Source organism: Prauserella aidingensis, assembly GCF_024171865.1.
GTDB classification, from domain to species: domain Bacteria; phylum Actinomycetota; class Actinomycetes; order Mycobacteriales; family Pseudonocardiaceae; genus Prauserella; species Prauserella aidingensis.
In genome coordinates this window covers 1-57,671 of the sequence record NZ_JAMTCN010000025.1, presented here as the reverse complement: position 1 = coordinate 57,671, position 57,671 = coordinate 1, and the positions used below count along the sequence as shown (strand labels likewise).

The 57,671-nt window shown below is 70.9% G+C and carries 48 protein-coding genes, 1 tRNA gene and 1 pseudogene (1 of these 50 running past the window's edge); 25 read left to right on the top strand and 25 right to left on the bottom strand.

Going from position 1 to position 57,671, the window contains the following annotated elements; genetic code table 11:
- Positions 1 to 1,117, bottom strand: partial view of a sensor histidine kinase gene (locus LY13_RS20645; protein ID WP_253830259.1) — the 5' portion only. Its footprint begins 512 nt before the window's first position; the window shows 1,117 of its 1,629 coding nt (coding positions 1-1,117); the start codon lies at positions 1,115 to 1,117; its stop codon lies beyond the left edge, outside the window.
- Between the two features lie 259 nt (positions 1,118 to 1,376).
- On the opposite strand from LY13_RS20645, the gene LY13_RS20640 reads away from it, so the two are divergent.
- Complete coding sequence (locus LY13_RS20640) at positions 1,377 to 2,744, top strand: cation:dicarboxylate symporter family transporter (protein WP_253830280.1); 1,368 nt, start codon at positions 1,377 to 1,379, stop codon at positions 2,742 to 2,744.
- A gap of 64 nt (positions 2,745 to 2,808) precedes the next feature.
- Here LY13_RS20640 and LY13_RS20635 read toward each other — a convergent pair whose 3' ends face one another.
- From LY13_RS20635 to LY13_RS20625, 3 genes are all read right to left on the bottom strand, one after another.
- Positions 2,809 to 3,261: an SRPBCC family protein gene (locus LY13_RS20635; protein WP_253830258.1), complete on the bottom strand. Its 453-nt coding sequence runs from the start codon at positions 3,259 to 3,261 to the stop codon at positions 2,809 to 2,811.
- Positions 3,262 to 3,339: 78 nt separating this feature from the next.
- Positions 3,340 to 6,198 carry an excinuclease ABC subunit UvrA gene (gene uvrA, locus LY13_RS20630; RefSeq protein ID WP_253830257.1) on the bottom strand — a complete coding sequence of 953 codons (2,859 nt, stop codon included), beginning with the start codon at positions 6,196 to 6,198 and terminating at the stop codon, positions 3,340 to 3,342.
- 148 nt (positions 6,199 to 6,346) lie between these two features.
- Entirely contained in the window at positions 6,347 to 7,555 is a 1,209-nt protein-coding gene (locus LY13_RS20625; protein ID WP_253830256.1) for an acyltransferase family protein, read from the bottom strand.
- 157 nt (positions 7,556 to 7,712) lie between these two features.
- Between LY13_RS20625 and LY13_RS20620 the strand changes: the two genes are divergently transcribed.
- The 3 genes from LY13_RS20620 (at position 7,713) to LY13_RS20610 (ending at position 10,212) form a co-directional block, all read left to right on the top strand.
- Positions 7,713 to 8,390, top strand: coding sequence for an MBL fold metallo-hydrolase (locus LY13_RS20620; RefSeq protein WP_253830255.1), 678 nt, complete (start codon positions 7,713 to 7,715; stop codon positions 8,388 to 8,390).
- Between the two features lie 200 nt (positions 8,391 to 8,590).
- Positions 8,591 to 9,364 carry an IclR family transcriptional regulator gene (locus LY13_RS20615; RefSeq protein ID WP_253830254.1) on the top strand — a complete coding sequence of 258 codons (774 nt, stop codon included), beginning with the start codon at positions 8,591 to 8,593 and terminating at the stop codon, positions 9,362 to 9,364.
- On the top strand, positions 9,361 to 10,212 hold the full coding sequence (locus LY13_RS20610) for an SMP-30/gluconolactonase/LRE family protein (RefSeq protein WP_253830253.1): 852 nt from the start codon (positions 9,361 to 9,363) through the stop codon (positions 10,210 to 10,212). The genes LY13_RS20615 and LY13_RS20610 overlap by 4 nt, the downstream gene beginning before the upstream one ends.
- A gap of 25 nt (positions 10,213 to 10,237) precedes the next feature.
- Here the strand turns inward: LY13_RS20610 and mmsB are convergent, their stop codons facing one another.
- From mmsB to LY13_RS20570, 8 genes are all read right to left on the bottom strand, one after another.
- Positions 10,238 to 11,479 carry a multiple monosaccharide ABC transporter permease gene (mmsB, locus tag LY13_RS20605; protein WP_253830252.1) on the bottom strand — a complete coding sequence of 414 codons (1,242 nt, stop codon included), beginning with the start codon at positions 11,477 to 11,479 and terminating at the stop codon, positions 10,238 to 10,240.
- Complete coding sequence (locus LY13_RS20600; RefSeq protein ID WP_253830279.1) at positions 11,476 to 13,023, bottom strand: ATP-binding cassette domain-containing protein; 1,548 nt, start codon at positions 13,021 to 13,023, stop codon at positions 11,476 to 11,478. Before LY13_RS20600 ends, mmsB begins: the two co-directional genes overlap by 4 nt.
- 86 nt (positions 13,024 to 13,109) lie before the next feature.
- Positions 13,110 to 14,240 (bottom strand): multiple monosaccharide ABC transporter substrate-binding protein, encoded by a 1,131-nt coding sequence (gene chvE / locus LY13_RS20595; protein ID WP_253830251.1) that lies wholly within the window; start codon positions 14,238 to 14,240, stop codon positions 13,110 to 13,112.
- 2 nt (positions 14,241 to 14,242) lie between these two features.
- Positions 14,243 to 15,220 (bottom strand): hypothetical protein, encoded by a 978-nt coding sequence (locus LY13_RS20590; RefSeq protein WP_253830250.1) that lies wholly within the window; start codon positions 15,218 to 15,220, stop codon positions 14,243 to 14,245.
- Complete coding sequence (locus LY13_RS20585) at positions 15,217 to 16,275, bottom strand: zinc-dependent alcohol dehydrogenase (RefSeq protein ID WP_253830249.1); 1,059 nt, start codon at positions 16,273 to 16,275, stop codon at positions 15,217 to 15,219. Before LY13_RS20585 ends, LY13_RS20590 begins: the two co-directional genes overlap by 4 nt.
- Positions 16,272 to 17,429: a mandelate racemase/muconate lactonizing enzyme family protein gene (locus LY13_RS20580; RefSeq protein ID WP_253830248.1), complete on the bottom strand. Its 1,158-nt coding sequence runs from the start codon at positions 17,427 to 17,429 to the stop codon at positions 16,272 to 16,274. Before LY13_RS20580 ends, LY13_RS20585 begins: the two co-directional genes overlap by 4 nt.
- A 218-nt stretch (positions 17,430 to 17,647) precedes the next feature.
- A complete protein-coding gene (locus LY13_RS20575; protein WP_253830247.1) occupies positions 17,648 to 18,313 on the bottom strand; it encodes a class I SAM-dependent methyltransferase in 666 nt (221 codons plus the stop codon).
- A 137-nt stretch (positions 18,314 to 18,450) separates the two neighbouring features.
- Positions 18,451 to 19,107 (bottom strand): class I SAM-dependent methyltransferase, encoded by a 657-nt coding sequence (locus LY13_RS20570; protein ID WP_253830246.1) that lies wholly within the window; start codon positions 19,105 to 19,107, stop codon positions 18,451 to 18,453.
- 189 nt (positions 19,108 to 19,296) lie between these two features.
- On the opposite strand from LY13_RS20570, the pseudogene LY13_RS20565 reads away from it, so the two are divergent.
- Positions 19,297 to 19,656: pseudogene (locus LY13_RS20565) on the top strand (M14 family zinc carboxypeptidase); the annotation flags it as partial.
- A gap of 99 nt (positions 19,657 to 19,755) precedes the next feature.
- Here LY13_RS20565 and LY13_RS20560 read toward each other — a convergent pair.
- Together LY13_RS20560 and LY13_RS20555 are read right to left on the bottom strand one after the other, a co-directional pair.
- On the bottom strand, positions 19,756 to 21,126 hold the full coding sequence (locus tag LY13_RS20560) for an SRPBCC domain-containing protein (protein WP_253830245.1): 1,371 nt from the start codon (positions 21,124 to 21,126) through the stop codon (positions 19,756 to 19,758).
- Positions 21,123 to 21,455, bottom strand: a complete 333-nt coding sequence (locus LY13_RS20555; protein ID WP_253830244.1) for an ArsR/SmtB family transcription factor — start codon at positions 21,453 to 21,455, stop codon at positions 21,123 to 21,125. The genes LY13_RS20560 and LY13_RS20555 overlap by 4 nt, the downstream gene beginning before the upstream one ends.
- A gap of 83 nt (positions 21,456 to 21,538) precedes the next feature.
- Here LY13_RS20555 and LY13_RS20550 point away from each other — a divergent pair, with 83 nt between their 5' ends.
- From LY13_RS20550 to LY13_RS20530, 5 genes are all read left to right on the top strand, one after another.
- Positions 21,539 to 22,132 carry a helix-turn-helix domain-containing protein gene (locus LY13_RS20550; RefSeq protein WP_253830243.1) on the top strand — a complete coding sequence of 198 codons (594 nt, stop codon included), beginning with the start codon at positions 21,539 to 21,541 and terminating at the stop codon, positions 22,130 to 22,132.
- Between the two features lie 85 nt (positions 22,133 to 22,217).
- Positions 22,218 to 22,868, top strand: coding sequence for an RES family NAD+ phosphorylase (locus LY13_RS20545; RefSeq protein ID WP_253830242.1), 651 nt, complete (start codon positions 22,218 to 22,220; stop codon positions 22,866 to 22,868).
- A gap of 124 nt (positions 22,869 to 22,992) precedes the next feature.
- Positions 22,993 to 23,595 (top strand): TetR/AcrR family transcriptional regulator, encoded by a 603-nt coding sequence (locus LY13_RS20540; protein ID WP_253830241.1) that lies wholly within the window; start codon positions 22,993 to 22,995, stop codon positions 23,593 to 23,595.
- Positions 23,592 to 24,326 (top strand): mycothiol-dependent nitroreductase Rv2466c family protein, encoded by a 735-nt coding sequence (locus tag LY13_RS20535; RefSeq protein WP_253830240.1) that lies wholly within the window; start codon positions 23,592 to 23,594, stop codon positions 24,324 to 24,326. Before LY13_RS20540 ends, LY13_RS20535 begins: the two co-directional genes overlap by 4 nt.
- The gene (locus tag LY13_RS20530; protein ID WP_253830239.1) at positions 24,323 to 25,150 is read left to right on the top strand and encodes a maleylpyruvate isomerase family mycothiol-dependent enzyme; all 828 of its coding nucleotides are present in this window, start codon (positions 24,323 to 24,325) and stop codon (positions 25,148 to 25,150) included. The genes LY13_RS20535 and LY13_RS20530 overlap by 4 nt, the downstream gene beginning before the upstream one ends.
- A gap of 94 nt (positions 25,151 to 25,244) precedes the next feature.
- Here LY13_RS20530 and LY13_RS20525 read toward each other — a convergent pair whose 3' ends face one another.
- Positions 25,245 to 27,209, bottom strand: coding sequence for a S9 family peptidase (locus tag LY13_RS20525; protein WP_253830238.1), 1,965 nt, complete (start codon positions 27,207 to 27,209; stop codon positions 25,245 to 25,247).
- Positions 27,210 to 27,277: 68 nt separating this feature from the next.
- Positions 27,278 to 28,309 (bottom strand): TerC family protein, encoded by a 1,032-nt coding sequence (locus tag LY13_RS20520; RefSeq protein WP_253830237.1) that lies wholly within the window; start codon positions 28,307 to 28,309, stop codon positions 27,278 to 27,280.
- Positions 28,310 to 28,619: 310 nt separating this feature from the next.
- On the opposite strand from LY13_RS20520, the gene LY13_RS20515 reads away from it, so the two are divergent.
- Together LY13_RS20515 and LY13_RS20510 are read left to right on the top strand one after the other, a co-directional pair.
- Entirely contained in the window at positions 28,620 to 31,742 is a 3,123-nt protein-coding gene (locus LY13_RS20515; RefSeq protein ID WP_253830236.1) for an alpha/beta fold hydrolase, read from the top strand.
- Positions 31,742 to 32,728 (top strand): ABC transporter permease, encoded by a 987-nt coding sequence (locus LY13_RS20510; protein ID WP_253830235.1) that lies wholly within the window; start codon positions 31,742 to 31,744, stop codon positions 32,726 to 32,728. The genes LY13_RS20515 and LY13_RS20510 overlap by 1 nt, the downstream gene beginning before the upstream one ends.
- A gap of 65 nt (positions 32,729 to 32,793) precedes the next feature.
- Here LY13_RS20510 and cynS read toward each other — a convergent pair whose 3' ends face one another.
- Complete coding sequence (gene cynS / locus LY13_RS20505) at positions 32,794 to 33,249, bottom strand: cyanase (protein WP_253830234.1); 456 nt, start codon at positions 33,247 to 33,249, stop codon at positions 32,794 to 32,796.
- Positions 33,250 to 33,443: 194 nt separating this feature from the next.
- Here cynS and LY13_RS20500 point away from each other — a divergent pair, with 194 nt between their 5' ends.
- Positions 33,444 to 33,830, top strand: coding sequence for a VOC family protein (locus LY13_RS20500; protein WP_253830233.1), 387 nt, complete (start codon positions 33,444 to 33,446; stop codon positions 33,828 to 33,830).
- 22 nt (positions 33,831 to 33,852) lie between these two features.
- Here LY13_RS20500 and uvrB read toward each other — a convergent pair whose 3' ends face one another.
- Positions 33,853 to 36,012 carry an excinuclease ABC subunit UvrB gene (gene uvrB, locus LY13_RS20495; RefSeq protein ID WP_308216377.1) on the bottom strand — a complete coding sequence of 720 codons (2,160 nt, stop codon included), beginning with the start codon at positions 36,010 to 36,012 and terminating at the stop codon, positions 33,853 to 33,855.
- A gap of 143 nt (positions 36,013 to 36,155) precedes the next feature.
- Positions 36,156 to 37,307: a DUF5685 family protein gene (locus tag LY13_RS20490; RefSeq protein WP_253830232.1), complete on the bottom strand. Its 1,152-nt coding sequence runs from the start codon at positions 37,305 to 37,307 to the stop codon at positions 36,156 to 36,158.
- Positions 37,308 to 37,397: 90 nt separating this feature from the next.
- Here LY13_RS20490 and LY13_RS20485 point away from each other — a divergent pair, with 90 nt between their 5' ends.
- The 3 genes from LY13_RS20485 (at position 37,398) to LY13_RS20475 (ending at position 40,783) form a co-directional block, all read left to right on the top strand.
- Complete coding sequence (locus tag LY13_RS20485; protein ID WP_253830231.1) at positions 37,398 to 37,919, top strand: ribonuclease FAU-1 family protein; 522 nt, start codon at positions 37,398 to 37,400, stop codon at positions 37,917 to 37,919.
- Positions 37,920 to 37,985: 66 nt separating this feature from the next.
- On the top strand, positions 37,986 to 39,083 hold the full coding sequence (locus LY13_RS20480; protein WP_253830230.1) for a beta family protein: 1,098 nt from the start codon (positions 37,986 to 37,988) through the stop codon (positions 39,081 to 39,083).
- A 395-nt stretch (positions 39,084 to 39,478) separates the two neighbouring features.
- Complete coding sequence (locus LY13_RS20475) at positions 39,479 to 40,783, top strand: HNH endonuclease signature motif containing protein (RefSeq protein ID WP_253830277.1); 1,305 nt, start codon at positions 39,479 to 39,481, stop codon at positions 40,781 to 40,783.
- Positions 40,784 to 40,985: 202 nt separating this feature from the next.
- Here LY13_RS20475 and coaE read toward each other — a convergent pair whose 3' ends face one another.
- Positions 40,986 to 42,179, bottom strand: a complete 1,194-nt coding sequence (coaE, locus tag LY13_RS20470; RefSeq protein ID WP_253830229.1) for a dephospho-CoA kinase — start codon at positions 42,177 to 42,179, stop codon at positions 40,986 to 40,988.
- 155 nt (positions 42,180 to 42,334) lie between these two features.
- Here coaE and LY13_RS20465 point away from each other — a divergent pair, with 155 nt between their 5' ends.
- Positions 42,335 to 42,559 (top strand): hypothetical protein, encoded by a 225-nt coding sequence (locus LY13_RS20465; protein WP_253830228.1) that lies wholly within the window; start codon positions 42,335 to 42,337, stop codon positions 42,557 to 42,559.
- A gap of 315 nt (positions 42,560 to 42,874) precedes the next feature.
- Here the strand turns inward: LY13_RS20465 and rpsA are convergent, their stop codons facing one another.
- Complete coding sequence (gene rpsA / locus LY13_RS20460; RefSeq protein WP_253830227.1) at positions 42,875 to 44,419, bottom strand: 30S ribosomal protein S1; 1,545 nt, start codon at positions 44,417 to 44,419, stop codon at positions 42,875 to 42,877.
- 369 nt (positions 44,420 to 44,788) lie between these two features.
- Here rpsA and LY13_RS20455 point away from each other — a divergent pair, with 369 nt between their 5' ends.
- From LY13_RS20455 to LY13_RS20440, 4 genes are all read left to right on the top strand, one after another.
- On the top strand, positions 44,789 to 45,667 hold the full coding sequence (locus LY13_RS20455) for a class I SAM-dependent methyltransferase (protein ID WP_253830226.1): 879 nt from the start codon (positions 44,789 to 44,791) through the stop codon (positions 45,665 to 45,667).
- Positions 45,668 to 45,887: 220 nt separating this feature from the next.
- On the top strand, positions 45,888 to 46,739 hold the full coding sequence (locus LY13_RS20450) for an ABC transporter ATP-binding protein (RefSeq protein WP_253830225.1): 852 nt from the start codon (positions 45,888 to 45,890) through the stop codon (positions 46,737 to 46,739).
- Positions 46,736 to 48,628 carry a YhgE/Pip family protein gene (locus tag LY13_RS20445; RefSeq protein ID WP_253830224.1) on the top strand — a complete coding sequence of 631 codons (1,893 nt, stop codon included), beginning with the start codon at positions 46,736 to 46,738 and terminating at the stop codon, positions 48,626 to 48,628. The genes LY13_RS20450 and LY13_RS20445 overlap by 4 nt, the downstream gene beginning before the upstream one ends.
- The gene (locus LY13_RS20440; protein ID WP_253830223.1) at positions 48,625 to 49,215 is read left to right on the top strand and encodes a TetR/AcrR family transcriptional regulator; all 591 of its coding nucleotides are present in this window, start codon (positions 48,625 to 48,627) and stop codon (positions 49,213 to 49,215) included. Before LY13_RS20445 ends, LY13_RS20440 begins: the two co-directional genes overlap by 4 nt.
- Before the next feature lie 42 nt (positions 49,216 to 49,257).
- Here LY13_RS20440 and LY13_RS20435 read toward each other — a convergent pair whose 3' ends face one another.
- Positions 49,258 to 49,848, bottom strand: coding sequence for a Rossmann-fold NAD(P)-binding domain-containing protein (locus LY13_RS20435; RefSeq protein ID WP_253830222.1), 591 nt, complete (start codon positions 49,846 to 49,848; stop codon positions 49,258 to 49,260).
- 149 nt (positions 49,849 to 49,997) lie between these two features.
- Positions 49,998 to 52,706 (bottom strand): DNA polymerase I, encoded by a 2,709-nt coding sequence (gene polA / locus LY13_RS20430; protein WP_253830276.1) that lies wholly within the window; start codon positions 52,704 to 52,706, stop codon positions 49,998 to 50,000.
- A gap of 210 nt (positions 52,707 to 52,916) precedes the next feature.
- On the opposite strand from polA, the gene LY13_RS20425 reads away from it, so the two are divergent.
- Together LY13_RS20425 and LY13_RS20420 are read left to right on the top strand one after the other, a co-directional pair.
- Complete coding sequence (locus LY13_RS20425; protein WP_253830221.1) at positions 52,917 to 53,360, top strand: hotdog fold thioesterase; 444 nt, start codon at positions 52,917 to 52,919, stop codon at positions 53,358 to 53,360.
- Between the two features lie 78 nt (positions 53,361 to 53,438).
- Positions 53,439 to 55,163: a hypothetical protein gene (locus LY13_RS20420; RefSeq protein WP_253830220.1), complete on the top strand. Its 1,725-nt coding sequence runs from the start codon at positions 53,439 to 53,441 to the stop codon at positions 55,161 to 55,163.
- A gap of 100 nt (positions 55,164 to 55,263) precedes the next feature.
- Here LY13_RS20420 and LY13_RS20415 read toward each other — a convergent pair whose 3' ends face one another.
- Positions 55,264 to 55,878, bottom strand: coding sequence for an ANTAR domain-containing response regulator (locus LY13_RS20415; protein ID WP_253830219.1), 615 nt, complete (start codon positions 55,876 to 55,878; stop codon positions 55,264 to 55,266).
- Between the two features lie 197 nt (positions 55,879 to 56,075).
- On the opposite strand from LY13_RS20415, the gene LY13_RS20410 reads away from it, so the two are divergent.
- A tRNA-Leu gene (locus LY13_RS20410) sits at positions 56,076 to 56,152 on the top strand.
- Between the two features lie 90 nt (positions 56,153 to 56,242).
- On the opposite strand, the gene pip is transcribed toward LY13_RS20410, so the two are convergent.
- Complete coding sequence (gene pip / locus LY13_RS20405) at positions 56,243 to 57,208, bottom strand: prolyl aminopeptidase (protein WP_253830218.1); 966 nt, start codon at positions 57,206 to 57,208, stop codon at positions 56,243 to 56,245.
- A gap of 244 nt (positions 57,209 to 57,452) precedes the next feature.
- Between pip and LY13_RS20400 the strand changes: the two genes are divergently transcribed.
- A partial coding sequence (locus LY13_RS20400) for a leucine zipper domain-containing protein (protein WP_253830217.1) occupies positions 57,453 to 57,671 on the top strand: 219 nt, incomplete at its 3' end.

The following is a 57,671-nucleotide window of genomic DNA, read 5'->3' as shown; positions in this document are numbered from 1 at the left end:
CGGTCTCCAGCTCGGCGGTCGCCAGCTCCACGGCCTGGTCGGTGCGGCCGAGTTCGACGAGCGACACCACCGCGTGCAGGCGGTTCGCCGATTCGTGGGCCTGTGAGCGCAACGACTCGGCGAAGCCCCGCACCGTGTCGAGCTCACCGGTGAGCTGCTCCAGGTCCGTGTGGTCGCGGAGTGTCACGACGTTGCCCATCGCCCGGTCCCGCGAGTGCACGGGTGCCGTGTTCACGAGCAGCACCCGCGTGTCGGTGACATGCAGTTCGTCGGTGGCCGGCTCGCGGGACGTCAACGTGCGCGCGAGGTCGGCGGCGAGGTCGAGGTCGGCCACGGCCGAGCCCGCGGGGTCGCCGAGCAGACCGAGCAGGTCGCGGGCCGCGTCGTTGCACAGCACCACGTCGCCGTCGCGGCCGACGAGCACCAGGCCTTCCCGCACCGACCGCAGGATCGCCTCGTAGTACTCGAACATCGACGACAGCTCGGCGGGGGCGACGCCGCGGGTCTGCCGCGCGAGCCGCCTGCTCACCAGGTAGCTGCCGGCGCCACCGATCAGCAGTACGCCACCCGCCACTCCCGCGACGACGGCGAGGCGACCCGTGAGCTGTTCCGAGAGTGCCTCCACGGTGATGCCGACCGCGGCGAGCGCCACGATCCGGCCGCGCGCGTCACGTACCGGAGCGACCGCGCGCACCGACGGGCCGAGGGTGCCCGCGTAGGTCTCGGTGAACAACCGCCCCCGCAGTGCCGGGGCGATCGTGCCGATGAACGGTTCGCCGATGCGCCGCGGATCCGGATGCGTGAAGCGGGTCCGATCGGGAGCCATGATCGTGATGAAGTCCACGCCCGTGTCGGCCCGGACCTGCTCGGCGAACGGCTGCAGCGCCCGGCTCGGATCCGTACCGGCCACGGCCTCGGGCACGTCCGGCGAGTCGGCCAGCGTCGCCGCGACGGACACGACCTCCTCGGCCGCCGCGTCCTCCGTGGCCTGCGACGCATCGACGTACGCCAGGACCGCGCCGACCGCGACCAGCACGGCCACCACGACCAGCTGCAACACCAGCAGCTGCCGCGCCAGGCTCCCTTTTCCCTGCCGCGCAGCGGATCGAACACGCACGACTCCCATGAGACCAGGCGCCCGCGAACGAAATGAACACAAGGTGGACTTCGCTCGCGGCGGCGCCGATAGTCACTCGGCGAATCCAGCGGTGATCTCCGTGGCGCCCGGCCGTGTTCGCGCACGGTGTCCGCGCTCGTCGTAGCGCGCCCGCCACGGCGTTTCATCGCAGGCGATATTCCGTGAGGAGGCAACGTTGCCCGAACCGTCCACGACGGAGCCCGAGGCCACCGAGCAGGCGCCGAAACGCCGCGACAAGATGCACTACCTGTACATCTTCGTGATCGTCGCCGTCGCGCTCGGCGTCGTCGTCGGTTTCGCATTTCCCGACGTCGCAACGAATCTGAAACCGCTCGGCAGCGGCTTCGTCGACCTGATCAAGATGATGATCAGCCCGATCATCTTCTGCACCATCGTGCTGGGCATCGGCTCGGTCGCGAAGGCCGCGAGCGTCGGCAAGGTCGGCGTCCTCGCGATCGGCTACTTCCTGGTGATGTCGACGTTCGCGCTCGGCATCGGCCTGGTCGTCGGCAACATCCTGCACCCCGGCGAGGGCATGCGGCTCGACCCGAACGCGGTGTCCGAAGTGCAGAGCCAGGCGTCCGAAGGCGGTGAGGGAACCGTCGACTTCCTGCTCGGGATCATCCCCGAGTCGATGGTGTCGGCGTTCACCGACGGCTCCGTGCTGCAGACACTGCTCGTCGCGCTGCTCGTCGGGTTCGCGCTCCAGAAGATGGGCGACGCGGGCAAGCCGGTGCTGCGGGGGATCGAGCACATTCAGCGGCTCGTGTTCCGCGTCCTCGCCATGATCATGTGGGTCGCTCCGGTCGGCGCGTTCGGCGCGATCGCCGCCGTGGTCGGTGAGACCGGCTGGGAGGCGCTGCGCAGCCTGGCCGTGATCATGATCGGGTTCTACGTGACCTGCCTGCTGTTCATCTTCGTCGTGCTCGGCACCGTGCTCTGGCTCGGCGCCCGCGTGAACATCGTCAAGCTGCTCGGCTACCTGGGACGCGAGTTCCTGCTGATCGTGTCCACGTCGTCGTCGGAATCGGCGCTGCCGCGGCTCATCGCGAAGATGGAGCACCTCGGTGTGTCGAAACCGGTCGTCGGCATCACGGTGCCGACGGGGTACTCGTTCAACCTGGACGGCACGGCGATCTACCTGACGATGGCGACCCTGTTCATCGCCACGGCGCAGGGCAGCCCGCTGTCGATCGGCGAGCAGATCTCGTTGCTCGTGTTCATGATCATCGCGTCGAAGGGTGCGGCGGGCGTGTCCGGCGCCGGCATCGCCACCCTCGCGGGCGGTCTGCAGTCGCACCGGCCCGAGCTGGTCGACGGCGTCGGGTTCATCCTCGGCATCGACCGCTTCATGTCGGAGGCCCGCGCGCTGACGAACTTCGCGGGCAACGCGGTGGCCACCGTCCTCATCGGATCGGTGACGAAGAGCCTCGACCGCGAGCAACTGCACAGGGTGCTGACGAAGCAGGCTCCGTTCAACGAGTCGACGCTGGTCGACGACCACGACTCCTCGGACACCGACGGATCGGGAGGCGACCGGGCCGGTGGGAGCCAGGGCGGAAGCGCCGCGACCGACCCGCAGGACAGGCAGCCCGCGACGGTCTGATCGCTGCCGAACACCGGCGGGCCCGCGCACCCACCCCGGCGCGCGGGCCCGCCGGTGTTCGGACTCAGCTCGAGGTGGCCGCGAGGTGGGCGCGCAATCCGCGCAGCCCGCGGCGCATCATCAGAGCGTGGTTGAGCCGGAACGCCGGATGCGCCACGGGCGACAAGGCCCGTAGCACCGGCTTCCGCGCCACCACCTGCTGGCGGATCTCGAGGAGCGTGCCCCGGCCGCCCGCGGCGAGCCGCCCGGTCAGAGTGCCTTCGAGATCACCGGACAACGCCACGGCGACCCGCCCCGCGGACTCGTTCTCCTCGACGCGGGTCATGCGCAACCGCAACGCCATGGGCAGCGTGGCACGGCAGACCAGCTCAGCGGTGTCGTCGTCCACTTTGGTCACGGACCGGACGTCCGGCCACCAGACCGGATACCCTGCAAGGTCGACCAGGGCCGCGAAGACGGCTCCCGACGACGACGGCACCAGCCAGGTGGTGCGGAACTGATAGCGGTTCAGCGGCACGTCCCCAGTATTCCAGTCGAGACCAGTATTCCAGTCGAAGCCGGTATCCCGGTCGAGACCGGCGTCCGGGGGCCGCCGTCAGCGGTCGAGGTACGGCTTGAGGAACCGGCCGGTGTAGCTGTCCGGGTTGGCCGCGACGTCCTCGGGCGTGCCCTCGGCGACGAGGGTGCCGCCGCCACTGCCGCCCTCGGGTCCCATGTCGACGACCCAGTCCGAGGTCTTGATCACGTCGAGGTTGTGCTCGATGACGATCACCGTGTTGCCCTTGTCGACCAGGCCCTGCACGACGTCGAGCAGCCTGCGGATGTCCTCGAAGTGCAGGCCCGTCGTGGGTTCGTCGAGGATGTAGACGGTCTGTCCGGTGGACCGCTTCTGCAGTTCGCTGGCCAGTTTGACCCGCTGGGCCTCGCCGCCCGACAGCGTCGGCGCGGGCTGGCCGAGCCGCACGTACCCGAGGCCGACGTCGACCAGGGTCGACAGGTACCGGTGGATCGGCTTGATGGGTTCGAAGAACTCGGCGGCCTCCTCGATCGGCATGTCGAGGACCTCGGCGACCGTCTTGCCCTTGTAGTGCACCTCGAGGGTCTCGCGGTTGTACCGGGCGCCCTTGCACACCTCGCACGGCACGTAGACGTCGGGCAGGAAGTTCATCTCGATCTTCAGTGTGCCGTCGCCCGCGCATGCCTCGCAGCGTCCGCCCTTGACGTTGAAGGAGAACCGGCCCGCCTGGTAACCGCGCACCTTCGCCTCGGTCGTCTCGGCGAACAGCTTGCGCAGCCGGTCCCACACGCCGGTGTAGGTCGCCGGGTTGGAACGCGGGGTGCGGCCGATCGGCGACTGGTCGACGCGCACCAGCTTGTCGACGTTGCCCAGTCCGTTCACCCGGGTGTGCCTGCCGGGCACCTGGCGGGCGTTGTTGAGCTTGTTCGCCAGCACCGTCGCCAGGATCTCGTTGACCAGCGTCGACTTGCCCGAACCGGACACCCCGGTCACGGAGATCATCGTGCCGAGCGGGAACGAGACGTCGATCCCGCGCAGGTTGTGCTCGCGGGCGCCGACGACCGTCAACTGGCGCTTCTTGTTCACCGGCCTGCGGATCTCCGGAACCGGGATCTCCTTGCGGCCCGCCAGGTAGTCGCCGGTGATCGACTTCTTGCTCTTGACCAGCTTCGAGTACGGCCCGCTGTGCACGACCCTGCCGCCGTGCTCGCCCGCACCGGGGCCGATGTCGACGACCCAGTCGCTGGATTTGATGGTGTCCTCGTCGTGTTCGACGACGATGAGCGTGTTGCCGAGGTCGCGCAGCCTGCTGAGCGTGTCGATCAGGCGCTGGTTGTCGCGCTGGTGCAGGCCGATCGACGGCTCGTCGAGCACGTACAGCACGCCGACGAGGCCGGAGCCGATCTGCGTGGCCAGCCGGATGCGCTGGGCCTCGCCGCCGGAGAGCGTGCCGGCGCCGCGGTCGAGCGAGAGGTAGTCGAGGCCGACGTCGAGCAGGAAGTGCAGCCGGGCCTGGATCTCCTTGAGCACCGCTCCCGCGATCATCGCCTGTCGCTCGCCGAGCACGAGCCCGTCGAGGAACTCCGAGGCCTCGGACACCGACAGGGCGCAGACGTCGGCGATCGAACGCTCGCCGTACTCGGAGTGCTCCAGGGTGACCGCGAGGATCTCCGGCTTCAGCCGCGTGCCCTGACACGACGGACAGGGCACCTCCCGCATGTAGCCCTCGTAGCGTTCCCGCGTGTGCTCCGACTCGGTCTGCTCGTGCCGCCGTTCGAGGAACGGGATGACGCCTTCGAAGTTGGCGTAGTAGCTGCGCCGCCTGCCGTACCGGTTGCGGTACTGCACGTGGACCTGCTCGTCCACGCCGTAGAGCACCGCCTTCTGCACCTTCGCGGGCAGCTTGCGCCACGGCGTGTCCATGCGGAAGCCCATCGCCTCCGACAGCGACGTCAGCAGCCGCTCGAAGTAGTCCGCGCTCTGGCCACCGCTCCACGGCTGGATGGCGCCGTCGCCGAGCGGGAGGTCCTCGTCCGGGACGATCAGCTCCGGGTCGACCTCCTTGCGGACGCCGATGCCCGTGCAGTCGGGGCAGGCACCGTAGGGCGAGTTGAACGAGAACGACCGCGGTTCGAGGTCCTCGACCTGGAGGGCATGGCCGTTCGGGCAGGCGAGGTTCTCGGAGAAACCGCGGATGCGGTGCGGGTCGTCCTCGGGCAGGTCGACGAACTCGAGCTCGACGAGCCCGTCGGCCAGGCGCAGCGCGGTCTCCACCGAGTCGGTGAGCCGCTGCTTGGCGCTCGGCTTGACCTTGAGCCGGTCGACGACGACGCCGATGTCGTGCTTCTCCTGCTTCTTCAGCTTCGGCGGCTCGGTCAGCGAGTACACGGTGCCGTCCACCCGCGCCCGCGCGTAGCCCTGCTGCTGGAGGTTGGAGAACAGGTCGACGTACTCGCCCTTGCGGCCGCGCACCACCGGTGCGAGGACCTGGAAGCGCACCTCGGCCTCCATGTCCAGCACCTGGTCGACGATCTGCTGCGGCGTCTGCTTGCTGATCGCCTCCCCGCACTGCGGGCAGTGCGCCTTGCCCGCACGGGCGTACAGCAGCCGCAGGTAGTCGTAGACCTCGGTGATCGTGCCGACGGTCGAGCGCGGGTTCCGCGACGTGGACTTCTGGTCGATCGACACCGCGGGTGAGAGCCCTTCGATGAAGTCGACGTCGGGTTTGTCCATCTGGCCGAGGAACTGCCGCGCGTAGGCCGACAGCGATTCGACGTAGCGCCGCTGCCCCTCCGCGAAGATCGTGTCGAACGCCAGGCTCGACTTGCCGGATCCGGACAGTCCCGTGAACACGATGAGGCTGTCGCGCGGCAGGTCGATGTCGATCCCGCGCAGGTTGTGCTCGCGGGCGCCGCGGATTACAAGACTGTCAGCCACCGGCGATGGTCCCTTCACTGGTGCATGGCGGTGCGGGCCCCGGCGACGACCGGGCCCGCGTGACGCGAGGTCGGGCACGGGGCGAGCGGACGGCGGGCCCCGGCGCCCTCCATGCTAGGTCGCACCCCCGACAGAATCCGCGGCGCCGTCACCCGCCGCCCTCAGCCGCGGGTGCGGAGCGCCTCGTCACCGGGCCTGTCGTCGGGAGCGACAGGCCCGCCGTCACCGGTCGGCGCGGGGCGTCGGTCGCCCGTTCCGGTGGCATCACGGGTGCCCTCGGAACTGATCCCGGAGGGCGGCCGCACCCCGGCGATGTTCGCGCGCCGACGGCGGGCGCGGCCCGTGCCGACGGGCCCAGCAGCCGGTACAGCGGACGTTCCACGAACACCGTGAGCGCCCACGCCGCCAGCACGATCGCGGAGAGCACGAGCCCCATCCGCAGCCACCACGGCTCGATCTCCAGCCCGGTGAGCACCCGAGCGACGACGTACCCGAGCTTCTGGTGCACGAGGTAGATGCCGAAGCTGATGCCGGCGAGCCACGAGATCGGCCTGCGCAGCAGGCCCAGCACCCGGCCCCAGTCCGGACCGCGCGCCGCCAGGCACATCAGGCCCAGCATCGCTCCGAGGCAGGCCACGATCAGCCACTGCGGCTCGCTCGACCGGAACAGCTGCAGGCCCAGGACGGCCGCCAGCACGGCCGCGAGGTTCGGCCCGGCGAACCGGCGCTGCGACCAGAGCCAGATCGCCGCGCCCGCCGCGAACAGGTGCGCGAAGTACAGCCCCGTCGCCGTCGGCACGACCTGCGCGATCCCGCTCAGCACCGGTGAGACGGCCGAGACGCCGATCACTCCCCACACCGCGACCGCGGGCTGCAGCCGATGGCGCCACGAGCGGCGCCAGTACCAGCACAGCAGCGCCGCCGCGGTGAACGCCGCGACCTGCACCGGCAGCGTCCAGTACGACGCGTCGATCCGACGGTGCATGTTCCCGGTCCACTCCTGCACCAGCAGCAGGTTCCGCACCAGGTCACCGGCACCCGGCAGATACCACGGGCCGTCCGCGTCGCCGTTGAACACCGGCGCCACGATCCGCAGCACGAGGAACGTGACCAGCATCGCGACCACGTAGGCGGGCAGGATCCGCGCCAGTCGCGCGTGCAGCCAGCGCCCGGGCCGGAGCTTGCGCAGGGTCGGCCCCATGAAGTAGCCGGACAGGACCAGCAACGTGAAGGTGCCGAACGGGACCCGCAAGGACACCGGGTACGGATCGACGTCCGGGATGAGTTCGGCCCCGCCCGTGACGTGGCCCGCGACGACGAACGTGATCGCGACGACCCGGATGACGTCCCAGCTCATCCGCCTGTTCGTGGGGGCAGGCCGGCCCGTCGCTGCCGTCACGTCGCTCCCCCTCCGACTCCGCCGCCCGCCCGTCCGGTGCGACCTGGTCCGGACCAGGGACTGTAGCGACGACACCGGTCGCCACCGAGCGCGGGCACGTAATACGGTGTGGAGCGTGAACGTCGTCGAGTCCTACACCGGTCACGTCGAGCCGGGCGGGGACGCCGCCCGCCGCACGCTCGATGCGCTGACCATCACGAAGCTGTCGGTCGGCCCCATGGACAACAACGCGTACCTGTTGGTGTGCCGAGCGACCAACGAGGCACTGCTGATCGACGCCGCGGCCGACCCGGAGCGCATCTCGGACCTCATCGGCCACGCCGAGGACCGGCCGACGCTGCGCACGATCGTCACCACGCACCAGCACGGCGACCACTGGCAGGCGCTCGGTGCGGTGGCGGGCGCGAACGGCGCGTACACCGCGGCGCACCCCGCCGACGCCGACCCGCTGCCCGTGCCGCCGGATCACCTGGTGGAGCACGGCGACACGCTGTCGGTCGGCGACGTCACCCTCGAGGTCGTCCACCTGCGCGGGCACACCCCAGGTTCGATCGCGCTGCTGTACCGCGACCCTGCCGGCCACCCCCATCTGTTCACCGGTGACTCGCTGTTCCCGGGCGGTGTGGGCAAGACCAACTCGGAGGAAGAATTCCGCTCGCTGCTCGACGACGTCGAGTCGCGGGTGTTCGGCGAGTTGCCGGACGAGACCTGGTTCTACCCGGGCCACGGTGACGACTCGACCCTCGGCGCCGAGCGCCCGAAACTGCCGGAGTGGCGCGAGCGCGGCTGGTGAGCCCGCAGGCGGGCCACCGTTGCCCTGTAGGCCCGCCGTGGTGACCGAAGGCCGTCGCGGCCCGCGATTCGCGCCGTCGGCCACGCTCTCCTGGTCCGGAGGCATTCCACGGCGTATCCTGTGTTCGGTATTTCGACAGACGTTCGCGATACCGAACACTCCCTCGTACCGAACACGCCGTACCGACCACAGGGGTAGCCATGGGACGCCAGGTGCCTGCCGTCGCGAGGGCACTGGACGTGCTCGAGCTGTTCCTCGGCGGTGACGCCGTGCTGTCGCCGCCCGAGATGACCCGGCGGCTCGGGTTGCCGCGCACCACCGTGCACGAGCTGGTGAGCACGCTGACCGCGCGCGGCTACCTCGTTCCGGCCCCCGACCGGTCGGGCTGCTACCGGCTCGGCGTGCGCACCTACCAGCTGGGCAGTCGCTACGCCGAGCAGCTCGACCTCGCGGCCGAGGGCAGACAGGTCGCCGCCGAGATCGCCCGGACCTGCGACGAGACGGTGCACGTGGCGATCCTCGAGGACGCGGACGTCATCTACATCGCCAAGGTCGACAGCACCCATGCCGTGCGCATGGTGTCCGCGGCGGGCCGCAGACTGCCCGCCCACTGCACGGCCGTCGGCAAGATGCTGCTGGCCATGCTCCCCCGCGACGTCCTCGACGAACGCATCCCGCCCGACACGCCGTTGACCGCGATGACCGAGCACAGCATCACCTCCCCGTCCGTCCTGCGTGAGCACCTCGCCGAGATGCGCACCCGCGGCATCGCCGTCGAGGACCGGGAGTCCAATCCGGACGTGCACTGCGTGGCCGCGCCCGTCCGGGACTCCTCCGGCGCGGTCGTCGCCGCGCTGAGTATCTCCGTGCCCACGGTCCGGTGGGACGAGGAGCGCGCCCCCGAGCTGGAACGGCTCGCGGTGAAGGGCGCCGCCGACCTGTCGGCCCGCCTCGGCCACCGGGGCACGCCGTGAGCGGGCCGGAGGTCGCGATCCCCGCGGAGGCCCTGCTCGGTGAGGGGCCCACGTGGGATCCCGACGCGCAGCGGCTCGTCTGGGTCGACATCCTGTCCGCACGCGTGCACACCTACGACCCGGCCACCGGTGCGACGAGCGCGCTGGAGACGGGCCAGCACGTGGGCGCGGCCAAACCGCGTGCGGGCGGGCGCGGACTGGTGGTGAACCTGCGTGACGGCATCGGCCTCTACGACTCGGCGGCGGCCTTCCGGTGGCTGCACCACGAACCCGTGGCGGGACGCCGCGGCAACGACGCGGCCGTCGCCCCGGACGGCGCCCTCTGGGCGGGCACGGTGCGCTACGACGAGACCCCCGGAGGCGGCACGCTGACCCGGTTCGCCGCGGACGGCTCGTCGGCGACCGTGCTCGCGGACGTGACCGTCAGCAACGGCACGGGGTGGAGCCCCGACGGGCGGGCGATGTACTACGTCGACACCCCCACCCGGCGGATCGACGTGTTCGACGTCGCCGCCGATCTCTCCGTGTCCGGGCGCAGGCCGCTGGCCGTCGTCGAGAAGGGGGCGGGGTTTCCCGACGGACTCTGCGTGGACGCCGACGGGTGCGTGTGGATCGCGTTGTGGTCGGGCGGCGCCGTCCGGAGGTACACACCCGACGGGCGGCTCGACCGGACCGTTGCGCTTCCGGTGAGCCACCCGACGGCGTGTGCGTTCGCGGGGCCTGCACTGTCCGATCTGTACGTCACGACCGCGCGGGTCGATCAGGAGCAGCCGCCCGCCGAGGCCGGCTCGGTGTTCGTGGTGCCGGACGCCGGCGCGGGCCTGGCCCAGCCCGCGTTCGCAGGCTGAGCCGGCCCCCGCTCAGGTCGTCGTCTCAGGTCGTCGTCGCGGCCCTGCGCTTGTTCCACACGTCGAACCCGACGGCCGCCAGCAGCACCAGGCCCTTGATCACCTGCTGGACGTCGGTGCCGATCCCGAGCAGCGACATGCCGTTGTTCAGCACGCCCAGCACCAGGCCACCGATCACCGCGCCCACGACGGTGCCGACACCGCCGCGCATCGACGCGCCGCCGATGAACGCGGCGGCGATCGCCTCGAGCTCGAACATGAGGCCGGCCTGCGGGGTGGCCGCGTTGAGCCGCGCCGCGTACACGCAACCGGCCAGTGCAGCCAGCACGCCCATGTTGACGAACACCAGGAACGTCACGCGCTTGTCGCGGACGCCGGAGAGCTTCGCGGCCTCCCGGTTCCCGCCGAGTGCGTAGATGTGCCTGCCGATCACAGCGTTGCGCATCACGTAGCCCAGCAGGAGCACCAGGCCGCACAGGATCAGCAGCACGACCGGGACACCGTGGTAGCTGGCGAGGGTGAGCGCGACGACCACGACCGCGGCCGCCATCGCGACACACTTGGCCACGAACAGCGGGAAGGGCAGCACCGTGAGGTCGTGGGCCGCCTGCCGCCGCCGGCCCCGGATCTGCTGCACGAGCAGCGCCACGACCGCCAGCAGGCCCAGCACGAGCGTCGGGTTGTGGTACTGGGTGTACGGGCCCATCTCCGGGATGAAGCCCTGCGCGATCTGCTGGAACCCCTGCGGGAACGGGGCCACCGACTGTCCTTCGAGGACGATCTGGGTCGCGCCCCGAAAGAGCAGCATGCCCGCCAGCGTGACGATGAACGACGGAATGCCGACGTAGGCGATCCAGAATCCCTGCCATGCACCCGCGACAGCGCCGACGACGAGCGACAGCACCAGCGCCACCACCCAGGGCAGGTCGTAGTCGACCATCATCACGGCGGCTATCGCGCCGACGAAGGCGACCAGGGAGCCGACGGACAGGTCGATGTGCCCGGCGACGATCACCATCATCATGCCGACGGCCAGGATGAGGATGTAGCTGTTCTGCTGCACCAGGTTGGAGACGTTGCTGGGGAGCAGCAACGTCCCGTCGGTCCAGATCTGGAACAGCAGGACGATCAGAGCCAGTGCGATCAGCATGCCGTACTGGCGCACGTTGTTGCGCGCGAGATCGAGCAGGATCCCGCCCGTGGACCGCTGTCCGGGAAGATGATCCGGAGCCGGCGCGTCGGGGGTACGGTCTTGTGTCGTGGTCATGTGCGGACCTTCGGTTCGGTATCCATGGTCATGTACCGCATGAGCGATTCCTGCGTGGCGTCCTCGCGGCCGACCTCACCGGTCAGCCGTCCCGCCGACATCGTGTAGATCCGATCGCACATCCCCAGCAGTTCCGGGAGTTCGGACGAGATGAACAGCACGGCCTTGCCCTCGGCGGCCAGCCGTTCGATCACGGTGTAGATCTCGAACTTCGAGCCGACGTCGATGCCGCGGGTCGGCTCGTCGAGGATGAGCACGTCCGGTCCGGCGTGGATCCACCTGCTCAGCACGACCTTCTGCTGGTTGCCGCCGCTGAGCCGCTCGACCGGTTCGAACACCGTGGGGGTCTTGATGTTCATCGACTCGCGGTAGCGCTCGGCCACCTGCTGTTCCCTGTGCTCGTCGACGGCGCCTCGACGGGTCATCCCCGGCAGCGACGTGAGCGAGATGTTGCGGTGCACCGTGTCGATGAGGTTCAGCCCGAACGTCTTGCGGTCCTCGGTGACGTAGGCGATGCCGTGGGAGATCGCCTCGGGCACGGTCCGGGTGCGTACCGGTTTTCCGTGCACCGCAACGGTTCCGCCCTCGTGGACGCCGTAGCTACGGCCGAACACGTTCATGGCCAGTTCGGTCCGGCCCGCACCCATCAGCCCGGCGACGCCGACGATCTCGCCGCGGCGCACGGTCAGCGACACGTCGTCGACGACCGTCCGCGGCTCCGCGGGGTGGCGGACGGTCCACCCGGACACCTCGAAGGCGACCTCCCCCGCGCCGTCACCCCGGTAGGGACGCCGCTCCGGGAAACGACTGCCGAGGTCACGTCCGACCATGCCGCGGATGATGCGTTCCTCGGACAGCTCCGGCTCGGCGTCCGGCGTGTCCCGCACCGGCAACGTCTCGACGCTGCGCCCGTCGCGCAGGATCGTCACCGAGTCGGCGATGCGCCGGATCTCCTCCAGCTTGTGCGAGATGACGATGCACGCGATGCCCTGGTCGCGTAGGTCCAGGATCAGCCGCAGCAGGTTCCGGCTGTCCTCGTCGTTGAGCGCCGCCGTCGGCTCGTCGAGGATGAGCAGTTCGACGTCCTTCGACAGCGCCTTCGCGATCTCGACGAGCTGTTGCTTGCCGACGCCCAGTTCGGCCACCCGCGTGCGCGGGTTGTCGGGCAGGCCCACCCGGCGAAGCAACCTCGCCGCGGCACTCAACGTGCCGCCCCAGCTGATGATGCCGCGGGTCGACCGCTCGTTGCCGAGGAAGATGTTCTCGGCGATCGACAGCTCCGGCACGAGCGCCAGTTCCTGGTGGATGATGACGATGCCGCGGCGCTCGCTCTCGGTGATGCCGCGGAACGCGACCGGTTCGCCCCGGAACTCGATCTCCCCGTCGTAGCTGCCGTGCGGATGGACGCCGCTGAGCACCTTCATCAGCGTCGACTTGCCCGCGCCGTTCTCGCCGCACACGGCGTGGATCTCCCGCGGCCGCACGGCCAGGTCGACGCCGGCCAGCGCCGTGACGCCGGGGAACGTCTTCGTGATGCCCTGCATCTCCAGCACCGGCGCGGTCTCGCTGCGGCCGCTCGCGCTCCCGGTGGTGTCGTCGCTCCCGGTCGTGTCGTCACTCTCGGTCGCGGTCATTCGATCTGCCCCGCCTTGTAGTAGCCCTCGTCGACGAGCAGCTGCACGTTCGACTCGTCGATGCTGACGGGGTCGAGCAGGTAGGCAGGCACGACCTTCGCGCCGTTGTCGTAGTCGGTCGTGTTGTTGAACTCCGGCTTCGTGCCGGTCAGCAGCGCGTCGCCCATCCGCACCGCCTGGTCGGCGAGTTCGCGGGTGTCCTTGAACACGGTCTGGGTCTGCTGGCCCGCCACGATCGACTTGATCGACGCGAGTTCGGCGTCCTGCCCGGTGACCACGGGGAACGGCTGGTTCTTGCCGCCGTACCCTGCGCTCTTGAGCGCCGAGAGGACACCGATGGAGATGCCGTCGTAGGGCGAGAGCACCGCGTCGAGCCGAGTGGTGCCGTAGTGGCGGCTGATCAGGTCGTCCATGCGCTTCTGGGCGGTACCGCCGTCCCAGCGCAACGTCGTGGCCTGGTTCATCCGCGTCTGCTTGCTGCGGACCTCGAGCCGGCCGCTCTCCAGGTACGGCCGCAACACGCTCATGGCGCCGTTCCAGAAATAGCGGGTGTTGTTGTCGTCCGGCGAACCGGCGAACAGCTCGATCGTGAAGGTCTCGTTCGGACGGTCCTCGAGTTCCAGTGCGTCCACGATGTACTGCCCCTGCAGGCGGCCGACCCGCTCGTTGTCGAACGAGGCGTACCCGTCGACGTGCTCGGTGCCCATGATGAGCCGGTCGTAGGCGATCACCCGGGTACCGGCGTCCTCGGCACGCTGGAGCACGTTCGTCAGCGCCGAACCGTCGATGGCCGCCACGACCAGGAGTTCGTGTCCCTTGGTGATCATGTTCTCGATCTGGGCGATCTGGTTCTCCACCGTGTCGTCGCCGTACTGCAGATCGGTCTTGTACCCGGCCTTGCGGAACTCCTCGGCCATGTTCCGGCCGTCGGCGATCCAGCGTTCGGACGACTTGGTCGGCATGGCCAGGCCGACGGTCGACCCCTTGCCGCCCTCCGGTTCGTAGCGGCTGCCGCCGCGGGCCTCCTGTCCGCAGGCCGCCAGAACGGCGACGAGTGCGACGGCGGCCAGGGCGGCGGTCACGGTGCTCGCAACACTGCGAGTGCCGTGCCCCACGCGGTTGCGCATGGTCAACTCCTTTCCGGTGTCGGGAACCGCCGCAGCGCACCCGGAGCGCGCGAACCGATCGGCGCCATGTCGCCGTCGGCCCCGTGGCGGGCCAGCAGGTCGAGTGCGAGGCGGCCGCGGCGCACCCGCTCCCGGGCGGTGTCGAGGGTCACGTCACGCAGATGTCCCCCGTAGGGATAGATGCCGGGCGCGTTGCTGAGACCGAACTTCAGGTACAGCGGAGCGCCGCGCCGGATGAACTCGGCCGCGTCGTACATCCGCACGTACCCGCCGAGGTCGTCGGGCGCCTCGAGATACAGATCCATCGGCGCCGCCGATACCCGACGGATCTCGGTCAGCTGGTCGAGCCCGAGGTCCGACGGGATGTTCACCGAGTCCGCGCCGAGGCCCTCCCACACGGCGTACGCGGCCGGGTTGACCGGCCCGACGAGCGCCGAGACCTTGAACGTCGTGTCCGCGGGCAGCGCTCCGGCCTCACGCAGCCGGTGCAGGGTCCACAGCACGCCTTCGTCGGCGACGAGCAGACACCGCACGCCCAGTTCGGCGGCGCGCAGTGCGTCCTCGACGCAGCCCGCCACCGACGTGTGGCCGCGGGCCCGCAGCCCGCCGCCGCCCGACGGGGTGCGGGTGGCGGCGCCGATGTCCCACGTGCCACGGGGACCGGTGAACAGGCACAGTTCGACGTCCCGCTCCGCGCAGGCCTCCACCATCTCGGTGATCTCGGCGTCGGTCAGCATCCACACGCCGCTGCCCTGGCTGATGCGGTGCACGGGCACGTTCAGCCGCGTCGACTCCTTCAGCACGGTGGCGAGCGCCTCGGGCCCCTCCACGGAAGGAACCTCGGTGCGCCACGTCCCTCCGCCGGGGAAGGCGTGCGGAGACGTATGCGCCGGGTCCGGTGGGGCTGCGCCCATACCGACGAGGTCGAGCGCTGCCGCGCCCGGCCGTCGCGGCTGCGGGGATCGGTCCGGTGCTGTCATGGGACTCCTTCGATGTCGGCGGGTTCGGACGGGATCAGCAGGACCTTGCCGACCGCGGGGTCGCCGGAGCCGACGAGTCCGATCGCCTCGGCGAATCCCTCCAGCGGCCTGCGATGGGTGATCAGCGGTGCGGTGCGCAGCAGGCCGGTGCCGAAGGCGCGGACGGCGTGCGACCACGCGCGCGGGGGTGCGCCGAACACGGTGCGCACGTCGAGTCGCCGGATCACCAGGTCGGTCGGGTCGAGTCCGGTCGCGCCCTCCGGTGGGATGCCAGTGAGCACGAGTCTGCCGCCCCGGCGGAGGAGCGCCGCGGCCGTGTGTGCGGACGTCGGAGCTCCGGCGGTCTCGACCACCACGTCGAAGCGGCCCGCCTGCAGCGCGGCCGGATCATCCGCGGTACCGACGGAATCCTTGTCACGGAAGGAATCCGCGCCGAGTTCCGCCGCCAGCTCCGCGCGCTCCGGCGCGCCTCCGATCAGCAACAGTTCCGCGGGCGAGGCCGCCGCGAGCAGTTGCAGCGCCGTCAGGCCCAGCGCCCCGTCGCCGACCACCGCGACCCGGTCACCCGGCCTCGCCCCCGCGGCCAGCGCCGCCGCCGCGCTGCACGCCGCGGGTTCCAGCAACGCGGCGGCCTCGAGGTCGGCGTCGTCGGGCAACGGATGCAGCAGCCGCGCCGGGAGCGTGAGCCTGTCGGCCATGGCTCCCGGTTGGGTGAAGCCCGTCTCGTCGTAACCGGCCGTGCAGAGCGTCGGATCGCCGTCGCGGCACCGGGCACAGGTCTGGCAGTTGCGGAAGCCCTCGCCGACGACCTTGCGGCCCACCAGCGCGGGGTCGACGCCCTCCCCGACCGTCTCGACCACTCCCGACCATTCGTGGCCCGGGGTGACCGGGTAGTGCACGTACTCGGCGGGCCGGGTGCCGCGGAACAGTTCCCGGTCGCTGCCGCACAACCCGCACGCGTGCACCCGGACGAGCGCCTCGTCCCGACCGGGCGGGCGCGGTGCGGTGTCGGTCAACCGGAAGCGGCCGGGCTCGTCGACGACGACGGCGGTCACGCCGAGCCCGTCGGGTCGCGCTTCTCCCAGCCTTCGGCCCACAGGTCGAAATGCGCCCGCTGCTGCGGGAACTCGGCGGCGGCATCGGTGTCGAGTTCGACGCCGAGGCCGGGCTCCTCCGGCAACCGGAAGTACCCGTCGACGACCTGGGGCGCTCCCGTGACGACGTGTTTGATCTCCGCATCGGCGAAGTCGTTGAAGTGTTCGAGGATCTTGAAGTTCGGCGTGCATCCCGCGAGCTGCAGCGACGCGGCCGTCAGCACCGAGCCGCCGACGTTGTGCGGCGCGACGAGCATGTAGTGCGTCTCCGCCGTGGCCGCGAGTTTGCGGGTCTCCGCGATACCGCCGAGGTGGCCGACATCCGGTTGCAGGACGTCGACGGCCTGCGAGTCGAACAGTTCGCGGAACTCGATGCGGTCGTGGATGCGCTCGCCGGTGGCGATGGGCGCGTCGACCTTGCCCGCGACCTTCTCCAGCGCCTTGAGGTTCTCCGGCGGGACGGGCTCCTCGATCCATGCGGGCTTGTACGGCGCGAGCTCGCGGGCCAGTCGGATCGCGGTCGCGGGGCTGAACCGGCCGTGCATCTCGAGCATGAGTTCGCACTCGTCGCCGATCGCGTCGCGCACGGCTTCGATGAGGGAGACGGCGTAGGCGGTCGCGTCGTGGTCGAGTTCGAGATAGCCGGTGCCGAACGGGTCGATCTTCAGGGCCCGGTACCCGCGGTCGACGACGGTGCGCGCGGCGGCGTGGTACGCCTCGGGCGTCCGTTCGGTGGTGTACCAGCCGTTGGCGTAGGCCTTCACGCGGTCGGTGACCTTGCCGCCCAGCAGCTGCCACACCGGCACGCCGAGCGCCTTGCCCTTGATGTCCCAGCACGCCATCTCGATGCAGGCGATGCCCGACATCACGATCTCGCCTGCCCTGCCGAAGTCGCCGTACTTCATCCGGCGCACCAGGTCTTCGACCGCGAACGGGTCGGATCCGGCGATGTGGTTGAGCTCGGCCTCCCGCAGATACCCGAGCAACGCCTCGGTGTGGCCCAACATGCGCGTCTCTCCGACGCCCGTGAGGCCGTCATCGGTGTGGACGAGCACATAGGTCAGGTTCCGCCACGGAGTCCCGACGACGTGCGTACTGATTCCGGTGATCTTCACTAGCACACCCCGATGTGTGTTCGAGATTTCGGACGTCGTTCGAAATACAGATCAGAACTTAGGTGTCACCCGTTCGTGAGTCAATGGACTGTTCCGGCGACACCGACGTCCGCCCCGAACACGACGAGGGGGCGGGCACCGTCCACGACGGTGCCCGCCCCCTCGCGCTGGGGGAAGCCGGCCAGGAGCTCTCGACCGGGATTCCTCGACCGGAACTCTCAGTCGCGTCGGATCCGCGCCAGCCACGCGGGCAGGTCGACGACGGTCCCGGAGGGGACACCGAGCGCCTCGGCGTCTCCTCCCCTGGCGACCGCGCGGTAGCGGTTCGAGGTCAGTTCCTCGATCGTCCAGCCGTCGGCGAACGCGTCCCGGACGGCCGCGTCGCTGATCCTCGGACCGAAACCGGGGTCCTCGCTCTCCGCGAGTGCCAGCACGTGCACCACCGCGCCGGGCCGGGTGATGCGGTGCAGCACGTCGGCGTACCGCCGCTGGTCCGCGGGTTCGAAGACGTGGAACAGGGCACTGTCGAGGATCGTGTCGAACGGGGCGCCGGGATCCCCGTCGTTGCCGCCCGCACCGAGTTCCCGGTCCAGGTCGAACGCATCGGCGACCCGGAAGTGCGCGTCGACGCCACGCGAGCGGGCGAGTTCGGTCGCTCGTTCCACGGCGTGCGGCGCGAAGTCGACGCCGAGCACGTCGTGGCCGCGGCGCGCGAGCAGCAGGGTGTGCTCGCCGGTTCCGCACCCGGCGTCGAGCACCCTGCCGCCGATCCCGCCGTCGCGTTCCAGTGCCACGACCGCGGGCTGCGGCTCGTCGATGACCCAGGGAGCACCGCCCCCGGTGTAGGACTCGTCGAAGTTGCGCTGTGCCACGGTGTCGGTCATCGCTCTGCCCCTCCTGGGAAGCCGGATCGTCCGGCGGTGCGGGTGCGTTGTTCGTGCGGGTGGTCGGTGGGTGTGCGGGTGGTCGCAGCGTGCGGGTGGTCGGAGCGTCCGGGGCTCCTGCTTGCCGCGGCGAGGCGTCACTCCCGCCGGATGCGTGCGAGCCACGCGGGCAGGTCCACCGGAGCGCCCGGCCGGACGCCGAGTGCATCCGCGTGTTCCTGTGCGTGGGCGACCGCCCGGTAGCGCGAACTTTCCAGTTCCTCGATCGTCCAGCCGTCGGCGAACGCTTCCCGGATCGCCGCGTCGCTGATCCTCGGACCGAAACCGGGCTCCTCGGTCTCGGCGAGCGCGAGGACATGCACCGTCGAGCCCGGGCGCGTGACCCGGTGCAGCGCGTCCGCGTAGCGACGTCGGCCCTCGGCCCCGAAAACGTGGAACAGGGCGCTGTCGAGAATCGTGTCGAACGGGGCACCGAGGTCCCCGCCCCTCGTGCCGTCGCCGAGCGTCACCGCGTCGGCGACGTCGAACGCGGCCCGCACGCCGCGTTCGGCAGCGGTGCGACGGGCGAGCTCCACGGCCGCGTTCGAGAAGTCGATGCCGAGCACGTCGTAACCGCGCGCGGCGAGGTGGATGGTGTGCTCCCCGGCGCCGCAACCGGCGCCGAACACCCGGCCCGTGATCCGGCCCGTCCGCTCCAGAGTCGGAATCGCGGGTTGGGGCTCGCCGATCACCCAGCCCGCGGTCCCCTCCGCGTAGGCGCTCTCGAATGTTTCCCGTCCGACCGTCTCCGTCATCGACGCTCCTGTCCGGTGTGCCGTGTGTCCGATGTGCTGTGCGGGTGCGACCAGCGTGCAACCTCCAGCGCGCTCGAAGTCAACCGGCGCGTGTGGACGGCACGTGGGAACGGCCTCCGATTTGCGTCGGTTGCCGCTCCTCGCACCCACGATCAGCCTGATGACACGCCGATCACACGTCGGACAGCGACGGGACACATCGACTTCCACACCTACGGTGAGCTGGTGCTGTGGCCGTTCGGCCACACCACCGACGAGGTCACCGAGGACATGACCCGGGAGCAGGCGCAGCGGTTCCGGGACGTGGGCCGGGAGATGGCCGGCAGCAACGGCTACACGCCCCAGCAGTCCAGCGACCTCTACGTCACCGACGGCGACGTGAACGGCTGGATGTGGGGCGAGCACCGCATCCTGAGCTTCACGTTCGAGATGTACCCGGCCTCCGGCGGCGGTCTCGACGGGTTCTACCCCGGCGACGAGGACATCGCCGCGGAGACCGAACGCAACGACGAGGCCGTCGACATCCTCCTCCGCGAGGCGGGGGCGTAACCGGTCCGAACCGGACGGTGGGCCTGCGGACCGACCCACAGGCCCACCGCGTGTCCCGCACCCGGGGCCGGGAGTTCTGTCCCCGAGGCCTCGATGGGCCTACTCCCCCGCCGCGTCCCGCCGCCCGTCCCGTTCGGCGTAGCGGCGGCGCAGTTGTTCGGTCCGCTCCTCGGGCCACGGACAGCGCACGTCACCGTGCAGGGCGGCGAACAGCAGTTCCAGGTGGGTGTGCCAGGCGGCGAGCGCGAGTGCCACATCCGCCGAGTCGGGCAGGGTCTGCGTCACGCGGAGTCGCGTGCCGATGGGCTCCTGGTCGCGCAGCTCGAACCGCACCGCGCCGCCCGCCGCGGCGTACTCGACGGACCGTCCGGATTCGACGCGGGTCACCGCGCCCGGTTCCAGGTACCCGTGGGTGAACCGCACCGGAGCCGGCTCTGCCGCGACCGGCGGATCCCCCTCGGTCAGCGCGGACCACACGACGTCGGGCGCCTGCACGAGGTCGCGTTCGAACCGCACCTCGACGCCGTCGGCGCCCCGTGCGACCGTGCCGTCGGCGAGCCCGTACTCCTCGACGTAGGTCTCGGCGCGGGCGAGGAACCACCGGCCGTCGCGCTGCGGCGACTCGGTGCCGTCGAGCAGCGCGGCGAGCGCATCGAGGCACTGCTCCCAACCCGGGCCCTGCCGCGCCACGGACGGCAGGTCGCCGGAGGTGTCGGTGCCGCTGAACGTGTGGCTGAACCGCAGCAGGCAGCCACCGTCGTCCTCGGCCGCGAGTTCGAACCGCAGCACCGAGCGTGCCCAGCGGAAGGCGTAGACCTTCGGCGGGTCGCATTCGAGGACCCGGCCCTCGGCGACGTCGCCGGGCATGTCCGTCACGAACCGCATCGGTGCGCCCTGCTCGGGGACGGCCTCGACGCCCACCGGAAACCACCCCGCCAGTTCGGCGGGGTCGGTGAGCGCCCGCCAGACCCGCTGCGGCGGATGGGCCAGCCTGCGCTCGAAGCGCAGCACCGGCGCACCGTCGACGTCGTCGAGCACGCCGAGGTCGAGCCGGCCCACCGTGGCCGCCAGCACGTCGAGGCAGCCCTGCCAACCGGTGAAGGTCTGCTCGGCCCACGGGTTGTCGGCGAAGGTGTGCTCGAAGAGCAGCACGCAGCCGCCACCGTCCGGTTCCAGCGTCAGCCGCAGGCGGTGCTCGCCGGTCTCCCGGTCGAACTCGGTGAACGCGAGACACCGCTGTGGCACCAGCTCGGTGATCTCGGCGTAGAGGTCGGTGGGGTCGCCGTCCGGTTCGCGGTAGCGGATGATGCCGCCCACCCGCAGGTCGAGCTCCTCGATCCGGAACGGGTACCACGCGCTGAGGTGTTCGGGTTCGGTCAACGCCCGCCACACCTTGGCGGGCGGGTGCGCGAATCGGCGTTCGAACCGCAGCTGCCAGCCGTCGCCGGTGCGCCGTTGGGTGTCGGTCACGTCTGCTCCTCGGGGTCGGTTTCGTCCGGCATCCGGTCGAGGTGGCGTTCGAGCGCGTCGAGACTGTCCGACCACAACCTGCGGTACGGCGCGAGCCACGCGTCGACCTCGGCCAGCGGCTCGGGTCGCAGCCGATACCAGCGGCGCTGGGCGTCCTGCCGCACGGCGACCAGGCCCGCCTCACGCAGGACACGCAGGTGTTTCGACACGGCGGGCTGGGTCAGGTCGAGCCGGGTCGCCAGGTCGCCGACCAGGCATTCGCTCCTGCGCAGCAGGTCGAGAATCTCACGCCGCCGCGGTTCCGCCAGCACCTCGAAGGTAGTTGCCACACCAGGAATATAACCAAGTAGGCATATTAAGTCGAGTACGGCGACATACGCACGAATGCGCACGCCCGTGTTAGCATGGGTGCATGACCGGCACGACGACAGCTCTCGAGACCGTGCTCGCGCGCACCGGACTCAAGGTGGACGCGGGCGAGTTCCTGGCGCTCGTCGAGCAGGCCGCCCGGCGCCTCTCCCCCGGTGACCCGGACCCGGCGCACTTCTTCTCGGCCGAGCAACGCGACGTCCTCACCGACGTCGGCCTCGACCTGTCGGCCACCACGTCCGGCGAACCCGACGCGCGCGCGAACGCCGTCGCCACCCAGGCCGTGTTCGCCGACTCCGCGCTGACGGTCACCGAGGCCGCGCGACGACTCGGCGTCGACGACAGCCGTGTCCGCCACCGCCTCAAGCAGCACCGGCTCGCCGGCTGGAAGGGCCACGGCGGGTGGCGACTGCCCGCGTGGCAGTTCACCGCCGACGCCGCCGTACCGGGTCTCGACGTCGTGCTCCGCGCCGTACCCGACGACCAACCCGCACTCGTGGTCGCCGGGTTCATGACGACGCCGCAGTCCGACCTCCTGATCCGCGACACGCCGGCGACCCCCCGCGACTGGCTGCTAGCGGGCGGCGATCCTGCGCGCGTGGCCGAGCTGGCCGCTACGCTCGGAACGCCCGCCTGACGCATCCGGCGGGCACCCGGCCCCACCGCATCCGACCCCACCGCATCCGTCCCCGAGCGCGCACCGAGGAGCACGTCGGCACGTCATGGCACGGTTACCCCTGCCCCCGCCGGGCGAGGTCCTGCGACAGCACCTCCGCCCGGACGAGGACATCGTCGCGGTCCACCCGGCCACGCGGCTCGTGCGCGTCTTCGCCGCGCGCGGGAACCACCCGCAACGCTGGGACACGTTCCGTCATGCCGGACCGATCGCCCACGCACGGTTCGATCCGCATCCGGCAGCGGAAACGCCGTCGCACCACCCCGAGCACGGCGTCCTCTACTTCGGACTGTCGGTGCGCACCAGCGTGGCCGAGGTCTTCCAGGCCACGTCCACAGTGGACCGAACGACGCGCGGTCCGCACCTCGTGGTCGTCCGACCTTCCCGCACGTTGCGACTGCTCGACCTGTCCGGACTGTGGCCCACCCGGGTCGGGGCGTCGCAGGAGATCTCCAGCGGGCCGAAGAAGGTCACGCAGGCGTGGGCCCGCGCGATCCGCGCGGAGCTGCCGGACCTGGACGGGCTGTGGTACCGCTCGTCGATGGACGGCGGCGAACCCGCCGTGTGCCTGTGGAACCCTCCCGCGGGCTCGGCACTGCCCGCGTCACCGGACATCCTACTCGGGCTCGATCACCCGGGGCTCGACGTGCCGTTGGCCCGGGTGTGCCGCGAACTCGGCTACGTCCTGCTCGACTGAGACGCCCGGCCCCACCGAGCAGGCCCTCGCTGAGCCGGCCCCGACCCGGCCCGCCCCGGTCCGCCCGGGCCGCTCCACCACGCGCCAGTTGACCGTTCGGTCAAGAGAGCCTACGGTCTCCGCCATGGGCCGGAGCCGCGACACTCGCGAGCGGATCGTCCGCACGTCGGCCCGGTTGCTGCTCTCCCGCAGCTACGGATCGGTGAGCGTGGACGACGTGTGCGCCGCGGCCGACGTACGCAAGGGCAGCTTCTACCACTTCTTCCCCGCGAAGGCCGATCTGGCGAAGGCCGTCGTCGACCTGCACACCGACGCGTTGCTGGAACGCCTCGCCGCCGCCTCGGGGGACACCGCGGCCCAGCGCCTGCACGGGGTCGCCGACGCCGTCGGCGGCATCCAGGCCGGATTCGAGTCCACGTTCGGCCGCGTGGTCGGCTGCCCGTTCGGGAACCTCGCCGCCGAGTTGTCCACCGTGGACGACACGCTGCGCGACCACCTGGCCTCGGCGTTCGCACGCTGGGAGCGCGGATTCGCGGTGATCTGCCACCAGGCCGCGCACGAGGGCGTACTGCGGGAGGGCGTCGACCCGGACCGGCTCGCCCACTCCCTGCTCGCCCACACCCAGGGGCGGATCCTGCTGGCGAAGGTCGGCGGTCACTCGGCCACCGACGTCGCCGCCACGCTGCACGACCTGATCGACGTGCACCTGCGAGAAGGAGCCGTATGACAGCACCGTCCGAGCCGTCCGAGCAGCCCCGTCCGTCCGAGGTGGACTTCCACTTCGACCCGATGTGCCCGTTCGCCTACCACACCTCCCGTTGGATCCGGGAGGTCCGCTCCCGCACCGGGCTGACCGTCAACTGGCGGTTCTTCAGCCTGGAGGAGGTGAACCGGTTCGAGGGCAAGAAGCACCCGTGGGAGCGACCGTGGTCGTACGGCTGGTCGCTGATGCGGATCGGCGCGCTGCTGCGGCGCCGCGATCCCGCACTGCTCGACGCCTGGTACGCGCGGGTCGGCCGGGAGCTCCACCTCGACGGCGGCAAACCGCACGAGCCGGAGACGGCGCGTCGCCTGCTCACCGAGATCGGCGTCGAGGCCGCGGTACTGGACGAGGCCCTCGCGGATTCGTCCACCCACGACGACGTCACGGCCGACCACCGGCGCGTGGTGGACGCGGGCGGTTTCGGCGTGCCCACGCTGCTGTTCCCCGACGGCCAGTGCCTGTTCGGCCCGGTGCTGGTCGATCCCCCGTCGGGTGCCGCGGCGGTGCGGCTGTGGGAGCTGGTCACCGGCATGCTGGAGTTCCCGCACGTCTACGAGCTGCAGCGGCCCAAGGCTCCGCACGACGAACGAGCCGTCGCCGACGCGCTCGCCCCGTACCTGCGGGGCCGTGACTGGGAGAGCGTCGACAGAGGACAGATCATCGAACTCGGAAACGAACGGGAGAGCACCTCGTGAGCACGACGACGGGCTTCGACAAGGACACGATCACCGGGGCGCTCGCCGCGCAGTGGGAGTCGCTCGACGCACTGCTGGCCTCGCTGGACGCCGCGGCGTGGGAGGCACCGAGCCCACTACCCGGCTGGGCCGTGCGCGACGTCGTCGCGCACGTGATCGGCACCGAGTCGTCCTTGCTGGGCGAATCGGCCCCGGAAGCGGACATCGACGTGGCCGAGTTCTCCCACGTGCACAACGAGATCGCCGCGGTCAACGAACGCTGGGTGCGCTCCATGCGGGAGTCGGCCCCTGAGCGGATGCTCGAGCGGTTCCGCGACGTCGTCTCCCGCCGGGGCGAGGCGTTGCGCACGATGACGCAGGAGGATTTCGACGCGCCGTCGTGGACGCCGGTGGGCAAGGGCACCTACGGCCGGTTCATGCGCATCCGGATCTTCGACACCTGGCTGCACGAGCAGGACATCCGGGACGCCACCGGACTGCCGGGGCACGAGGCCGGTCCGTGTGTCGAGCAGTCGTTCGACGAGCTGGTCGAGTCGCTCGGCTACGTCGTCGGGAAGAAGGCGGGCGCCCCGGACGGCGCGGGCGTGACCCTGGAGTTCACGGGGCCGCTGCGGCGCACCGTGCACGTGGCCGTCGACGGCAGGGCCTCCGTGGTGCCTGCCCTCTCCGGCCCGGCCACCACCACCCTGCGCCTGGACGCGGGACTGTTCGCACGGCTCGCCGGTGGCCGCGTCGACCCCGAGGAGCGGCTGCCCGAGGTGGAGCGCTCCGGCGACACGGAACTCGGCGACCGGATCGTACGCAACCTCGCCTTCACGATCTGAGGCGTGGACGGCCCGGCGCCGTCACGATCCGGCCCGCCGGTCCCGTCGCACGCCTGCGCGCCGCACGCTCGCCCACGCGGCGCGCAGGCCGAACTCAGTCCACCGGCAGGTGGCGGGCCCACCAGTCGAGCACGGCCTCGAACCGCTGGACGCGATGCCGCGGCTTGCCGCTGCGGGTCAGTTCGTGTCCCTCACCGGGGAAGAGCAGGAACTCGGTGTCCGCACCGGCCTTCTTCAGCGCGACGAACAGCCGCTGCGCCTGTTCCAGGGGGCAGCGCCAGTCCTGTTCGGAGTGCACCACCGCGAAGGGGACGTCGATGTCGGCGGCGTAGGTCAACGGGCTGCGCTTGCGCTGTTCGTCCGGGTCGTCACCGACGTAGACCTCGGTGAACGTCCAGCCGATGTCGGAGCTGCCCGCGAACGAGTCCCACGCGTTGACGGCGCGCTCGCTCCACGCCGCGCGGAACCGGTCGCCGTGGTGGGCGGCGAGCCAGCCGGCCATGAAACCGCCGTACGAACCGCCCATCACGCCGACCCGGTCTGCGTCGGTGTCGGGCCGTTCGAGCACGGCGTCGAGCAGCGCCAGCAGGTCGTCGGCGTCGACGGTGCCGAGCGCGTGCAGCACCGCCCGCCCGTGGGACTCGCCGTAACCTGCCGAACCCCGCGGGTTGGCCAGCACGACGGCGTATCCGGCCGCCGCGTACACCTGGGCCTCGTCGAACAGGCTCCACTCGTACGCCGCGAACGGTCCGCCGTGGACGACGAGGAGCACCGGATGCGGGCCGTCGCCCTCGGGAGTCACGACCCAGCCGTGCACCGGGTAGCCGTCGGCCGACGTCGCGGTGATCTCCTCGGCGGGCAGGACACCGCTGCCGCGCAACGGTTCGGACAGCGTCGTCAGCGCCGTGAACGCGCCGTCGCCGTCGGCGAGCAGCACCTCGCCCGCGTCCTCGGGGCCGGCCTGCACCACCGCGATCCGGTCGCCCGCCACGGTGAACGACCGCACCGCCGCACGCTCGCCGGTCAGCACCGGAAGCCGCGACAGGGGCGCCTCGGACGCCGTGCGCGGCACGCGCCGCAGCTCGGCGGCACCGCGGTGGGCGACGACGACCAGCACGTCGTCGCCGTGCACGGCGGGCGGTCCCGCGGCCGCCACGCAGTCGACCGACTCGGCGTCGGTGAGCCTGCGCGCCGGCTCGGAACCGTCGAGGGGCGCCGCCCACAACCCGGCGTTGGTCGCCGCACGGGCGTATCCCTCGAACGCGGCCGCGTAGAAGAACACCGTGCCGTCGGCGGCCACCGCCGGGTTCTCCGCCCGGCCCTCGGTACGCACGGCGAGGTGCGGCGTGCCGCCTTCCGCGGGCACGGCGTAGAGGTCGGCGTGCATCGTCTCCACGCGGTCCCAGTCCCGCGGGGCGACCACGAGCACCGACCGACCGTCCGGCGTCCATGCCGGATCGGCGACGGACGCCGCGTCGTCGGTCAGCGGCTCCGGTGCGAGGTCCGGTTCGTCGGCCAACGCGTCGACCACGAACAGCCGCTGCGGCCGGTCGCGCAGGAACCCGATGTTGTCGATGCGGTAGTCGTACCGGGTGATCCGCCGGGGCGCCTCCTCGGCGGCGTCCGGGGTCACGTCGCCGTCGGAGGTGCCGTAGCGGCCCGGTTCCGGCACCCGCGCGGTGAAGGCGATCCTGCGCGAGTCCGGGGCCCACACGGGCGTGCCCGCCCCGAGCGGCAGCGCGGTCAGCACCCGCGACTCACCGCCGCCCGCCGGCATGACGTGCAGCTGCGCCGGATCACCCGCATCGCTGCGGAGGAACGCCACCCACCGACCGTCCGGGGAGATCGCGGGTGCCGAGTCGCGGCGCCGGTCCGGCCCGGCGCCGTCCGGACCCGGGCCGTGGGTCCACGCCGTCGTCCCGTCCCGGCCGACGCGGTGCAGTCCGCCGACGTAGGCGTTCGCCGCGACGTCGGGACGGGTGACGGACACGAGGAGGAGGTCGTCGGACAGGGCGGGCCTGCCGGGGACCTGCTGCAGTTCGATATCGGAAGGGCGCACGGCCCGCACCCTACCCGACCTTTAGCGGCGCTAACGACCTGTCGTGCGCAGTCCCGGGTGCCTGAACGTCACCGCTCGTCGTCGGAGGCCGGCCGGTCGTCGGCCCTCTCCTCCGGTGCCGCGGCGTTCAGGTTCAGGCCGGACTGACCGACCACGCTCGGATCGCGCTTTGCCTTGGCCAGGCTCGCCACGGTCGTGACGGTCAGCACCACGACGATCACGCCGAGGGACATCCAGTTGTTGATCTCCAGCCATGCCGGCGTGACGTGGTACTCGTGCAGCGCGTGAAGCACGAGCTTCACCCCGATGAACGCGAGGATGATCGCCAGTCCCTGCGACAGGTACACGAGCTTGCTGACCAGCCCGCCCAGCAGGAAGTACAGCTGCCGCAGCCCCATCAGGGCGAAGGCGTTGGCCGTGAAGACCAGGAACGCCTCCTGGGTGATCCCGAAGATCGCGGGGATCGAGTCGACCGCGAACAGCAGGTCCGCGCTGCCGATCGCCACGATCACGAGCGCCATCGGCGTCAGGTACCGCTTGCCGTTCTTCCTGACGATCGAGTGGTGACCCTCGTAATCGTCGGTGACGCGGAAGGCCTTCCTGGTCAGGCGGGTGACCAGGTTCTCGTGGTACTCCTCGTCCTCGTCCTTCTGCCGCACCATGTTGATCGCGGTGAAGATGAGGAACGCGCCGAACAGGAAGAAGATCCACACGACCTGCGCGATGGCCCACGCCCCGATGGCGATGAACACGCTGCGCATGGCCAGCGCGATCACGATGCCGATCAGCAGGACCCGGTGCTGGTGGATCGCGGGCACCTTGAACGACGCCATGATCACCATGAAGATGAACAGGTTGTCGACCGACAGCGAGTACTCGGTGATGTAGCCGGTGAAGAACTCGACACCGGGATCGTGCCCGGCGAGCAGCCACACCCCGGCACCGAAGGCCACGGCGCAGGCGACGTAGAAGACGACCCAGCGCGCGGCCTCACCGGTGGTGACCTCATGGGGTTTGCGGTCGACGATCACCAGGTCGATCGCCAGCAGCACGATCAGACCGCCGATGGTGGCGGCCCACAGCCAGAACGGCACGGACATGGACGATTTCCTCCGGGTAGCGGCATGGTGCTATCCGGAGGTCTCTTCCGCCCGCGCGCCACCTCGGGGTCTGCGGGCCGGCGACGCCGGGTGCGTCGGAACGCAACCGTGCTGACGACGTCGCCGTGACGGAATACTCCCCTCCGTGGGGAACACAACCGCTCCATCCTTACGCCCCGGTGCGGTCCGGCGCCACTCGTGGCAACCGTCCGCTTCGTCACCCCACGCGTAACATCGATCACACAAGATCACTCCGGCTCCGGGAAACCGGGCATGCCCGGACGAACCGCCTGCTCCACGTCCCCATAGTGTGGTCACCGTGTCCCGTCTTCTCCGCAGCCGCGGCCGACGCCTGACGGCACTGGTCGCCGTCGTCGCACTCCTCGCCGTCGCGGGCCTCCTGCTGTTCCGTGACGGCGAACGGCCACCCGCGTACAGCACCCAGGCCGCCACCATCGACGTCGCCACCTCACCGGGCTCGGCCGACCGCGAGCAGCTCGATACGACCGTCTACGTGCCGGAGGACACGCCCGCACCCGCCGTCCTCCTGCCCCACGGGTTCGGCGGCGACAAGAACAGCGTCGCCCGCGACGCCCGGGAACTCGCCGAGCGCGGGTTCGTCGTGCTCACCTGGTCCGCACGCGGATTCGGCGACAGCACCGGCTCGATCTCGCTCAACGCACCGGACCGCGAGGTCGCCGACGCCTCCCGGCTGCTCGACCACCTGGCGGGCATGCCCGAGGTCGTGTCCGACGACGACGGCGACCCCCGGGTCGGTGTCACCGGCGCCTCGTACGGCGGCGCGCTGGCGCTGCTGCTCGCCGGAACGGACCCGCGGGTGGACGCCATCGCGCCCGCCATCACGTACAACGATCTGCGGCAGTCCCTGCTGCCCAACAACGCCACCGACGACCGGCTCGCCGCCACCACGCCCGCCCCCGGCGCGGACACCGGGTCGGGCGTGCTCAAACGGTCCTGGATCGGCGCCCTCTTCTCCGCGGGCTCCGGCACCCCGTCGAGCGCCCCGGGCCCCGGACCCGACGCCGTCGAGCCCGGCGACGACGAGGAGAACGACGACCTCGCCGCACCACCGGGCGGACAGACCGGCGACACCGGTGCGGCACCCGGCGCGGGACGGCCACAGAGCGGATCGGGCGGGAACCTGCGTCCCGACGCCGACGCGTGCGGACGGTTCAGCGCCGAGGTCTGCGCCGCCTACGTCGACGTCGCAACCGACGGGGCCGCCGAACCGTCGACGCTCGACCTGCTGCACCGCGTCTCCCCCGCCTCCGTCACCGACGACATCACCGTGCCGACGCTGCTGGTGCAGGGCGAACACGACACGCTGTTCGGCCTCGATCAGGCCGACGCCAACGCCCGGCAGATCGCCGAGGCCGGCGGCGAGGTGTCCGTCGCCTGGTACGCGGGCGGCCACGACGGCGGCGGACCGGGGCCGCAGCTGCGCGGCGTCATGGCCGACTTCCTCTGGCACCACCTCACCGGTGAGGGCGAGGATCCGGCGGCGACGTTCTCGTACGACGTGACCGGCGCGATCCGGGCGAACGGCGCGCCCTCCGTCCGCAACGTCGACGCGGGCGCCTACCCCGGCGTCAACGGCGACGACGTCCGGCGCCGGGCCGTACAGCTGGTCGGCGAGCAGCAGACCGTGGTACGACCGCCCGGCGGCACGCCCGCCTCGGTCAGCGGTATCCCCGGGCTCAACCGCATCGTGGCGGGCTCGTCGCGACTGTCGGGCCTGTTCACCGTCGACCCGCCCGGCCAGACCGCCGTGTTCACGTCCCGCCCCATGACCGAGCAGCTCCTCGTGTCCGGTGCATCGACGGTGCGCCTGTCCATCGCCCCGGAGCCGATGGCCGATCCCGCGGCGGCAGGCCCCGGCGACAGCGGCGGCAACAGTGACAACGGCGGAACCGGCGGTACCGGCAACGGCAACGGCAACGGCAACGGAGACTCCGGCCGCGGGCAGAACAACCCCGGGAACGGCACCTCCGGCGACGGCGCTTCCGGCGACGGCCCTTCCGGCGACAACGACGACTCCGGAACCGGGTCCGCGGCCGGCGCCAACGCCCAGCCCGGCGGGTCGGCCCCGTCCGAGGCGGTGCTGTTCGCCAAGCTGTACGACGTCGGTCCCGACGGCACGCGCACCCTGCCCGGCAACGCCGTCGCGCCGATCCGGGTGCCGCTGTCCGCGGACGGCTCCCCGACCGAGGTGACCGTCACCCTGCCCGGAATCGTCCGGCCGATCGAGACCGACCACCGCCTGCAGCTGGTGATCGGCACGACGGACCGGTCGTACGCCACCCCCGATCGGCCCGCCGGATTCCGCGTCGGACTGGCGGGCCCGCCCGAGGTCGCGGTGCCCGTGGTGCCCGGGACGACGGCGACGTCCCGGTGGCCGGTGGTGCAGCTCGCGGGCATCGGCGGCGCGCTCGCCCTCGCCGTGCTGGTCGCCGTGATCGGCCGGATCCGCCGCAGGCACTCGCACCGGGTCGACCCCGACGTGGCCGGCACCCCGATCGTGATCTCCGGCCTCACGAAGTCGTATCCCGGTGGGCTGACCGCGGTCAGCGACCTGTCGTTCCGGGTCGAACCCGGTCAGGTACTCGGCCTGCTCGGTCCGAACGGTGCGGGAAAGACGACGACGTTGCGCATGCTGATGGGCCTGATCACGCCGACCGACGGCGAGATCCGCGTGTTCGGCCACCGCGTCACGCCCGGAGCTCCGGTGCTGTCCCGGATCGGTTCGTTCGTCGAAGGCTCCGGGTTCCTGCCGCACCTGTCGGGCGCGGCGAACCTCGAACTGTTCTGGCAGGCGACCGGCAGGCCCGCCGACAGGGCGCACATCGACGAAGCGCTCGAGATCGCGGGGCTGGGCGACGCGGTGCACCGGAAGGTGCGCACGTACAGCCAGGGCATGCGGCAGCGGCTGGCCATCGCGCAGGCGATGCTCGGCCTGCCGGAGCTGCTCGTGCTCGACGAACCCACCAACGGGCTCGACCCGCCCCAGATCCACCAGATGCGTGAGGTGCTGCGTCGGTACGCGGCGACCGGCCGCACCGTCGTGGTGTCCAGCCACCTGCTCGCCGAGGTCGAGCAGACGTGCACGGACGTCGTCGTCATGCACCGCGGCAGGCTGGTCGCCTCGGGCGGTGTCCACGACATCATCGCCGCGGGCGGGGAGGCGACGTTCCGGGTGGACGACGCCGACCGGGCGGCGGAGATCCTGCGCGGCCTCGACGGCGTGTCCGACGTGGAGATCACCGACGGCCTCGTACACGCCGACCTCGGCCCGCTGCCGCGCAGTGAGGCCGTCGCGGCCCTCGTCCGGGCGGACGTGGCCGTGGAGCAGGCCGGACCGCGTCGCCGGCTCGAAGACGCGTTCCTGCAACTCGTCGGGGAAGGTGAAGGCTGATGAGCGACTCCGAACGCGACACCGCGTCCGGTGCCGCACCGGAGCACCCGCACGCCGTGGACCAGCACGGGGTGCACACCGACCCGGCCGCGCTGGAGGAACTCGCCGACGCCGCCGGGGCCGAGCACGTCACGGGGCCCGGGCCCGACGGCGCCGTCACCGGCTACCGCGCGGGCCGCACGCTCCGGCTCGGGGTGGAACTGCGACGACAGCTGCGCAGGCGGCGGACCCAGCTGCTGCTCGCCTTCGTCGTGTTGCTGCCGTTCATCCTGGTCGCGGCGTTCGAGATCGGCGAGGCCGAGGCGAATCCGCGGTCCGGCGGGTTCATCGACCTGGCCACGGCCAGCGCGCCGAACTTCGTCGTGGTCGCCCTGTTCGTGTCCGGGTCGTTCCTGCTGCCGATGATCGTGGCGCTGTACTTCGGCGACACGATCGCCAGCGAGTCCTCCTGGTCGAGTCTGAAGTACCTGCTGGCCATCCCCGTGCCCCGGCACCGCCTGTTGCGGCAGAAGGCGGTCGCGTCCGGGTTGCTGTCGGCGCTGACGATCGTGGTGCTGCCCGTGTCGGCGTTCGTCGCGGGGACCATCTGGTACGGCACGGGCGAGGCCATCAGCCCGACGGGCGATGCGATCCCGTTCTCCGACAGCATCGTGGCGCTCGCCCTCGCGACCGCCTATCTGCTCGTCCACCTGGCCTGGGTGGCGGGACTGGCACTGTTGTTGAGCGTGTCGACCGACGCCCCGTTGGGCGCGGTCGGCGGCGCGGTGCTGGCGTCGATCCTCTCGCAGATCCTCAACCAGATCACCGCGCTCGGCGACCTCCGGGATTTCCTGCCGACCCATTTCTCGTTCGCGTGGATGGACCTGATCGCCACCGACGTCGAATGGACGCGCATCGCCTCCGGCGCCCTGTCGGCGACGGTGTACGCCACCGTGTTCGGTCTGCTCGCGGCCCGGCGGTTCGCGACGAAGGACGTCACGAGCTGATCCCGGACGTCACGAGCTGAGCCCGCCTGCGACCCTCACCGACACCACCACGCGGCCCGTGCACCTCACGCCCACTGGTAAGCCAGGAATTTGCCGTCCATCGTCACCACGACCCGGTCTCCGCCGGGGTCGGGGCGCCGGTCGACGTCGAGGCGGAAGTTGATGGCGCTCATGATCCCGTCGCCGAACTTCTCGTGGATCAGTTCCTTGATCGTGGGCCCGTAAACGTGGAGGACCTCGTAGAACCGGTAGATCGTCGGGTCGGAGGCGTCGGTCTCCGGGGTACCGCGCGTCGGCTGCGTCCGCAGAGCCGCGGTGACCTCGTCGTCGAGTTCCAGCACCCCGGCGGCGGTGGTCGCCTGGGCCTCACTCAGCGGGTGCTGGCCGAGCAGGGCGGCGGTGGACCACGCCACGGGCGCGTCGAGGAGTTCGGCGAGCTTCTCCCAGGTCAGTCCGAGGCGATTCTTGGCGGCGAGCACGGTGGCGGCCGCGTCCTTCTTGGTCATCGGCGTGGCGGTCATGGGGCGCACCGTAGCCGCGGCGCATTGCACCGATGTTTCCACGCGTCGCCGATGCGGGATCGGGTTCGCGTCACGCGGGCCGGTTCGACCCGACGGGGTCGGCACTGATGACAAGGCGGGCCGGGATGACCGACAATTCCGGCAGCAGGATCGTCACCGCCGCGCGCGGCCCCATTTCCGGCTAGGAGGCCATCATGCCTCGTCCCGTGTACTTCGAGGTCTACGCGAGCGATCCCGAACGGGCGATCACGTTCTACACGACCGTGTTCGAGTGGCATTTCGAGAGATGGGCACCGGACGCCTCGTGGGCCATCACCACCGGTAGCGGCGCCGGCATCGACGGCAACCTCGTGCAGCGGGACGGCCCTCCACCGGAGAACGGCGCGGCCGCACCCACGTGCTCGCTCACCATGGAGGTCGACGATCTGGACCTGATGGTGCGTGAAGTGGAGCAGGCGGGCGGGTCGCTGGTCGCCGCGGCGCGGACGGTTCCGGAGCTCGGCAGGCTCGCCTACTGCCGCGATCCGGAGGGCACGCTGTTCGGCATGCTCGAACCGGACGCAGGCGCCGGCGCCGACTGACGCACCGTCCCGCTCCGGACGGTCACTGCTGTCCGGCGGCGTCCATTCCGCGCAGCTCCTTCTTGAGCTCGGAGATCTCGTCCCTCAACCGGGCGGCCAGCTCGAACTGCAGGTCCCGCGCGGCCTGCATCATCTGGTCGGTCATCTGCTGGATGAGGTCGGCGAGCTCGGCCCGCGGCATCGAACTCGGCTCGCGGTCGACGAGCACGCCGGAGCTGCGCACCTTGTCGCCCTGCTCCGGCTTCTTGCCACGCGAGGCGTTGCGCCCCGAACCGCCGACGTCGACCTCCTCCTCGGAGTCCTCCGCCTCCGTGTAGACGCGGTCGAGGATGTCGGCGATCTTCTTGCGCAGCGGCTGCGGGTCGATGCCGCGCTCGGTGTTGTAGGCGATCTGCTTCTCGCGCCGCCGATTTGTCTCGTCGATGGCGTACTGCATCGAGTCGGTGATCGTGTCGGCGTACATGTGGACCTGGCCGGACACGTTCCGCGCCGCACGGCCGATCGTCTGCACCAGGGACGTGCCGCTGCGCAGGAATCCCTCCTTGTCGGCGTCCAGGATCGCCACGAGCGACACCTCGGGCAGGTCGAGCCCCTCCCGCAGCAGGTTGATGCCGACGAGCACGTCGAAGTCGCCGGACCGCAGCTGCCGCAGCAGTTCGACGCGGCGCAGCGTGTCCACCTCGGAGTGCAGGTAGCGCACGCGGATGCCGAGTTCGAGCAGATAGTCGGTGAGGTCCTCGGCCATCTTCTTCGTCAACGTGGTGACCAGCGTCCGCTCGTCCTTCTCGGCCCGGGTGCGGATCTCGTGCACCAGGTCGTCGATCTGCCCCTCGGTCGGCTTGACGACGACCTCCGGGTCGACCAGTCCGGTCGGGCGGATGACCTGCTCGACGAACTCGCCGCCCGCCTGGCCCATCTCGTACGGGCCGGGTGTGGCGGACAGGTACACGGTCTGGCCGATGCGGTCGGCGAACTCCTCCCACGTCAGCGGCCGGTTGTCGAGCGCGCTCGGCAGTCGGAAACCGTGGTCGACCAGCGTGCGCTTGCGGGACATGTCGCCTTCGAACATCGCACCGATCTGCGGCACCGTCTGGTGCGACTCGTCGATGACCAGCAGGAAGTCCTCGGGGAAGTAGTCGATCAACGTGGCGGGGGCGGAACCGGGCGCACGCGCGTCGATGTGCCGCGAGTAGTTCTCGATGCCGGAGCAGAACCCGACCTGCCGCATCATCTCGATGTCGTAGCTGGTGCGCATGCGCAGCCGCTGGGCCTCGAGCAGTTTGTTCTGCTTCTCGAGTTCGGCCAGCCTCTCCTCGAGCTCGGCCTCGATCGCGTGCACGGCCTTTTCCATCCGCTCGGGTCCCGCGACGTAGTGCGTGGCCGGGAAGATCCGCACCTCGTCGACCTCGTTGACGATGTCGCCGGTCAGCGGATGCAGGTAGTAGAGGCTGTCGATCTCGTCGCCGAAGAACTCGACCCGGATCGCCAGCTCCTCGTAGGCGGGGATGATCTCGACGGTGTCGCCGCGCACCCGGAAGGTGCCGCGGGCGAACGCCAGGTCGTTGCGGGTGTACTGGACGTCGACCAGCGCGCGCAGGAACACGTCGCGGTCGACCTCCTCGCCGACCGCCAGCCGCGACGACCGGTCGAGATACGACTGTGGCGTACCGAGGCCGTAGATGCAGGACACGCTCGCGACCACGATCGTGTCGCGGCGCGAGAGCAGGTTCATCGTCGCCGAGTGACGCAGCCGTTCGACGTCGTCGTTGATCGACGAGTCCTTCTCGATGTAGGTGTCCGTCTGCGGGACGTACGCCTCGGGCTGGTAGTAGTCGTAGTAGCTGACGAAGTACTCGACGGCGTTGTTCGGGAACAGTTCCCGCAGCTCGTTGGCCATCTGCGCGGCGAGCGTCTTGTTCGGCTGCAGCACGAGCGTCGGCCGCTGCACCCGCTCGACGAGCCACGCCGTCGTCGCGGACTTGCCCGTACCGGTCGCGCCGAGCAGCACGACGTCCTTCTCGCCCGCCGTCAGCCTGCGGTCGAGCTCCTCGATCGCGGCGGGCTGGTCACCGGCGGGCTCGTAGTCGCTGACGACCTCGAACCGCCCGCCCTTGCGTGGGATGTCGGAGACGGGGCGGAACTCGGAGTGCGCCAGCACGGGGTGTTCGGTCGCGAATGCCACGTCGTCCAGGGTAGGCGGGCCCACCGACAAGTTCCGCCCGGCGGCCGGGGGTGTCCACCCGTGACGCCGCCACCGTCGCCTCGGTGGTCACACCGGCCCCAGCCGTCACCTCAGTCGTCACACGCACCGCCGAGCCCGGCCGGTCAGCAGTCGCAGCAGGAGCAGTCACCGCAGGAGCAGTCACAGCCGCCGCAGTCGCACGTGCCCTTCGGCTCGCCGTCGCACGGCCCGGGGTACGGATCACGGCAGCAGAACTGGCAGCTGCAGCACATGTACAGGCCCACGCAACACCCGAGTGCGGGGTTGCGCGGTCGCGGCGGCACCCGGAACCTCGGATACCAGAGCCCGCCGCCCTGCCCGTCCAGGATCGACTCCGAGCCACCGTTCGCCGCGACCTCCGTGCCGGGCGTGCCGGACGTGCGGTGAGCGTGCCCGCCGTCGCCCGCGTGCCCGAACGTGCGGGTGACCGCCCGGTCCAGCTCGTGGACCAGCAACGCGTGCACGAGCGCGGGGCGTGTCAGCGACAGCTGGTCGAGCGCGAGCCGCACGCCGAGCACCGCGTCGTCGCACAGTCGCCGCGCCTCGGCGAGTTCGGTCCCCGTGGCGAGCAACGGGTTCCACGCCCCCGTCGCACGATCGTCCCGGAGATCCTCGACGGCGTCGAGCAGGTGTGCGATCCGCCCGAACAACCGGCCGGCCTCCCCCAGCTCGGCCGCGTTCCCGAGCCTGCCCGCCAGCACCGCCGTGTGGGCGAACGCCGCGGCCGTCGCATGCTCGGTCGGCCCGGTCGCCGTGAGCACGGAGCCCCCGGCACTCAGTGTCTCCTCGACCGCCGGCTGCGTGGCGATCGCCGACGCCAGGTCCGTCGTGTCGAGACCGAGCCGCTCTCCCGACTCGGCCGCACGCTGTGCCCAGCCCGCCGCCACGCGCTGCGCGAGCGGCCCGACGCCGCGACGGCCCGCCACGCCGTCACCGTCCACGACGTGGTCCGACACCTTCGCGGACGCCAGCACCAGCGACACCGACGCCGCGAGCCGCGCGCCGTCACCGATCGCCACCGACGCGCCGCGCATGCCCCTCAGGGCGCACGGACCCGCCGTGCGCCGCGGGGTGTCGGCATCGGACTGGGCGTCGACGAGCGCCGACAGGAGCAGTCCGTCGTAGTTGGTGGCCGTCCGTGCGAGCTGACCGTGCTCGTCCCGCAGCGCCAGGCACAGCCCGCACAGGTGCGCCGTCCACTCGGTGCGCAATCGCCCGGACAGCCGGTGCCTGCACGGCCTGATGATTCCGAACATCGTCCCGGGCCCCCGTTCAGTCGGTTCGGATCGTAGCCGGGCACACGACCGCGCGGTTCCGACTCGACGCATTCGCCCGCGCACAGCAAGATGGCCGTCATGCATCCGCCGAAGCGGGAGACGTTCGACGTTGCAGCCGGCACCAACACCGATCCGAAGGGCGTCGTCCGCGAGGTCGAGGAGTACCGGGTCGAGGACTTCGGCCTGTACATGGCGCGGCCGACTCCGGGACGGCCGCAGTTCCGGTACCTCGAGTCCTGGCTGCTCCCGTCGCTCGGACTGCGGATCAGCGACTTCTGGTTCAACCCGGGACACGAACGGGACCAGGACTTCTATCTCGACGTCGTGGGCGTGACCACCGACGATGCCGACGTCTGGCACACCACCGACCTGTACCTCGACCTCGTGCTGCGACAGCACCGCGGCGTCGACGTGATCGACACCGGGGAGCTGCTCGAAGCCGTCCAGGACGGCCTGGTTACCTGCGGAGACGCCACGGCAGCACTGGAGACGGCCTACAGCACGGTCGACGCGCTCGCCCGCCACGAGCACGACCTCGGCGCATGGCTCGCGACGCACGACATCGCACTCACCTGGCGCCGCCGCCCGTAGGTCCGGTAGGCCGGAACCCCTGTTCGGCGGCTTCTCCAGGACCACGTGTGACCGTACGGTCACACTGTGCACACGTCACTCGTGTTCGGGGAGGCGCCGGTGCCGCACGATCCGGCCGCCTGGGTCGCCCTGCGAGCGAAGGAGGGCGAGGCCGAGGCACTCACCCATGCCGACGAGTCCCATCTCGAACGGGTCCAGCCCCTCATTATTCTCGACCGAGCGACGTCGGTCGCCGGCCAACTCGCCCACGCGGAACGGGTTGCTCGGCACCTGCACAACCACGACCGTGTCCTCGCTGTCGACGCCTCGGATGTCGACCCGTCGGCCTTCCGCCCGACCGCGACTCTCGGGGAGCTGGTCGACCGGCTGAGCTACGGCGTGGACCTGTTCGACGTGGGCCCACCGATTCCGATCCTCCCGACACTTCGGGAATGCACTTCGCTCCGAGACGCTGCGGACATCGGCCGCTTGGGTGAGGAGACGGGCGCCGGAGTCGCCCTCCGCATACAGCTGCTCGCGGGGCGCACCGTCGACATCGCGGGCGTCGTCGACGCGTTGAAGGTCGACCCACGCACGATCGACGTGGTGCTCGACCTCGGATTCGTCGAAGCGGCACTCGCCGAGCACGTCGACCTCGTCCATGCCGCCGTGGACGTCGTTCGAACAACCGGCCCCTTGCGCAGCATCGTGCTCCTGGGCGGCTCCGTCCCTCCGCAGCTGTCGCGACTCGGCCGCTGGCACCAGGACCGGCACGAGGAGCAGTTGTGGCAGGAGATCTCGGCACAACACGCTGACGTGCTGTTCGGTGATTACGGCGTGGTCCACCCGACACCGACGAAGGGATGGCGGCCCAGGAACGTCGCGGTGCGGTACGCCTGCCCGACGGGTTGGACGTACTGGCGCCGGCCGATCGAGGAGCCGGATCCCGCTGGTGCAGACGACGGATCCGGCGACGAGCCACCCCGAGCACGCGCCTTCCGAGAGCTGTGCCGTGAACTCGTCGACACCGACGTCTTCGCCGGACCGGACTTCTCGTGGGGTGACCGCAAGTTGTCGAACGCGGCACGCGGCAACGAGAAGACTCTGGGACGGGCCAGCCGTCCTGTTGCCTTCGCGACCTCCCACCACCTGGCGCACCTGGCCACCATGGACCGTGCGGCCTGATACCCGCCGTGGTTCCATCACGCGTTACCGCGGCCGGTGCACAAGTCTCGAACCGCCGACGACGCATCGGCCGATCCTCGGCAGGGCGGCCGGTCCCGCGTCGTCTCCCCGCGACAGCGCCCACGCCATACCGGTGAGGGTGCCCGCGCCCGCCGCCGGGGTCGGCGCCGACCCCGGCGGCGGGCACCACGAGAAGCCACACGGTCGTCGACCCCAGGAGTGCCGGCTGCGCGCCGAGGGTGCGCCTCGGCTGCGTAGTCGTCCGCACCGACACATGAGCGCGGCCCGCCAGAACGCGGAGGAGCCGTTTTCGGCGCGGGGCGCCGGAGTGATTTCACTCTTTCGAGAACTGGACTGTTCGACCATGAGTTCGATACTGTGTCGTTGTGGATGACATGGGGGACGGCGTCGGAGCCAAGGTCGAGCGACTGCGGGAGCTGCGGGTTCGACGGGCGCGGCTCGATGCCGAGGAGTTGGCGCTGTTGGCCGAGATTGCAACTGCTGTGGATGACGACCGTGGTGTGGCGGAGGAATTGACGCCGGTACTGCGGGTCTCCACGCGTGAGGTCGAACGCCGTATCGACGCTGGCCGGTCGGTGACGGGGCGGATGCCGCGGTTGCTGGCTGCGATGCGGGCCGGTGAGGTGGAGTCGTACGGGGCCAGGCGGGTGTTGTCGGTGACCGGCCCGCTCGATGACGACGCGGCCCGGACCGTGGACGCGTTGCTGGCGGAACGGCTGGTGGAGGCGCCGGAGACGGCGTGGCAGCCGGGGAACCTGGCCCAGCGGGCACGTCGGCTGGTGGAGAAGGTCGACCCCGGCGGACAGGCCGAGCGTGCCCGCACGGCGCGTGCAGAACGCCGGGTCGAACTCACCCCGGGTGAGCACGTGATGTCCTCACTCGAAGCGCAGCTACCCGCCGAGATCGCTGCCGCGTGCTACTCCCGCGTCGACGGAATGGCCCGGTCGCTGCGGCGCAATGGCGACAGCCGCACCCTCGACCAACTGCGCGCGGACGTCACCGCCGACCTGCTCCTCGGACGCGACCCCGGTGTCACGCCCTCGGAGGCCGCAGCCATGGTGTACCTGCACGTGCCCGCCGACACCGCCCTGACGATCTCCGACCAGGGATGCGAACTCGACGGCTACGGGCCCATCCCGGCCGCGATCGCCCGCGAAATCATGACCAACCAGCGCAGCACCTGGCGGGCCGTGTTGTGTGATCCCGGCACCGGCGAACCCCTGGACCTGGGCCGCACCCGGCGACGACCCAGCGCGACGATCCGCGAACTCGTGCGGGTACGCGACCGGAAATGCGTCATGCCCTGGTGTCACCGGCCCGCCCGGCACTGCGACCACGACCACGAACAAGCGTGGGCTGCAGCCGGCGACACATCCGTCGCCAACGGCGGCCCACGCTGCCGACGCCACCACCGACTCAAACACGATCCCCGTTGGAGTGCCCGCTACGACCCCGTCCACGGAACGACCCGAGTGACAACACCACACGGGACGGCCTACACCGCACACCGAGAAACCGTCCTCACCCCGAAGCCAGGACGACACCGGCCCACCGTTGTAGGCGTACTCAGCCATCGCGGCAACCCGGGGCACCGCGGCCGGCCGACCTCGTTCCGCGCCGAACCGGCGCGACACACCACCGACCCGGAACCGCACCACGACTCCGGGCCACCGTTGTAGAGGTAGTCGGCCGAGGTAACTCGGACCCGTTCGCGAACGAGGAGCTGTCGTGGCCCGAGAAGCCTCCCCCTAGCGGGATCAACGACCGAGACGACCAACCAGCGGAGCCCGCGATGGGCGGAGACGTTCCCGATACGTCGCCATCGTCGACACTCGGCGACGAGCGCTCACCGAACCCGGCGCCTCACCAACCACCGGACGTTCAGGCCTGCCAGCCCGTCTCGGCGGCCCAGCGCTCGGCGCGGACGAACGCGGCGTCCACCCAGGACTGTTTCTCCTCGGAGTAGTTCAGCGAACTGGCGTCACCGGCATGAGCCCGGGCGAGTCGCTGCTTGATGTCGGCGTACACACCGGCCTCGGCGGGATTGGCCCGCAGCCAGTCGCGGAACAGCAACGCGAGCCGCCACGCCGGACCTTCGGCCGACCGGACGTGCAGGTTCACCGGACGCTGCGGATCGGCGCCGTAGTGGAACCGCTTGTCCCACCGGGCAGGCGCGGTCTCCTCGTCCTGCGGCTGGTCGAACCAATGCCCCTCGGCCCGCACGAACCCCGCATCCGACAGCGCCTCGGAGACGAGGTCCGCCTCGCCGAGCGACCGCACGGTGAGCTGCAGGTCCAGAGTGTCCTTGGCGACCAGCCCCGGCACGGCCGTCGACCCGATGTGGTCGGTACGCACGGCCTTGTCCCCCGCCGCCGCACGTACCCGGGCCAGGAGCCGTTCGGCCTGCGCGGGCCACGTCGGGTCGGGCTCGACCAGCGCAGGCGGTTTCGGCGCACGCGGCCGCCGCAGGCGCACGTTGGCCTCAAACGGCACGATCCGCTCGTGCCACAGCGCATCCACCTGAGCCCGCACGAGGTCGGGTGTGCCGCTGTTGTCCAGCCACACGTCGGCCGCGGCCTCCCGCTGCTCGCGCGTGGCCTGCGCGGCGATGCGCGCGCGGGCATCGCCGGCCTCCATTCCCCGGCTCTCGCCGAGCCGTCGGACACGAATGTCCTCGTCGGCGTCGACAACCAGCACCAGATGGTAGTTCGCACCCATGCCGCCTTCGACGAGCAACGGGACGTCGTGCACCACGACCGCGTCCGCAGGTGCCTGACCCATCAGTTCGACCGTCCGCCTGCCGATCCGCGGGTGCGTGATCGCGTTCAGCCGGGCGCGCGACTCGTCGTCGGCGAACGCCTTGGCGGCGAGAGCCGCCCGATCCAGTTCGCCGTCGGCCGTGAGCACGTCACCGCCGAACGACTCGACCACCTCGGCCAGCCCGTCGGTCCCGGGTTCGACGACCTCCCTGGCGATGCGATCAGCATCGATCACGGTGGCTCCCAGCTCTGCCAGCCTGGCCGCCACCGTCGACTTTCCCGCACCGATTCCACCGGTCAGCCCTACACGAAGCATGCGCGCATTCAACCAGCCGTCGCGATCGGCGCACTCTCCGGCGTCGACCAAACCGTTACCCAGCAAATTCGGGTGACACGCCGCCCGGCTCCACCACCGTCCGGCGTCGATTACCTAGTCTCCCGGGCAACGGCTATCGCCCAGACGGAGGAACGATGCCAGTCAACTCGTACGCCGGGAAACATCGTTTGGGAACCACGGGCCTGGTGCACTGTGTCATGCACCAGGCCGTGGCGAAGGCGCTCGACGAACACCGGCGCAACTGGCTGACCGCACTGCTCGTGCCCGCCAAGCACAGCCTGGCCGGCCTCCGCCGCCGCGCACGCGCCGCCGCGCACGAACACGCCTGGGCACCCGTGCCCGTCCGCGCGGCCGCCTGACCGTCGCCGCCGGACCGTTCCGCGCTCCGGGCCATCGCCACCGGACCATCACCGCCGGGCCGTTCCGCGCTTCGGCAGCAGGCACACCTCCTCCGTGACGCACGTTCCCGGCCCGTCGCCGCCCCACGGCAGCGACGGGCCGTCTCGTCGTCACCGCACGGCAACGCGACACCTGCGACACACGACGATCCCCGGCGCAGGCCACACCCGACCCACGACGGCCCGACACACGACGGTGGCCCCGGTCCGTGATCGGACCGGGGCCACCGTGGGTTCATCGCGTGCGGGCGACGCCCCGCAGGGCGCTCACCCTACTCACGCACCGCCGGAGAGCTTCTCCCGCAGCGCCGCGAGCTGCTCGTCGCTGGCGAGCGTGCCGCCGCTCTGGGCGGGCTGCTCCGACGAGGCCGAGGAGGGAGCCGACGATGCCGACGAGGACGACGACGTCGACGCACCGCCACCGGAGGTGTAGCTCTGGTCGCCGCCCTCGACGCCGGTCGCGGCGTCGGCCGCCGCGGCGGCGTTGGCGGCGGCCGCCTCGGCGACCTGCTTCATGTGCTGCTCGTAGCGGGCGTGGGCCTCGGCGTACTGCTTCTCCCACTCCTCACGCGCAGCCTCGTAGCCTTCCTGCCACTCCTGCGTGTCGGGGTCGAAGCCCTCGGGGTAGATGTAGTTGCCCTGGTCGTCGTACTCGGCGGCCATGCCGTACTGCGTCGGGTCGAAGTCGGCGTCGGGGGTGAAGCCCTCGTTGGCCTGCTTCAGCGACAGCGAGATGCGGCGACGCTCGAGGTCGATGTCGATGACCTTGACCATGACTTCGGTGCCGACCTGCACGACCTGCTCCGGGATCTCCACGTGGCGCTCGGCCAGCTCGGAGATGTGCACCAGGCCCTCGATGCCCTCCTCGACGCGGACGAACGCACCGAACGGGACGAGCTTGGTGACCTTGCCCGGCACGATCTGGCCGATCGCGTGGGTGCGGGCGAACTGGCGCCACGGGTCTTCCTGGGTGGCCTTCAGCGACAGGGACACGCGCTCGCGGTCCATGTCCACCTCGAGCACCTCGACCGTGACCTCCTGGCCGACCTCGACGACCTCGGACGGGTGGTCGATGTGCTTCCAGGACAGCTCCGAGACGTGCACCAGACCGTCGACGCCGCCGAGGTCCACGAACGCACCGAAGTTGACGATCGAGGAGACGACACCCTTGCGGACCTGGCCCTTGGCGAGCGCGTTGAGGAACTCGCTGCGGACCTCGGACTGGGTCTGCTCCAGGTAGGCGCGGCGGGACAGGACCACGTTGTTGCGGTTCTTGTCCAGCTCGATGATCTTGGCCTCGAGCTCGCGGCCGACGTACGGCTGCAGGTCGCGGACACGACGCATCTCGACCAGCGAGGCGGGCAGGAAGCCGCGGAGGCCGATGTCGAGGATGAGGCCGCCCTTGACGACCTCGATGACGGTGCCCTTGACGGGCTCGTCCTTCTCCTTGAGCTCCTCGATCGTGCCCCAGGCGCGCTCGTACTGGGCGCGCTTCTTGGACAGGATCAGCCGGCCTTCCTTGTCCTCCTTCTGCAGGACAAGGGCCTCCACCTCGTCACCGACGGCGACAACCTCGGCCGGGTCGACATCGTGCTTGATGGACAGCTCACGAGAGGGGATGACGCCCTCGGTCTTGTAACCGATGTCGAGAAGCACTTCGTCGCGGTCGACCTTGACGATCGTGCCTTCGACGATGTCACCATCGTTGAAGTACTTGATGGTCTTGTCGATCGCGGCGAGGAAGTCTTCCTCCGTCCCGATGTCGTTGACGGCGACCTGGGCCTGCTCGGCGCTCGGGGCGGTGGTGGTGTCGATGGTCATTAGGTGGGTTGCTCCGGTAGCGGATAGATGTCGAAGGGTTTGCAGTTTGCCGAAGCCCGCCCGTCTCCGGGACCGGTTCTCGGTACCCCGAGACGGCCGATCCGTTCGACGTCGGGCAGCGCAGGACGGGTCACCGGGTGATGACCGTGCATTCGTCCAGGCGTCTCCGACGCTGAATCGCGCCACTGCGCCGCAACGGCCGCCGAGGATCATCTCGAGGTGCGCGACCACACCACCTCGCACGAAACCCGGGAGGCGAGAGGAAGCGCGAAACCCACTGCGCTAACAAACATCGTACGCGGCCGGTTGTGACCCGCACAATCAGGGGTGCACGCGTGATCACGCCGCTTCGCGGAGGACAATGGCGGCGTGTCCCAGACGCCCTCCGCGGCCGGTTCCGCCGCGCGCGACCCACGTTACGCGGACACGGAACGCGCTCTCGGCACGGCGCGTGTCGCCTACCGGACCGTCGGCTCCACCGAAGCCGAACGTGCGAGTCTGGCCTGGTGGGACGCCGACGCCGACACGTATCTCGGCGAGCACGGCGAGTTCCTCGGTGACGCCGATTTCGTCTGGTGCCCCGAAGGGGTCCGGGAGCAGCAGGCCCGACTGCTGGGTCCGTCGGACACCCTCGCCGGGGCGGACGTGCTCGAGATCGGCTGCGGTTCCGCGCCGTGCGCGCGATGGCTCACCGCGCAGGGCGCCACCGCCGTCGCACTCGACCTGTCGGCGGGCATGCTCCGGCACGCCCGTGCCGCCGAACACCGCACCGGCCTGAGTCCGGCCCTGGTGCAGGCCAACGCCGAAGCCCTGCCACTGCAGGACGACACGTTCGACATCGCGTGCTCGTCGTTCGGCGCGCTGATGTTCGCGCCGTCGCTCGAGACCGTGTTCGGCGAGGTCGCGCGGGTGCTGCGACCGGGCGGCTCGTGGGTGTTCTCGGTGACCCACCCGATGCGGTGGATCTTCCCCGACGACCCCGGCCCCACCGGACTGACCGCCGTCGAGCCGTACTTCGACCGCACCCCGTACGTCGAGCAGGACGAGAGCGGCACCGCCACCTACGTCGAGTACCACCGCACGCTCGGCGACTACGTCCGCGCGCTGACGTCGACCGGGTTCCGGCTGCTCGACCTCGTCGAGCCCGAATGGCCCGAGGGCCACACCCGTGTCTGGGGCCAGTGGAGCCCGCTGCGCGGCAAACTCTTCCCCGGTACCGCCATCTTCCGGACCGAACGCACCTCCTGAGTCGACGCGCCTGAGTCGACGCCCCGCAGTCGGCACCCGGAGTCGGAACCCCGGAGTCGACACCCCCCGCAGTCTCGCCGTCTCTGCGTCATCGCCGCCTGCGGCGCGGCTTCTGCGCGCCGCCCGCTCCCGCCGCTCACTCTCACGCCCACCCCGGCCTGCGTCCCGGTCCGACGCGGTCTACGATTTGAACTGACCAGTCAGTTCAAAAGGATGACGTATGCAGCTGATCGCCGATCGGGTAGGAATCGAAGGTCCCCACGGACCTCTGGTGCCGCAGACCTCACTCACCGTCTCCTCCGGCGAGCTCGTGATCGTGAAGGGCGAACCCGGCCCCGGCATCACGGCGTTCGGCCTGGCCCTCGCGGGCCGGCTCCGCCCGTCGACCGGCACCGTGGCCCTCCACGACGCCGCCGAGCCGCTCCCCGCCGAGGACGGAGCCGGTGGCGGAGACAGAGCCGACAGCGGGGACGGAGCCGGCGGCGGAGACGGGCGGTCGGCCTCCGAGGATCCCCCGGACGGCGAACCGAACGCCGGTGAGGACCGGCCCACCGACGAGAAGTCCGGCGGCGAGGAGCCCGCTCCCCTACCCGACCGGCCCACCGCCGATCCGGTCACCGCTCCCCGTGCGGTGGCACGCCGGGTCGCGGTCGTCGACTCACCCGGTGTGAGCGAGCCCGAGGACGCGCTGCCGCTGCGCGTCGTCGTCGGCGAGGAGCTGGCCCTCGCGGGCAGGCCCGCCGACCGGGCGGCGGTCACCCGCCGGCTCACCGACCACGACGCCGCGGCCTACGCGAACTCCCGGTTCGAACGACTCGACGCCGACCTGCGCACGCGACTGCTGACGGCGCTCGCCGCCTCGCGTGAGGGCGTGCGGGTGCTCGTGCTGGACCGGCCCGACCGGCACACGAGCGAGACCGGCGGCTGGCTGCGCATCGCCCGCGAACACGCCGAGCGGGGACTCGCCGTCGTCGTCCTGACCGCCACCGCCGCCGATGCGGCGCTGCCCGGCGACCTCGTCCGCGTCGGCCGCACCGATCACGCACTCCCGGAGTCGGAGGCTCGCTCGTGAACGCCGTCCACCTCGCCCGTAACGAACTGCGCAGGCTCACCGCGGGCACGCTGCCGAAGCTCGCCATCGCGGCGCTGGTGTTGGTGCCGCTGTTGTACGCGTCGCTGTACCTCTACTCCAACTACGACCCGTACGGCAGGCTCGACAACCTGCCCGCTGCCATCGTCGACGACGACACCGGAAGCGGCACCGGCGAGGATCACCGCGAGATCGGCCGTGAGGTCACCGACGAACTCCAGCGCTCCGGCGACTTCGACTGGCACGAGACGTCCCGCGAGGAGGCCCACAACGGTGTCCGGGACGGCGACTACGCGTTCGCGATCACGATCCCGCGCGACTTCAGCGCGGCACTGACCTCGAGCGCCGACTTCGAACCCCGGCAGGCCGGCATCACGCTGACGACCAACGACGCCAACAACTACCTGTCGCACACGATCGCCGATCAGGTCGCCGAGCAGGTGCGGGACACGATCGCGAAGAAGGTCGGCACGCAGGCCGCCGACCGGTTCCTCGTCGGGTTCTCCACCGTTCACGAGCGCACCGAGAAGGCCGCGAACGGCGCGCGACAGCTCGCGAGCGGGGCCCGCGAACTCCGCGACGGGCAGCAGCAGCTCGCGAACGGCGCGTCACAGCTGGCCACCAGCGGCAGCCAACTCTCGTCGAGTCTCGCGACCCTGAAGTCCAACACCGAGGACCTGCCCGAACAGACCCGGAAACTGGCCAGCGGTGCGAACCGGGTCGCGGCGGGCAACGAGCAGATCGCCGCGACGGCGTCGGCGCTCGCACAAGGGTCGGCCGATCTGCAGAACCAGCTCGACAACGTGAACGACCGACTCGGCCGGCAGCTCCGCGAAGGCGGACTGGACGAGAACGAGGTCCAGCACGTCCTCGGGGTGCTCGGGAACGTGCGCACCCCGGTCGACGAGGCCGACAACCGCATCCAGCAGACGTCGGCGCAGCTCGACGCCCTCGCCACCGGCGCGCGGCAGGTCGCCAGCGGTGCCGGAAAGCTGGCGACGAGCGCGCCGCAGCTGAGCGGCGGCATCGCGCAGGCAGCCGACGGGGCGTCGACGCTGTCGAAGGGCGCGTCCAGCCTGGACGAGGGCCAGACCGAAGCCCTGAACGGCACGAAGCAGCTCGTCAGCGGCGCCGACGACCTTCGGGACGGCCTCGGCCAGGGGCTCCGGCAGATCCCGAACACCGACGACGACACGCGTGAGCGGACGGCCCGCACGATCGCGGATCCCGTGGCCGTCGACAACGCGAGCATGGCCAGCGCGGGCACGTACGGCGCCGGGCTGGCCCCGTTCTTCATCGGCCTGGCCACCTGGATCGGCGCCTTCGTGCTGTTCCTGCTGCTGCGCCCGCTGTCGACGCGGGCGCTCACGGCCGGCACGCCGCCGCTGCGGGTCGCCGTCGGCGGGTGGCTCTCGGCGGCGCTGCTCGGTACGGCGCAGGTCGTCGTGCTGCTGGCCGCCGTCACGTGGCTGGTCGGGATCCACGTCGCGAGTCCCGCCGCGACGCTCGGCTTCGCGATCCTCACGTCGTTGACGTTCACGGCGATCGTGCACGCCCTCAACGCGCTGTTCGGCGCGGTCGGCAAGTTCCTCGGACTCGTGCTGCTCGTGCTCCAACTGGTCAGTGCGGGCGGCACGTTCCCGTGGCAGACGCTGCCCGACGCGCTGCAGCCGTTGCACGCCGCGCTGCCGATGGGATATGTGATCGACGGTATGCGACACCTGCTCTACAGCGGCCCCTCGGCCGACGTGCTGCTCGACGTCGGAGTCCTGGTCGCCTACCTCGTGGTCGGCCTGACCGCGTCGACGGTGGCGGCCCGCCGACGACGCACGTGGACGGTCGGGCAGCTCAAGCCGGAGCTGGCGCTGTGACCCCGCGGGCGGAGGCGACCCGCAGGCGGCTGTTCGAGGCGACGATGCGCCTGGCACGCGGCACGGGGCTCGCGGGCGTCACGGTCGACGACATCGCCGCCGAGGCCGGGGTCGCCAAGGGGACCGTGTACTACAACTTCCGCAGCAAGGACGGGCTCGTCGAGGCGCTGTTGCGGCACGGTGTCGGTGACCTGGCCGAGCGGATGACGGCGGCGGTCGACGAGGCCGGCGACGACGCGCCGGCCGGACTCGCCGGGCTGGTCGACGCCGCGCTGGCGTTCATCGAACGGTATCCCGGGTTCTCACAGATCCTCGTCAGCGAGCTGTGGCGGACGCCGGGCAACTGGGCGGAGACGCTCATGCCGCTGCGGGAGGAGATCCTCACGATCCTCGAACGGCAGCTGGCGCGGGTCGCCGCCTGCGGGAGTTTCCCGGCGGGCGTACCGGTGCGGAGCGCGGCGACGGCGCTGTTCGGGACGTTGCTCGTGTCGGCGCTGGACTGGCTGGTGTTCGAACCGGAACGGGACCGGGCCGAGGTGCGTGATGCGGTGCTCACGCTGCTCGCCGCGCGGGTCGAGCCGGGGTGAGCTGCCGGGGTGAGCAGGCTCGGGCCGCGACCGGGACGCCGGTCAGGCCCTGCGCACCGTCCGGCGTTCGCCCAGCTGGTGCACCGATGTCGGCCTGCCCTCGACGGCGCGGCGCACCGCCTCGAGCACGCCCCGTTCGATCTCCTCGTGGCGCAACGGCCTGCCGACCGCCTCGTCCGATGTGGACCCGAGGAGCACCTGTTGGGTCGGCCGATGCGGGAAGTGCGGGTCCGGTGGTTCGACGACGTCGCCGTGCACCGGGATGGCGGTCACCTCGACCACGGGCGCGGCGTCCGACAGCAACGGCTCGACCGCGGAGAACACGGCCTCCCGGTACGCCTCGTGCACCCACGCGACCAGCAGATCGGCGGGGCCCGCCAGCACCTCGCCGGCCTTCGCGGCGAGTTCGGCGGGCTCGTCCCACTGGGCCTGCACCCACGTCGCACGTCCCGGGCCGACCGTGGTGTGGCGGTTGCCCGCCGTCCAGCGGACCGCGCGCAGCTCCGGGTCGCCTTCCGGGATGGGGGCGTACCGCCTGCTCGGCAGCACGACATCCCAGCCGTCGACCGCAAGCTCCCGCGCGACCCTGCGGAGCATCCCGGTTCCGGCGAGGAGCAGCGCACGGCGCGTCATGCGAGCACGATATCGGCGCCGCACGGCCCGCGCAGCGCTCCGAGCGGCCGCCGCTGGACGAACACCACGGCTGGACGGGCACCACCGCCGGACGGGCACCACCGCCGGACGGGCACCACGGCCGAAACGGGGCCGGCCGGTGCGGGCCGTCAGTGGGCGGCGTCGTTCCAGGACCGGCCGAAGCCGACGGACACCTCCAGCGGCACGGCCAGTTCGCAGGCGGCGCCCATCTCGCGGCGTACGAGCTGTTCCACCTCGGCGTGCTCGCCCTCGGCGATCTCGAGGATCAGTTCGTCGTGCACCTGCAGCAGCATGCGGCTGCGCAGGTCCGACGAGGCGAGCGCGCCGTACACGCCGAGCATGGCGACCTTGATGATGTCGGCGGCGCTGCCCTGGATCGGCGCGTTGAGCGCCATCCGTTCGGCCATTTCGCGCCGCTGCCGGTTCTCGCTCGTCAGGTCCGGCAGGTAGCGCCGCCTGCCGAAGATTGTCTGCGTGTACCCGGACTTCGCGGCCTCGTCGACGACGGTGTGGAGGTAGTCGCGGACCCCGCCGAAGCGTGCGAAGTAGTCGTCCATCAGGCCGCGGGCCTCCTCGGTGGAGATCCGCAGCTGCTGCGAGAGCCCGTAGGCCGACAGCCCGTAGGCCAGGCCGTAGTTCATCGCCTTGATCTTGGCGCGCTGCGGGCTCGTCACCTCGGACGGATCGACCCCGAACACGGCGGCGGCCGTGGCGGCGTGGAAGTCGGTGCCGGACTGGAACGCCTCGATCAGGTCGGCGTCCCCGGACAGGTGCGCCATGATGCGCATCTCGATCTGGCTGTAGTCGGCGGTCATCAGCTGGTCGTAGCCGCCGCCGACGACGAACGCCTCGCGAATCCGCCTGCCCTCGTCGGTGCGGATCGGGATGTTCTGCAGGTTCGGGTCCACAGAGGACAACCGGCCGGTCGCGGCGATCGTCTGGTGCAGGGTCGTGTGGATCCGCCCGTCGGGTGCGACCGACTTGATCAGTCCCTCGACCGTGCTGCGGAGCCGCGCGGCGTCGCGATGTTCGAGCAGGTGCTGCAGGAACGGGTGCTCGGTCTTCTCGTACAGCGTCTGCAGCGCGTCGGCGTCGGTCGTGTAGCCGGTCTTGGTGCGCTTGGTCTTCGGCATGCCGAGCTCGTCGAACAACACGACCTGCAGCTGCTTCGGCGAACCGAGGTTGATCTGCTTGCCGATGACGCCGTAGGCGTTGTCCGTGGCCTCCTTGACCCGGCTCGCGTAGTGCGCCTCGAGCGTCGTCAGCCGGTCCTGGTCGACGGCCACGCCCGCGGCTTCGAGCTCGGTGATCACCGACAGCAGCGGCAGCTCGATCTCGGCGAGCAGCCGCGCTCCGCCGATGCCGTCCAGCTCGGTGGTCAGCGCGGCGGCGAGTTCCGCGGTCGCCCGGGCGCGCACCAGCTCGTCGTGCACGAGCTCGGCGTCGTCGTCGGAGTCGGCACCGCCGGACGCGTCGAGCAGCGACAGCTGTCCCTCGCCGCCGGAGGAGTCGGACCGCATCTCGCGCTGGAGGTATCGCAGCACGAGATCCGCGAGCTCGAACGTGCGCTGGCCCGGGCGCACCAGGTACGCCGCCAGCTCGGTGTCCATCGTCAACCCGCGCACCCGCCAGCCGCGCGCCAGCAGACCGTGCAGCGGAGCCTTGAGCGCGTGCCCCGTCTTGCGGGCCTCCGGGTCGGCGAGCCAGGCGCCGAGGGCCGCCTCGTCGTCCGGGTCGAGCGTCGTCAGGTCCAGGTAGGCGCCCTCGCCGTCGGAGGCCGCGAGGGCGAGCGATGCGGCGTCGGCCGCGATGGACGTGCCCGTGACGCGCACCGCGAGCCCCGTGGTCGTGCCCGCCGCCGCGTGCTCGGCCAGCCACGCGGCCACGGTGCCGGGCGCCAGTGCGCCACCGCTGACGCTGAAGCCCTCCTCCGCCTCGGGTTCGGCGCTGGACAGCGTCGCGAACAGCCGGTCGCGCAGCACCCGGAACTCGAGCTCGTCGAACAGCCGGTGCACCGCGTCGCGGTCCCACGCCTTGACCTCGAGGTCCGCCGGTGCCTCCTCGAGCGGCACGTCCCGCACCAGCTCCGTCAGCTGCCGGTTGAGCAGCACGCCGTCGAGGTGCGAGCGCAGCGCGTCGCCGACCTTGCCCTTGACCTCGTCGACGCGGTCGACCAGCTCCCCCAGGGAGCCGAACTGCCGGATCCACTTCGCGGCCGTCTTCTCCCCCACCCCCGGGATGCCGGGCAGGTTGTCCGACGGGTCACCGCGCAGCGCCGCGAAGTCCGGGTACTGCACCGGGGACAGGCCGTACTTCTCCTGCACCCCGTCCGGGTCGAACCGTACGAGGTCGGACACGCCCTTCTTCGGGTACAGCACCGTGATCGTGTCGGTGACCAACTGCAGCGCGTCCCGGTCGCCCGTACAGATGAGGACCTCGTACCCGGACCCGGTCGCCTGCGTCGAGAGCGTGGCGATCAGGTCGTCGGCCTCGTAGCCGGGCTTCTCCAGCACCGGGATCGTCAGTGCGCCGAGGACCTGTTTGATCAGTTCGACCTGGCCCTTGAAGTCGTCCGGGGTGGCCGAGCGGTTGGCCTTGTACTCGGCGAAGGTTTCCGTGCGGAACGTCTGGCGCGAGACGTCGAACGCCACCGCCAGGTGGGTCGGCTCCTCGTCACGCAACAGGTTGATGAGCATCGACGTGAACCCGAAGACCGCGTTCGTCACCTGACCCGTCGACGTCCGGAACCGGTCGGCGGGCACCGCGTAGAAGGCGCGATAGGCCATGGAGTGGCCGTCGATCAGCAGCAGCCGCGGGGTGCCGTCGCCGGTGGCGATGGGTGACGGCGCAGCCGACGACGCGGACGGCTCGGTGCCTGCGGGCCGCGGCGTGCCTGCGAGCGGTTCTGTGGGGGCGACCGGTTCCGTGCCTGCGAGCTGGCCGGTGCCTGCGAACTGGTCGTCGGTCTTCGCGTCTGGACTCACATCCGCGAGTCTAGGGTGAGGGTCCGACAGCGCTGCCTGTCCCATAGACCGAGGAGAGAACGAGTGACCAACAACGGTTCTGAGCAGGCGTTCCGGGATTCGCTGGCGGGCCTCACCCCCGAGATCGCGGCCCAACAGCTCAACGACAAGGTCGGCATGGAGTTCGGACAACTCTCGCCCGAACGCGTGACGGCCACCATGCCCGTCGACGGCAACCTTCAGCCGTACGGCCTGCTCCACGGCGGCGCCAACGCCGTCCTCGCCGAGGCGCTCGGCTCGACCGTGGCCGCGCTCAACGCGGGCGAGGGCCGCATCGCCGTCGGCGTCGACCTGAACTGCACCCACCACCGGGCCGTCACCTCGGGCACCGTCACCGCGGTCGCAACGCCCGTGCACGTGGGCCGTTCCGCCGTGACCGCCGAGGTGGTCGTCACCGACGACGCGGGCCGCCGCAGCTGCACCGCCCGGCTGACCTGCATGGTCCGCGACGCGCCGCCCGCGGGCTGACCACGGCGGGTCACCGCGCCGGTACCCGTCGCCCACCGGGGCTCCGGGTACCGGCCCACCTGCCGATAGCCTGACCGGATGAACTCCGACGACGTGCGGCTGACCGCGGTCGAACTGACCTCCTACATCGAGGACCACCTCGCCGACGAACCGGAATTCGAGATCGACCCCGAGGTCGCGACGACCGCTCTCCAGCTACTCGCCGACGAGTGCGGAGTGCGCGACCTGGGCGAACTCGGCAACGGCGACATGACCCGGTTGCTGCTCCAGGTGTATCCGGAGGCACGGCCCGACGACGATCCGAACGACGTCGTCAACGCCGTGGACCTGCTGCTCGACTTCGCGTTCGACACCGAGCGCATCGACGAGGACCGCCACACCGAGCTGCTCGGCGAACTCGACGACGCCGAGACCGCCCTCTTCGGCTCCCTCGACCGGCCACGGCTCGCCGAGAACGAGCCGGACCTCAAGAAGCTCTACAACCTGCCCGACCGACTGGGCCCCGTCCGCCTGCCCGCCGAGGACGAACTCGCCGCGACCGCCCGTCGTTCGCCGTTGCTCGCACGGGCGCACGCGCTGGCGACCGCCGTCATCGACGGGCAGGACCTCCCCGCGGCGGCGGACACGGCGGGAGTGTCCGAATCGGAACTGCCCACCGTGGCGGAACTCGCGTCGCACCTCGGGTTCGTCGAGTTCGACGACGCGGAGGACTCCGAGTCCGATTCCGACAGCGGCGAGCCGGACGACGAAGACGAGAGCGACGAGGTCGTCGTACCGACCGCGGGGCCCGCCCTCGACGAGTGGCCCGACGGCGACGATGACGACGTGCTCACGGTGTGGGGGCACGCGCTCAACACCCTGCTGGCGTGGAGTCTGGCCGCCGACGCCGACCGTGCAGGAGACGAGACACTCGACTTCACCGGCAGCTCGGCCTGGTTCGTTCCACTGTTCCTCACCTGGCGCGTCGGCCTTCCCGTACGCGCGATCAGCGACATGATGGCCGACCTGACCACCGACGACCTGCCTGCCGAGGACGCCGCGACCGCGTGGACCGCGTGGTCGGCCGAGCACGGCGACCCGGCCGAGGTGCTGCTGGGCAGGCTGGCCGAGCTGGGTGCCGTCGAACTCGACGACGACCACGAGGACACCGACACCGCGGGCACGGTCGCGCGGCTGACGCCGTTGGCGGCCGCCTCGCTGCGGGGCGAGCTCGTCGAGTCCGGTGTGGACGTACCGCTGTTGCCCGCGCCGCAGGACATGACGGCCGGCGACCTGATCGACGTCCTGGCCCACGGACTCGACGGGGAGATCGACACCGAGGCCCCGGCCTGGTTCGCCGCCCACGGTCCGGTCGACGCGGCGCGGGCGCTGTTGGCCGTGGCCGCCGAGGGCGATGCTCCGCGCCGCGCGGACGTCATCACGCTCATCCGCGCCTACGCGGGCGCCGACGCCGAGCCGGCATGGCGGGAGGTGCTGGACACGCCGGAGCTGCAGCTGCACGCGCGGCTGGAGCTCGCCGCGCTGCGCGGCGAGGACAGCGACCTGACCGATGCCGAACTGTCGTGGCTCGCCGTGGACACGATCGCGGGCAGGCTCAGCGGGCACGAGTCCGAGGTGATCACCGCGGTCATCGAGCACATCATCCCGGCGGGTGCGACGGGCCCGGTCGACACGATGTGGCGGGTGGACCACCCGGACACGGTCACGGTCCTCACCGCGATCGGCGAGCACCATCGGGACAAACCCGTCGCGAAGGCCGCACGCAAGGCTCTCCACAAGGCGGCCGACCGCGCGGGGACGTAGCCGCACCCGCCTCTCCCGACGACACGAGCCCCGTCACCTGCTGCGGTGACGGGGCTCGGTGCGTTCGGACGGACCGCGGCGAGGGGCCGGTCCGTCGGGTTCAGCTGTCGATGCTCTCGATCACGGCCTCGGCGACGGCCTTCATCGTCGAGCGCCGGTCCATCGCGGTGCGCTGGATCCACCGGAACGCGTCGGGCTCACTCAGGCCCTGCTGGGTCATGAGCAGGCCCTTGGCGCGGTCGATCACCTTCCGCGTCTCCAGCCGGTCGGTCAGACCGGCGACCTCGGATTCGAGCGCCTGCAGCTCGGCGAACCGGCTGACGGCCAACTCGATCGCGGGCACGAGGTCGCGCTTCGCGAACGGTTTGACGAGGTAGGCCATTGTGCCCGCCTCGCGGGCCCGTTCGACGAGGTCACGCTGCGAGAACGCGGTCAAGATCACCACCGGGGCGATCCGGTCGCCCGTGATCTTCGAAGCGGCCTCGATGCCGTCGAGCTTCGGCATCTTCACGTCGAGGATCACGAGATCGGGCTTCAGCTCGGTCGCCAGCTTGATGGCTTCCTCACCGTCGCCGGCCTCGCCGACGACCTCGTAGCCTTCCTCGCGCAGCATCTCGACGAGGTCGAGGCGGATCAGGGCCTCGTCCTCCGCGACCAGCACGCGACGCTGGGGTGCGGCGGCGCCTTCGCCGGCCTCGGTGGCCGCTTCGGTCACAGGGCTCCTCCTGGGACGATCAATCAGGTAAAGACATAGCGGGTTCCGCTAGATGCAGGCTACCGGTTCTCCGGCCGATCGTGACGATGGCCTTCACCACGCAAGGTGATCACACGCCGGAAACCACAACAGCCGCCACGCGTGGTAACCCGCATGCCGCCCGTGATGCCGTATCGAGTACAGTCGGCAGCCCACACGCCCCCGTAGCCCAATTGGCAGAGGCACACGACTCAAAATCGTGCAAGTGTGAGTTCGAGTCTCACCGGGGGCACCACCTCGCATCGCGGACATGCGTGCCCGCTCGGGCCCTGCGCCGACGGCCTGGCACGCCTTCCCCGTACGGCGTGCTCGCCACCGTCCCCGCTCACGCCTTCCTGGCAAAACGGTCGGTGGCCGCGGTGATCGCCACGCTCATGCTCCCTCCTCGGTGACCCGTGTCGTCGAGGACAACCAGCTCGCTGCCAGGCCACGAACGGTGCAGCGCCCACGCCGTGTCCAGCGGACCGCTGACGTCGAAGCGCCCGTGGATCAACACGGCCGGAATGCCGTGGAGTCGTGCGATATCGCGCAGCAACTGCCCCTCGTCCAGAAAGCTGCCGTGGGGCCAGTAGTGGGTCACGATGCGGGCGAACGCCAGCTGGAACGCCGGATCGGCGACCGACAGGTAGGGCGCGGCGTCCGGGGCCAGCGACATGTGGGTGTCCTCCCACTCGCACCATCGGCGCGCGGCCTCGGCCCGGACCTCGGGGTCGGGGTCGTGGAGCAGTCGGCTGTAGGCCGCAGCCAGATCGCCGTCGCGTTCGGCAGGAGGCACGCCGTCGCGGAACCGTTCCCATTCGCGCGGGAAGATGCGGCCCATGGCCCGGGTGATCCAGTCGTGGTGGTCGCCGTCGGTGACGGCCGCGAGCACCAGTTCGGTCACCCGATCCGGATGAGCCTGGGCGTAGGCGAGTGCGAGCGTCACACCCCACGAGGCTCCCCACACCAGCCAGCGCTCGATTCCCAGGTGGGTCCGCAGGGCCTCCAGGTCGGCGACGAGGTGCTGCGTCGTGTTCGCCGTCAGGTCGACGATCGGATCGGCCGCCGACGGAGTGCTGCGCCCGGAGCCCCGCTGGTCGAACAGCACGACTCGGTAGCGCTCCGGGTCGAACAGGCCGCGCATTCCCGGCGAACTCCCCGTTCCGGGACCGCCGTGGAGGGCGACGGCCGGTTTGCCGTCGGGATTTCCCGACACCTCCCAATACAGCGAATGGCCGTCGCCGACCTCCAGCATCCCCGAGTCGTACGGCTCGATCGGTGGATATCGCCCGTCCTCTGATCTGCGGCCCATCGAGGCATGATCGCGTCCCCCGACGGCCGCGCACAATCGACGAACGGCGGCGATGCCCGGCACGGAACCGGTCACCCTCCCGCACCGCGCGGGCTTGCGGCTGACGTGACGGAAGGCCCTAGCTGTGCTGTTCGGGCACGTTGGTGACGGTTCGGCACGCGGTGGATGATCTTGATATGGGTGAGGGCCTCCGGGTTCGGTGTGGATCACCACGAACAACACGCCGATCCGAGGAGGCCCTCTGGTGGTCCACCGTAACGCTCCGCTGACTCCGACCGGACGGCTGCGACTGGCCCGGTGCGTCGTCGAGGACGGTTGGAACGTGCGCCGCGCTGCCGAACGGTTCCAGGTCGCCCACACGACCGCGGCCCGCTGGGCCGGCCGGTACCGCCACGGCGGCGAGCAGGCTATGGACGATCGCTCCAGCCGTCCCCGCCACAGCCCGCAACGCACCAGTCGGGTA

Excerpts from the sequence above, each read along its gene's own strand:
- LY13_RS20640 (WP_253830280.1), top strand. The coding sequence starts at position 1,377 with ATGCACTACCTGTACATCTTCGTGATCGTCGCCGTCGCGCTCGGCGTC.
- LY13_RS20625 (WP_253830256.1), bottom strand. The coding sequence starts at position 7,555 with ATGAGCTGGGACGTCATCCGGGTCGTCGCGATCACGTTCGTCGTCGCG.
- LY13_RS20615 (WP_253830254.1), top strand. The coding sequence starts at position 8,591 with ATGGGACGCCAGGTGCCTGCCGTCGCGAGGGCACTGGACGTGCTCGAG.
- mmsB (WP_253830252.1), bottom strand. The coding sequence starts at position 11,479 with ATGACCACGACACAAGACCGTACCCCCGACGCGCCGGCTCCGGATCAT.
- LY13_RS20600 (WP_253830279.1), bottom strand. The coding sequence starts at position 13,023 with ATGCAGGGCATCACGAAGACGTTCCCCGGCGTCACGGCGCTGGCCGGC.
- chvE (WP_253830251.1), bottom strand. The coding sequence starts at position 14,240 with ATGCGCAACCGCGTGGGGCACGGCACTCGCAGTGTTGCGAGCACCGTG.
- LY13_RS20590 (WP_253830250.1), bottom strand. The coding sequence starts at position 15,220 with ATGACAGCACCGGACCGATCCCCGCAGCCGCGACGGCCGGGCGCGGCA.
- LY13_RS20575 (WP_253830247.1), bottom strand. The coding sequence starts at position 18,313 with ATGACCGACACCGTGGCACAGCGCAACTTCGACGAGTCCTACACCGGG.
- LY13_RS20570 (WP_253830246.1), bottom strand. The coding sequence starts at position 19,107 with ATGACGGAGACGGTCGGACGGGAAACATTCGAGAGCGCCTACGCGGAG.
- LY13_RS20550 (WP_253830243.1), top strand. The coding sequence starts at position 21,539 with ATGACCGGCACGACGACAGCTCTCGAGACCGTGCTCGCGCGCACCGGA.
- LY13_RS20545 (WP_253830242.1), top strand. The coding sequence starts at position 22,218 with ATGGCACGGTTACCCCTGCCCCCGCCGGGCGAGGTCCTGCGACAGCAC.
- LY13_RS20540 (WP_253830241.1), top strand. The coding sequence starts at position 22,993 with ATGGGCCGGAGCCGCGACACTCGCGAGCGGATCGTCCGCACGTCGGCC.
- LY13_RS20535 (WP_253830240.1), top strand. The coding sequence starts at position 23,592 with ATGACAGCACCGTCCGAGCCGTCCGAGCAGCCCCGTCCGTCCGAGGTG.
- LY13_RS20520 (WP_253830237.1), bottom strand. The coding sequence starts at position 28,309 with ATGTCCGTGCCGTTCTGGCTGTGGGCCGCCACCATCGGCGGTCTGATC.
- LY13_RS20510 (WP_253830235.1), top strand. The coding sequence starts at position 31,742 with ATGAGCGACTCCGAACGCGACACCGCGTCCGGTGCCGCACCGGAGCAC.
- cynS (WP_253830234.1), bottom strand. The coding sequence starts at position 33,249 with ATGACCGCCACGCCGATGACCAAGAAGGACGCGGCCGCCACCGTGCTC.
- LY13_RS20500 (WP_253830233.1), top strand. The coding sequence starts at position 33,444 with ATGCCTCGTCCCGTGTACTTCGAGGTCTACGCGAGCGATCCCGAACGG.
- LY13_RS20490 (WP_253830232.1), bottom strand. The coding sequence starts at position 37,307 with ATGTTCGGAATCATCAGGCCGTGCAGGCACCGGCTGTCCGGGCGATTG.
- LY13_RS20485 (WP_253830231.1), top strand. The coding sequence starts at position 37,398 with ATGGCCGTCATGCATCCGCCGAAGCGGGAGACGTTCGACGTTGCAGCC.
- LY13_RS20475 (WP_253830277.1), top strand. The coding sequence starts at position 39,479 with ATGGGGGACGGCGTCGGAGCCAAGGTCGAGCGACTGCGGGAGCTGCGG.
- coaE (WP_253830229.1), bottom strand. The coding sequence starts at position 42,179 with ATGCTTCGTGTAGGGCTGACCGGTGGAATCGGTGCGGGAAAGTCGACG.
- LY13_RS20465 (WP_253830228.1), top strand. The coding sequence starts at position 42,335 with ATGCCAGTCAACTCGTACGCCGGGAAACATCGTTTGGGAACCACGGGC.
- rpsA (WP_253830227.1), bottom strand. The coding sequence starts at position 44,419 with ATGACCATCGACACCACCACCGCCCCGAGCGCCGAGCAGGCCCAGGTC.
- LY13_RS20450 (WP_253830225.1), top strand. The coding sequence starts at position 45,888 with ATGCAGCTGATCGCCGATCGGGTAGGAATCGAAGGTCCCCACGGACCT.
- LY13_RS20435 (WP_253830222.1), bottom strand. The coding sequence starts at position 49,848 with ATGACGCGCCGTGCGCTGCTCCTCGCCGGAACCGGGATGCTCCGCAGG.
- LY13_RS20420 (WP_253830220.1), top strand. The coding sequence starts at position 53,439 with ATGAACTCCGACGACGTGCGGCTGACCGCGGTCGAACTGACCTCCTAC.
- pip (WP_253830218.1), bottom strand. The coding sequence starts at position 57,208 with ATGGGCCGCAGATCAGAGGACGGGCGATATCCACCGATCGAGCCGTAC.